This is a genomic window from Sphingobacterium olei, assembly GCF_005048855.1.
Classification (GTDB): Bacteria; Bacteroidota; Bacteroidia; order Sphingobacteriales; family Sphingobacteriaceae; genus Sphingobacterium; species Sphingobacterium olei.
The window spans coordinates 346029-403699 of the sequence record NZ_SUME01000005.1 but is presented as its reverse complement, the minus strand read 5'-3'; the positions used below and the strand labels follow the sequence as shown (position 1 = coordinate 403699).

General features: G+C 45.0%; 36 protein-coding genes (1 of these 36 only partly in view). 12 read left to right on the top strand and 24 right to left on the bottom strand.

The window, feature by feature from the left end; translation table 11 throughout:
- Positions 1 to 10: 10 nt before the first annotated feature.
- The 5 genes from FAZ15_RS14060 to FAZ15_RS14040 form a co-directional block, all read right to left on the bottom strand.
- Positions 11 to 1612, bottom strand: a complete 1602-nt coding sequence (locus tag FAZ15_RS14060) for a calcineurin-like phosphoesterase C-terminal domain-containing protein (protein ID WP_136901948.1) — start codon at positions 1610 to 1612, stop codon at positions 11 to 13.
- A gap of 11 nt (positions 1613 to 1623) precedes the next feature.
- Positions 1624 to 3060 carry a RagB/SusD family nutrient uptake outer membrane protein gene (locus FAZ15_RS14055; protein WP_136901947.1) on the bottom strand — a complete coding sequence of 479 codons (1437 nt, stop codon included), beginning with the start codon at positions 3058 to 3060 and terminating at the stop codon, positions 1624 to 1626.
- 12 nt (positions 3061 to 3072) lie between these two features.
- Positions 3073 to 6234, bottom strand: coding sequence for a TonB-dependent receptor domain-containing protein (locus FAZ15_RS14050; RefSeq protein ID WP_136901946.1), 3162 nt, complete (start codon positions 6232 to 6234; stop codon positions 3073 to 3075).
- A 102-nt stretch (positions 6235 to 6336) separates the two neighbouring features.
- Entirely contained in the window at positions 6337 to 7281 is a 945-nt protein-coding gene (locus tag FAZ15_RS14045) for a FecR family protein (protein WP_136901945.1), read from the bottom strand.
- Positions 7282 to 7383: 102 nt separating this feature from the next.
- Complete coding sequence (locus FAZ15_RS14040) at positions 7384 to 7995, bottom strand: RNA polymerase sigma factor (RefSeq protein ID WP_136901944.1); 612 nt, start codon at positions 7993 to 7995, stop codon at positions 7384 to 7386.
- A 258-nt stretch (positions 7996 to 8253) separates the two neighbouring features.
- On the opposite strand from FAZ15_RS14040, the gene FAZ15_RS14035 reads away from it, so the two are divergent.
- Positions 8254 to 8520 (top strand): CBU_0592 family membrane protein, encoded by a 267-nt coding sequence (locus FAZ15_RS14035; protein WP_136901943.1) that lies wholly within the window; start codon positions 8254 to 8256, stop codon positions 8518 to 8520.
- A gap of 8 nt (positions 8521 to 8528) precedes the next feature.
- Here FAZ15_RS14035 and FAZ15_RS14030 read toward each other — a convergent pair whose 3' ends face one another.
- Positions 8529 to 9122 (bottom strand): TetR family transcriptional regulator, encoded by a 594-nt coding sequence (locus FAZ15_RS14030; RefSeq protein ID WP_136901942.1) that lies wholly within the window; start codon positions 9120 to 9122, stop codon positions 8529 to 8531.
- Positions 9123 to 9378: 256 nt separating this feature from the next.
- Here FAZ15_RS14030 and FAZ15_RS14025 point away from each other — a divergent pair, with 256 nt between their 5' ends.
- From FAZ15_RS14025 to FAZ15_RS14015, 3 genes are read left to right on the top strand one after another with little or no spacing between them, the layout of a single operon-like run.
- Positions 9379 to 12591, top strand: coding sequence for a SusC/RagA family TonB-linked outer membrane protein (locus tag FAZ15_RS14025; protein WP_238387259.1), 3213 nt, complete (start codon positions 9379 to 9381; stop codon positions 12589 to 12591).
- 10 nt (positions 12592 to 12601) lie between these two features.
- Positions 12602 to 14407, top strand: coding sequence for a RagB/SusD family nutrient uptake outer membrane protein (locus FAZ15_RS14020; RefSeq protein WP_136901941.1), 1806 nt, complete (start codon positions 12602 to 12604; stop codon positions 14405 to 14407).
- Positions 14407 to 15237, top strand: coding sequence for a metallophosphoesterase family protein (locus FAZ15_RS14015; protein WP_162304944.1), 831 nt, complete (start codon positions 14407 to 14409; stop codon positions 15235 to 15237). Before FAZ15_RS14020 ends, FAZ15_RS14015 begins: the two co-directional genes overlap by 1 nt.
- Before the next feature lie 31 nt (positions 15238 to 15268).
- On the opposite strand, the gene FAZ15_RS14010 is transcribed toward FAZ15_RS14015, so the two are convergent.
- The 8 genes from FAZ15_RS14010 to FAZ15_RS13975 all read right to left on the bottom strand — a co-directional run bounded on the left by FAZ15_RS14010 (position 15269) and on the right by FAZ15_RS13975 (position 28828).
- A complete protein-coding gene (locus tag FAZ15_RS14010) occupies positions 15269 to 16279 on the bottom strand; it encodes a GntR family transcriptional regulator (RefSeq protein WP_136901939.1) in 1011 nt (336 codons plus the stop codon).
- Between the two features lie 87 nt (positions 16280 to 16366).
- Positions 16367 to 17710 carry an MGH1-like glycoside hydrolase domain-containing protein gene (locus FAZ15_RS14005; protein ID WP_136901938.1) on the bottom strand — a complete coding sequence of 448 codons (1344 nt, stop codon included), beginning with the start codon at positions 17708 to 17710 and terminating at the stop codon, positions 16367 to 16369.
- A 27-nt stretch (positions 17711 to 17737) separates the two neighbouring features.
- Positions 17738 to 20146 carry an alpha-L-rhamnosidase-related protein gene (locus FAZ15_RS14000; RefSeq protein ID WP_136901937.1) on the bottom strand — a complete coding sequence of 803 codons (2409 nt, stop codon included), beginning with the start codon at positions 20144 to 20146 and terminating at the stop codon, positions 17738 to 17740.
- A gap of 9 nt (positions 20147 to 20155) precedes the next feature.
- Complete coding sequence (locus FAZ15_RS13995; RefSeq protein ID WP_136901936.1) at positions 20156 to 20974, bottom strand: hypothetical protein; 819 nt, start codon at positions 20972 to 20974, stop codon at positions 20156 to 20158.
- A 164-nt stretch (positions 20975 to 21138) separates the two neighbouring features.
- Entirely contained in the window at positions 21139 to 22107 is a 969-nt protein-coding gene (locus FAZ15_RS13990) for an IPT/TIG domain-containing protein (protein ID WP_136901935.1), read from the bottom strand.
- A gap of 36 nt (positions 22108 to 22143) precedes the next feature.
- On the bottom strand, positions 22144 to 23907 hold the full coding sequence (locus tag FAZ15_RS13985) for a RagB/SusD family nutrient uptake outer membrane protein (RefSeq protein ID WP_136901934.1): 1764 nt from the start codon (positions 23905 to 23907) through the stop codon (positions 22144 to 22146).
- 146 nt (positions 23908 to 24053) lie between these two features.
- On the bottom strand, positions 24054 to 27437 hold the full coding sequence (locus FAZ15_RS13980; protein WP_202912400.1) for a TonB-dependent receptor: 3384 nt from the start codon (positions 27435 to 27437) through the stop codon (positions 24054 to 24056).
- Between the two features lie 200 nt (positions 27438 to 27637).
- The gene (locus tag FAZ15_RS13975; protein WP_136901933.1) at positions 27638 to 28828 is read right to left on the bottom strand and encodes a FecR family protein; all 1191 of its coding nucleotides are present in this window, start codon (positions 28826 to 28828) and stop codon (positions 27638 to 27640) included.
- 194 nt (positions 28829 to 29022) lie between these two features.
- On the opposite strand from FAZ15_RS13975, the gene FAZ15_RS13970 reads away from it, so the two are divergent.
- From FAZ15_RS13970 to FAZ15_RS13960, 3 genes are all read left to right on the top strand, one after another.
- Positions 29023 to 29592 carry an RNA polymerase sigma-70 factor gene (locus FAZ15_RS13970; protein WP_136901932.1) on the top strand — a complete coding sequence of 190 codons (570 nt, stop codon included), beginning with the start codon at positions 29023 to 29025 and terminating at the stop codon, positions 29590 to 29592.
- A 275-nt stretch (positions 29593 to 29867) separates the two neighbouring features.
- Positions 29868 to 32270: an alpha-L-rhamnosidase-related protein gene (locus FAZ15_RS13965; RefSeq protein WP_136901931.1), complete on the top strand. Its 2403-nt coding sequence runs from the start codon at positions 29868 to 29870 to the stop codon at positions 32268 to 32270.
- Between the two features lie 11 nt (positions 32271 to 32281).
- Complete coding sequence (locus FAZ15_RS13960) at positions 32282 to 33331, top strand: hypothetical protein (protein WP_136901930.1); 1050 nt, start codon at positions 32282 to 32284, stop codon at positions 33329 to 33331.
- A 265-nt stretch (positions 33332 to 33596) separates the two neighbouring features.
- Here FAZ15_RS13960 and FAZ15_RS13955 read toward each other — a convergent pair whose 3' ends face one another.
- Complete coding sequence (locus FAZ15_RS13955; RefSeq protein WP_136901929.1) at positions 33597 to 34454, bottom strand: hypothetical protein; 858 nt, start codon at positions 34452 to 34454, stop codon at positions 33597 to 33599.
- Positions 34455 to 34562: 108 nt separating this feature from the next.
- Positions 34563 to 35069 carry a hypothetical protein gene (locus tag FAZ15_RS13950; protein ID WP_136901928.1) on the bottom strand — a complete coding sequence of 169 codons (507 nt, stop codon included), beginning with the start codon at positions 35067 to 35069 and terminating at the stop codon, positions 34563 to 34565.
- Between the two features lie 146 nt (positions 35070 to 35215).
- Between FAZ15_RS13950 and FAZ15_RS13945 the strand changes: the two genes are divergently transcribed.
- Both FAZ15_RS13945 and FAZ15_RS13940 read left to right on the top strand, forming a co-directional pair.
- Positions 35216 to 35875: a hypothetical protein gene (locus tag FAZ15_RS13945; RefSeq protein WP_136901927.1), complete on the top strand. Its 660-nt coding sequence runs from the start codon at positions 35216 to 35218 to the stop codon at positions 35873 to 35875.
- A gap of 46 nt (positions 35876 to 35921) precedes the next feature.
- The gene (locus tag FAZ15_RS13940; protein WP_136901926.1) at positions 35922 to 36773 is read left to right on the top strand and encodes a hypothetical protein; all 852 of its coding nucleotides are present in this window, start codon (positions 35922 to 35924) and stop codon (positions 36771 to 36773) included.
- Between the two features lie 82 nt (positions 36774 to 36855).
- On the opposite strand, the gene FAZ15_RS13935 is transcribed toward FAZ15_RS13940, so the two are convergent.
- The 6 genes from FAZ15_RS13935 to FAZ15_RS13910 all read right to left on the bottom strand — a co-directional run bounded on the left by FAZ15_RS13935 (position 36856) and on the right by FAZ15_RS13910 (position 47886).
- The gene (locus tag FAZ15_RS13935) at positions 36856 to 38892 is read right to left on the bottom strand and encodes an LVIVD repeat-containing protein (RefSeq protein ID WP_136901925.1); all 2037 of its coding nucleotides are present in this window, start codon (positions 38890 to 38892) and stop codon (positions 36856 to 36858) included.
- 20 nt (positions 38893 to 38912) lie between these two features.
- The gene (locus FAZ15_RS13930; protein ID WP_162304943.1) at positions 38913 to 40220 is read right to left on the bottom strand and encodes a glycosyltransferase family 2 protein; all 1308 of its coding nucleotides are present in this window, start codon (positions 40218 to 40220) and stop codon (positions 38913 to 38915) included.
- A gap of 10 nt (positions 40221 to 40230) precedes the next feature.
- Positions 40231 to 41226, bottom strand: coding sequence for a TackOD1 domain-containing metal-binding protein (locus FAZ15_RS13925; protein WP_136901923.1), 996 nt, complete (start codon positions 41224 to 41226; stop codon positions 40231 to 40233).
- Positions 41223 to 42263, bottom strand: a complete 1041-nt coding sequence (locus FAZ15_RS13920) for an HlyD family efflux transporter periplasmic adaptor subunit (RefSeq protein ID WP_136901922.1) — start codon at positions 42261 to 42263, stop codon at positions 41223 to 41225. Before FAZ15_RS13920 ends, FAZ15_RS13925 begins: the two co-directional genes overlap by 4 nt.
- Positions 42264 to 42311: 48 nt before the next feature.
- Positions 42312 to 43679, bottom strand: a complete 1368-nt coding sequence (locus tag FAZ15_RS13915) for a hypothetical protein (protein ID WP_136901921.1) — start codon at positions 43677 to 43679, stop codon at positions 42312 to 42314.
- Between the two features lie 382 nt (positions 43680 to 44061).
- A complete protein-coding gene (locus tag FAZ15_RS13910; protein WP_136901920.1) occupies positions 44062 to 47886 on the bottom strand; it encodes a sensor histidine kinase in 3825 nt (1274 codons plus the stop codon).
- A gap of 413 nt (positions 47887 to 48299) precedes the next feature.
- Between FAZ15_RS13910 and FAZ15_RS13905 the strand changes: the two genes are divergently transcribed.
- Entirely contained in the window at positions 48300 to 51857 is a 3558-nt protein-coding gene (locus tag FAZ15_RS13905) for a SusC/RagA family TonB-linked outer membrane protein (protein WP_238387258.1), read from the top strand.
- A gap of 18 nt (positions 51858 to 51875) precedes the next feature.
- Complete coding sequence (locus tag FAZ15_RS13900; RefSeq protein WP_136901919.1) at positions 51876 to 53249, top strand: RagB/SusD family nutrient uptake outer membrane protein; 1374 nt, start codon at positions 51876 to 51878, stop codon at positions 53247 to 53249.
- An 87-nt stretch (positions 53250 to 53336) separates the two neighbouring features.
- On the opposite strand, the gene FAZ15_RS13895 is transcribed toward FAZ15_RS13900, so the two are convergent.
- Positions 53337 to 54110: a LytR/AlgR family response regulator transcription factor gene (locus tag FAZ15_RS13895; RefSeq protein ID WP_238387257.1), complete on the bottom strand. Its 774-nt coding sequence runs from the start codon at positions 54108 to 54110 to the stop codon at positions 53337 to 53339.
- A 265-nt stretch (positions 54111 to 54375) separates the two neighbouring features.
- Here FAZ15_RS13895 and FAZ15_RS13890 point away from each other — a divergent pair, with 265 nt between their 5' ends.
- Positions 54376 to 56382 carry a tetratricopeptide repeat-containing sensor histidine kinase gene (locus FAZ15_RS13890; RefSeq protein WP_136901918.1) on the top strand — a complete coding sequence of 669 codons (2007 nt, stop codon included), beginning with the start codon at positions 54376 to 54378 and terminating at the stop codon, positions 56380 to 56382.
- 23 nt (positions 56383 to 56405) lie between these two features.
- Here the strand turns inward: FAZ15_RS13890 and FAZ15_RS13885 are convergent, their stop codons facing one another.
- A protein-coding gene (locus FAZ15_RS13885; RefSeq protein WP_136901917.1) for a sialate O-acetylesterase crosses the window boundary here: on the bottom strand, positions 56406 to 57671 show its 3' portion. It continues 696 nt past the right edge of the window; only the last 1266 of its 1962 coding nucleotides appear in the window; its start codon lies off the right edge, out of view — the gene reads right to left on this strand; the stop codon is at positions 56406 to 56408.

The window sequence follows — 57671 nt, the reverse complement described above, 5'->3', positions numbered from 1 at the left end:
CTATAGTAGCTTATTTTAGCGCAGGATAATTCTTTGTCGGTTGGATTACATACGTACTTACGGCTTCATGCATTTTTCCATAATCATCCTCGGCCCGCACGCGAATCTCATGCTCACCGATGGCTAAATCGACCGGTAAACCGACCCGCCAAAGGTGCGCACTCAAAACGGCATCTGTGGGACGTCGCCCGGGCAGAAGTGTATCTAGGTTATCCCAGGGATATAAAAGTGCCAGGTAAGCCGGATCATTCGACCGGGTAGGCATCATTTTGCTCCAGGCACCTCCATCAATGGAAAACTCGACGGTACTCCCATGGTGGCCCATAAAAAAGTTTGCAAATATAGCTGCGCGCGTGCGTTTGCCCTGTCCAACGACTTTCGGATTGAATATATTGATCTGATATGTTGAATCTTTTCCTGACGCCTGGTAGCGAATACGGTATTTATGTGCGTCAAAATCTATAAACGCGTATCCATTCGGCGTACCATCACGCATAGTCGCCATGGGAACGCCGCGCTCATCCAATTGCCCGGAATACCAATCGCCGGAAGTGGTACCGGCATTGTACTCGTGATGGGGCTTTTCCTGGGGCCATCCATCGGTTTTTCCATAGAAATGCTGGGTTTGTGTGTGCATGTGTGCAGATAAGGATAACGTGTTTGGATACTCTTTTAGCAGATCGAACAATCGTTGCCTATCTTCGGCTCTAAACGTATCTCCATTTCGATGATCTAAAGGAATATGGAATGCTAAAACGACCAGACGGTCTTTTGCAACATGTTTTAGATCATTTTCAACAAAATCGAGCTGCTCTTTTCGAAAACCACCTAAATAACCACGACCGGTACGCGGGTTGGGATACCGCACGTTATCGAGGACAATAAAATGCACTTTTCCATAGTTGAACGCATAGTTAGCCGGGCCAAAATTTGCTTCGAATGTTTCGTCCGACAGGCTATCGGCATCGACATCAAAATTCATATCATGGTTACCCTTTAGATTGTACCACGGAAGACCAATACGCGCGATGCTCGCTTTATAACCCGGGTGTAGACTTAAATCATCACCAACGAGATCACCTAGACTTAGCCCAAATGCCACATTTTTGATACCCACTACCTCGTCCACAATTGCACGGTTGAAGAAAGTCAATTCCTGCTCAGTATATGCCTGCGGATCACCGAAGACTAACATCCGAAACTGATCAGCCTCCTTCGCTTCCGTTAAGCCAAAATCGATTGTTTTTGGGAGAGGACCTGTGGGGGCTACACCCGCATACTGCAGGTCTGTGGGAGATCCCTTCGGCTTGTGGATGTAATACGATTTCGCCAGGTTATCGCTATCAAACGGCAATGTATAGCCGCTAGGTTTAATGACAAAAATTATGTTATCATCGCCTACAGGAAGTTGATACGCCCCATTCGCATCCGTTAATACAACAGCCGATCCATTGCTCACCGCTACGTTGGCTATTCCTAATTCCTTTTTATCCCACTTGCCATTGTTGTTCAGGTCATGGTAAACTCTTCCTTTTGCTATTTCCTGAGCTTGGCACCATGCCGAAAGCAACAGCATGCTGCTACTTAAAATAATAGATAGATTACGTCTCATTGTCTGTATACTTATTTGTTAAAGGGCATGATGTATTGTGATGATTTGTTGGCGACCAGTACCTTGTTCATGTCATGTTTCATGGTCACTACACCACTGGCAGTATCGTATGTAAAATCGTCCAGTCCTCTATTGAGCGGAATAAATGAAGGGATAATCGCTTTGGTATGCTCCATAGTTACATTTTTATTGTTCAGCTGTTCGCGTTGGGAAACCGGAAACCGCATCCCTAGATCCGTCATACGACGCCCCTCCGCTATAAAGATCTCCTGACGAAGTAAATATATATGGTACAAGGCTTCGTCTTCCGTCACAATCGCATCAATATCGTCTACCATGATATGGGTACCTGAAACACTGTACGCAGGGATAGTGCCTTTGGAGCGATCCATTACTAAGCCCGACTTCAACTGGCTTTCGCTGTCGAATTTTACCTGTACCGCCGTGATAGCATAATCCTTTCGATTACCACCATTACGGGTATCGTTCTTGTCGTTGAGCTGCACAGTAGGTCTTTTGCTTACGGTATTGATCAATAAATCTTTAAGTGTTTGCTTAGCGGCGGCGACATCACGGCCAGCCACTTGGGCTTCAGCTAAGATCAGGTATGCTTCCTCGGCTTTTGCAATAGCAATCGGCTTCTCATCGTTGAAAATAGCGGCCGTCTGATGGAAATATTTCGGATCTAAGAAGTCCAATCGTGGCAGCGGTGCGAACGAATTTGTCGTCGAAGAAAAAATAGCACTCTGAAAATTATTTGAAGGTCCATTCTGCGTGCCGTATTTCACTTGACGCAGCAGTAACGGAGCGGATAACACCTGACGCGCAAAGGCGGAAGCCTCTTGTACATTACCCAAGCGGTGGTGACAGCGGGCCAGCAGCAATGTACAAGCATCTTTATCTACAGCTTCGGTATAAAGCGACGACGCCTCGCTAAGCGTGATAATGGCAGCTTGTAAAAGCTGTTCGGGGTTCCTTACCTCGCCCAACGCCGTGGTAGGCATACCTACATACAGATCCGCCGCAAGCAGGTGTGCATAAGCTTTAAAGAACAGCAATTCCGCACGGCTTTTAGACACATCCCCTTCCGCTTTAGGGATCAGGGTATTTAGTCCATATTCGCTCATCTCCATGAGCCTGTGTATAGACGCCTGTATATTGGCCACATCCTGATCAAAATAGTTTATTTCCGGGTTGTCGAACACCTTACTACTCTGTGTGTAATTATTAAAATAATTGTCCGACACCAGTTCGGTGAACTCCACCACAGTTCCAACCGTAAGGCTTGCTTGCCGGTTAACACCTTTTAGCCAGATCTCGAGTGACTGAAAGCTTGGGATAAACCGCTCCTCCGTAACATAGGGATTGGTAACCTCGAACACTTCACAAGAACTCAGCAAAAGCGAGGCACTTGCGATGGTATATAGGGATTTTTTAAATAGTTTCATACGTATTCTTATTTAGAAAGACATTTTTAAAGACATGAGAAATTGACGGGGTGCCGAATAGGTTGCGTACGATATACCACCCGTGGTCGCTCTGCCCTGACCTTGCGCACTACCGCTGATCGTTGCTTCGGGGTCGAAGGAGGATGATGCGAAATTGAATGGATTCATTACCGTGGCACTAATCAGCACGTTTTTGGCGAAGGAGCGCATGGTATTAGCTGGCAGAGCGTAGCTGGCGCCGATGGTTCTGATTTTAATGTAATCGGTTTTCTCTACAAACATATTCGCAAACTGTAACCAACGGGTACGTTCAAATGAAGAGTTGATCTCACCTTCAGGGATACCTTCATTACCTGCACCGTAATTGTATCGAAACTGACTATCCCAATTATTTGCATAGGCCCCTTGCTGGTAGTCTCCGTTCGCAAAGATATTTAGACGCTGCCACTGAAAGTTAACCCCCATACTCCCGAAGAGACTAGGAATAGTCGTACCGAGATCCTGTAGTGGCACCGTCTTTGCAAGAATACCATCTTCACCGAACTCGCCGTAGCTCCCTCTGATAAACCCGATTGGATAGCCTTCTTGTACCACAGTCTGAATTGTACGCTCACTGAAGCCTGCGATATTAAACGGCGCCTGCCCTTTAGAAGACAATACTTTATTGTAAAGTGTATTTACTGCAAAATTCAAACGAAGGGACGTTTTTTCGTTTTGCATCGCAACAACCTGCGTAGCGAACTCTAGCCCTCTGTTGAGTATGGTACCGACGTTGCGTAGTGCTGGATTTTCTGCTGTGGAAGGTGGTGGCGGCACATTAAAAAGTGCATCACGAGTTATAGCATGGTACATGCCCGCAGAGACCGTCAGGCGATCTTTCCAAAATCCAAGATCAAGCCCCGCTTCAAACGTCGTCGTTTTTTCAGGCCGTAGGTCCACACCCGGCATACCAAATGTTGCGGCTTGATCTCCTAGATATCCAGAAAAATTCATCGTCCGCAAATTTTGAAAAGGAGGCGGAAAATTTCCAGCTAAACCGTAATTTCCGCGCAACTTTGCAGAAGGAATAAAAGACAGGTTGTCGGTCCACCACTGCTCTACAGAAGGTATATACGAGAATCCCACTTTTGGATAATACTGTACACCGATATCATCGCCGAACGCACTATTGCCATCACCACGAAGTCCTAAATCTAAAAACATTTTGTTCTGCCAGCCCAGATTCGTTTGCACATAAACACCATAATTGACGACTTCGAGTAAAGCATCATTACTACTTGTCAAGATCGCATCAGAAAGGCTTCTTGCACCATCGCGCACATTCGTTCCGTTGTACGCGACCTGTCTATCCTCGTTACGGAACAGCTGACCCCCAACTGTCGTCACCGCAGAGAAGTCGCCAATTTCGGCTTTGTGCTGTGCATTTAGCTCCAGGGTTATACCCCAATATTTTCGTTCGCCGTTGTTGATACTTCCGCGATCCGTGGTAAGATTTCCGGTGGTATGGGTCAGGTATTCGTTGGTCGTGATGGACTGGTTGCGCACCACACGATAGTCGATACCACCTACAGCCTTCACATTCAGGTTTTGCATCGGTCGGTATTGGAAACTTTGAGACGTCTGAAAACGGTTCACAACAATCTCATTATCCTGAAGACGCTCCGCTTTGTGCACATACTCTTTCATCTTCGCAAAATCTTCCGCAGAAAGATCGTCGATCCTTGGATTGAAGCGAGGCGTTGGTCCTGTCACAGCAGAAGCCCCACTCTCTACGTACCACAGCCCGGTGTATCCACCTTGGTTCCCATTACGGTTACGCTTGTAAGCATTGTTTACAAAGGTAAAAGTGCTCTCATACGACACCTTGTCGTGCAATTCCGCCTTAAAACCCGATCGCAAATCGATACGTTGGTTTTCATTCTGTTTAAAGAGCTGTACACCGGAGCTATTTAAGTAAGCTCCTGTAACACTATATCCGACTTTACCACTATTACCATTTACGGCTACATTATAGCGCTGAAATAAGCCAGGCTCGAAAAGCAATTCCTTTGTCCGATCGAAGTGCAAGAAATCGGTGGTGGTTCGCTCCGCGCCGATTGTAGCTTCGGCAGACACACTCGTACGATCTGCTCCACCTTTTTTCGTAAAGATCTGAATGACCCCATTGGCTGCATCCGATCCGTACAACGTAGTCGCGGCACCACCATTTACATATTCTACACGCTCGATGTTGTCGATGGGAATATCGGCCAAGGCACTTACACCGGATCCCTGTGCGCTCCCACCTCCGATCGCCGATGCTGTATTTAGATTATCCATACGCACGCCATCAACATAGATCACTGGCGTAGAGTTTACAAATGCTGATACGACGCCGCGCGCGCGGATGATTGAAGTCGCTCCGGATTGCCCTCCTGTCATTCTAATTTGAGCGTTTGGAAGTTTAGATTGTAGCAGCTGATCAAAACGAGTGGCCGGAACTTTTTCCAGTTCGGCACCGCTGATGCTCGCTATATTTGTAGACAATCGTCTTTTGTTAATGTCTAATCCCTGTCCTGTGACTACGATTTCATCAAGACCAAAATGATCTTGTTCCAGTAAGATGGAAAGTGGCTGATTTAACTCGGATGAAGAGATCGACTTATCTTTCGTTTTATAGCCCATATAACTAATGCGTAAAACTGCGTTATCACGGCTATGAAGTGTTAATCTAAAAGCACCTTCTAGTGTTGTCTGTACGGAACGATTACTTCTTACAAGGGCCACCGTAGCTCCGGGAATAGGCTTGCCTGTTAACGCATCGTTAACGGTACCCTGTAAAGTAATTTCCTGCTGTGTACTCGATTTTGCAACCGATGAGTTTGTCGCAATTTTATGCAACACAATCATATCGCCTTTAATTTGGTAACCGACACCGGTTCCGGATAACAAATCCGCCATAGTCTGACGTAGCGGCTCTTCCACATTATAGGGTTTCGCTACTTTGTCAACAAGGATCTGCTTGTCGTATACCAGGCGTTTGCCAGCGTGTGTGGCTACGTGTTCCAGTGACGACAACAGGGTGCCCCCATCTTGCTGTGTGGACAAAATCCCAGCGGGAGTCACGATCTTGCTATGCACTGTAGCCCCGTTCCATAGGCAGAGGCCAGCCAGCGCGAATAAGTAAATTTTCATTTGTTAATTAATAATAAAGTGTGTATTCATATACGTATTAATTCCTATTCGACTTCCGAACCTATAGATTTGCGCGCAGTCCGACAGTCTTGTAGGGAGTTTCTATTGTTGAGGGATCGATGATCTTAGCATGATCGTATTCCCATTTTTTATTTGCTGTGTACCCGTTGCCAGGCATATCATATCCAAAATTTCGTCAAGAGGTTGGTCGGATTGAAATTCCCCGGAAAACTTATGTTTCCTTTCCAACCCGTTTTCAATTGTAAGGACAACGCCGTACCGGTCTGCAATGGTTTCAGCAATCTGTTCTAGGTTATTTTCTTTGAAGGATAACACCATGGAGCCGTCAAACTCCCGATCTACCCATCCTATTTGATCGTTATCCAACGCGTAAGTAAGGCTATCATTTGCCCATAATGTATACGTTTCGCTTGCTTTCGTTGGCTTGCTTACACGTACTTTGCCGCTCTTTACCCAGATCGACCAAGCAGCATCTTTTATAGATGTCCGAATGATAAAAGATGTACCCAGTACTTCAGTTTGCATCCCGCTTCCTGCTACACGAAATGGTCGTTCGGGGTTTCTATGTACCCGAAAAAATGCTTCACCTTCCACTAGTCTAACATTTCGATCTGCTAACTTTTCGAAATCATCGGCAACGATAAGTTGTGTGTTTTCTTGTAAGGTCACTACCGATCCATCTACCAATTCGATTGTTTTAGACTCCCCTTTACCCGTAGTGAAGGTATGGGGTCCACGATCAGTATTGCGGACTGCAAAAAATCCGATTACGATGAGTGCTACAGCCGCCCCTAAAGCCGGCCATAGTATAATCCGCTTCGTCATTGGCCTTGCATCGTTTGTTATGTGTTGATTCTCGATACCAGCCCATATCGCTTTCTTTATGTCATGAAGATCAGTAGGTGTGTGAGGTATCGGCAGTTTTTCGACCGATGAAAGCCAGCTATCCAAGGCTTTTTTCTCAGTGGCACTATTGGTACCGTCTAAATAATTTTTGATGATCGCTTTGATCCGCTTAATATGCATACACGTCTTCGTCTTTATAAGTATGTCTATAAAAGTGATGCACAGGACTAGTGAAGTGTGTTATGAAATAATTAAGTGTATATTAAATCGCGCTAGTACGGGTTAGGATCCCGTGCCCAGAAGTATCAATAGCGACACATATGCCATGTCGCTAAGCTCAATACGCAATTTCTTTCGCGCGGCCGCTAAGTGATTTTTAACCGTATCTTCCGAAATATTTAGCTGCGTGGCGATTTCTGTTATACTTAAGGCGTCCTTTGCTTTGAGTTGGATGACCGCCTTCATGCGCTCTGGAAGCTTTTCAATCTGCACTTCGATTTCCGCCTGTAACTCTTTTATAATAAGGGGATCCACAAACTGCTGAAAGCTATTCTCAATTAAATTTTCCAGTGGCACGTTACGCTCGTGCGCCTCGAGGCGCTTTGTTAGCTTGGTTAGCGATTTATACCGCACCGATGTAAATAGATATGCCTGTAATGACGTCTGTATGTCAATATCGTACCGACGATTCCAAAGACTGACAAACACCTCCTGCACCGCATCCTGTGCGTCGTCATCGTTGCGCAGCAAATTAAATGAAAATTGAAAAAGGGCAGCCCAGAAATGATTGAATAACTTCTTAAATGCTTCATCCGCATTTGAAGTGCGTAATTGTATTACATCTACCTCACACCGATGCATTTTTGTGATACTTGAACCAGTTTGATTATCCATGGTGCCCAAAATTACAGTTAGAACATTAAGTCTTCATTAAGGTATTATAAGACTTCGATTAACTCATTTATATACCTTTATATGTAATTCGTTCTTCCTATATGCTGCCTGCGGCAGCATATTCTTGAAGCTGTAGGTAATATTTAATAAACGCTACGTATGTGGAGGAGGCTGTCGTTAACAAAAACTTAATACATCAGCATTCATGTTCTGGAAGGTATTTTATACCTTCGTTTTGATTAAAAAACACATGATATCATGGAAATTATTGTATCTATATTTGGGTGGGTAGGTGTCGCTTGTTGTACACTAGGTTTTCTCCTGATAAACCTCGATATCATCCAATCCAATTCGTGGATTTATCAGCTTATCAATATTATTGGTGGTCTAGGCCTGGCGGTGAGCGCACTTTATTTCCATGACATGCCTAATATAACGTCTAACTCCATTTGGATTGTAATCGCTGTTTACGGCTTGTTGAAACCATATCTTAGTAAGCGGCGGCGGATCAAAGCAGCAGCATAACACGCTTATTAGATCTTCAAAACGGAGAGCGCATACTGCTTATAGTCCTTAAGTTTCAATTCATATTCCGCTTTTTCAGAAACTAGGCTAGAATAATAATAGGCTCCATCTACTAAAACATAAATCAAATCGGCTGTCTTTTCGGGAGATTCTATTTGGATAGCGCCACTATCGTTACACCTTAGTAAGATCTCCGCCAGATGCCGGCGCAACGCGTCTTGCAGACTTTTGAACTTCTCCTTGATCTTTTTATCCCTGAATCCCATCGCATAGCAACTATAGAACACACTGTCGTTAAACAAAGTATTCCATTTTTTAGAAAACAGCTTGTCAATTAATTCGATCAAATAACTTTTGTGATCATCTTCAGCAAGTTTTTGCCGTTTATAGATGACCAAGTACTTTTCGAGTATGAAGTCGATTAATGCATAATTGAGTTCTTCTTTATTCTTGAAATAGTGGATGATCAGACTCGGATTAATCTGCATCTCCGTCGCAATTTTAGCAATGGACGTATTCTCTAACCCCTCCTTTTTTGCTACTAAATAATATTTTTCGATTATTTCTTTCCTTCGCTCGTCCTTTAAACTATTTCTCCCCATAACTGAGTTCTATTTTGTATGAATGTTCAATAAATAAATTGATGGTCTAATATCTGTACATTTTTTGAAATACCGATACTTTTTCTACAATTACACACTGTAGAATAGTATAAATATTATTTAAATACATTTTTCATACTGACGTAATATTGAGTTAACAAAAGCATAGTATTTTTGAATGAACATTCAATTAATAATAATTATGAAATATAGCCAAAATCGAAGAGGCTCATCATGGAGTATGTTATGCAAAATCATGCTTCTATTTTTAGTTTGGTCAATGCCTGTTTATCTTTACGCACAGGGCGGTTCGCTCGCTGGAAGCATATCGGATACGGATGGTAATCCGCTATCCGGCGTGAGCGTCGTAGTAAAAGGAACGGGCAAAATGACTTCGACCAACGATGCGGGTCGTTTTAACTTAGATGGGATTCTTGATAATTCCACAATAATTTTCCGAAACATAGGTTATATTACTCAAGAATTAACGGCAAGCCCTGGAGATATTCTGCGCATCACGATGGAAAATGACCAAGGGGATCTGGAAGAAGTTATCGTTGTGGGGTACGGCACGCAAAAGAAGGTCAATCTTTCTGGTGCCGTAGATTATGTTGGTGGCAAGGTATTAGAAAGCCGCCCGATATCCAATGTGGCTCAGGGGCTTCAGGGAATTTCTCCGAATTTAAACATTCAGTTTAATTCGGGAGCGCCAGGTGCTACGCCTAATATTAATATCAGGGGTATTACATCCATCAACGGGGGCGACCCACTGATTCTCGTGGACAACGTTCCAATTTCACCAGCTGAATTAACCCGGATTGCTCCGCAAGATATCGAATCGTTTTCGATTATTAAAGATGCATCGGCGGCCGCGATTTACGGTGCCCGCGCATCTTTCGGTGTTATAATCATCACCACGAAAACAGGTATTGGTGGGGTTAAGATAAATTACAGTAACAACTTTACCTGGAACACACCGACTGTGTTGGCGGATCAGATTACGGATCCTTACGTGTTCTCCCGTGTGCTGCAGACATCTACTGATAACACCCCGTGGAATAATGTGAATTATTCCGACCAGCATTATCAATATGCTAAAGAGCGTTCGGATAATCCCTCCATTCCGGGCGTCCGCATAAACCCTTCAAATCCTAATGCATGGGAGTACATGGGAGACAGAAACTGGACACGTTATTTTCTCTCTGACTGGAATTCAACGCACACGCATGACCTGTCGATATCGGGCGCCAGCGAAAAAACACAATACTATCTCAGCGGGAGTTTCAACAGGCAGAACTCGCCAGTCAAAATAACGGATGATTATTTTGATCGCTATAACTTGCGTTCTAAGATCAACTACACGCTTAACGACTTTATCTCGGTCGGGAATAACACGGTCATCGGCAATACGAGACGACTCTCTCCATCGCAGATGAACCTATTGGATATATACAATATATTCCCAACAAGCTACGATAAAAATCCGGATGGTAGCTGGGCGAATTCTTCCGCCGGCTTAATTGCTGCACAAATGGTCGACGGTGGAAAACGAGACCTAAAACGTTTGGACGTACAAACAACGTTCAACACGGAATTCCGTCTCATCAAGGATAAATTTAAAATCAATGCCGATTATACGGCGCAGCGCAATTCCTTAAACCTTAATGCTTATCGAACACAGTATCAGATCGGCCATGGCCCGGATGATGTAAGAACAGAAGGTACTAGCGAAGCTTACCGCGAAGCCGGTTTCTCGTACTACAACGTGTACAATATTTACGGAACTTATATGCAAACTTTTAATAAGCATATGGTCAACGCTGTTGTCGGCTTTAACCAGGAAGATTACCGTTATGAATTGGTGGACGCTAAACGATTGGGTCTAATTTCAGCGTCTTTTCCTACCGTTGAACTTGCCACTGGTGCGATGGAAATGGGTGAAGCTGTAGATACCTATGCGCTTCGCGGTGCATTTTACCGATTTAACTACACCTATGACGACAAATACATCGTCGAGTTTAACGGTCGTTACGATGGCTCTTCCCGATTCCCGAAGGATAAGCGCTTCGGGTTCTTTCCTTCTGGATCCGCGGCCTGGCGCTTGGATCGGGAGAACTTCCTATCCTCCGTAAATGGTTTAGACTTACTGAAAGTGCGGGCGTCTTACGGTGAACTCGGCAACCAAGCGGTATCAAATTATGGTTATCTTCCGTCTATGGATAAACGCGACTCGGATTATCTGCTAGGTGGCAACAGAGCGATATATATCCAGGTACCACCTTTGGTATCACCGAATTACACCTGGGAAAAAGTGAACACGGTCAATGTCGGATTGGATTTCGCCATTCTCCGCAACAAGCTTTCCGGTAGTTTTGATTACTATTCCAGAAGAACCTTAGGTATGCTGACGTTGGGCGCTGAACTTCCCTATATCCTGGGTGCTGCGGAACCCCGTGAAAATGCGGCGGATTTAAAAACAAACGGATGGGAATTGACCTTAAATTACCAGGATCGTTTCGAAATCGCAAATGATCCGTTGCGCTTTAATGCAAAATTCCTGCTATCGGATTCATACTCGGAAATTACCCGTTTTGACAATCGCGATAAGACCCTCACCCAATTCTATAAGGGTATGCGCTTAGGTGAAATATGGGGACTGGAAAGTGACGGATTTTTTGAAACTACTGAACAAATTGGGCAGCTGGATCAATCTACTATTATTCCATGGGGCGCATTATCTATCGTACCGGGATGGCCTAAATACGTCGATCAAGATGGAAACGGAAAAATTGAAAAGGGTACTACGGTATCGGATCCAAAGGATCTTAAAAAGATCGGTAATTCGACGCCACGGTATCAATTTGGCGTTGATCTGTCGGCCGACTGGAAGGGGTTTGATGTACGCGTTTTCTTACAGGGGATCGCAAAACGCGATTATTATCCGATCGATTATTTATACTGGGGCCCTTATCAGCAGCCATATGGTAATATTTATGGTCATCTATTGGACTTCTACAGACCGACGAGCGATTCGGAGGTGGATCGCGCAAAGCACTCGCAGGCTTATCTGGATTTGGGACTCGCCGATCAAAACCTGAACGCCGCCTATCCTGTTTTGCAGTCTTGGCTCGCTGATCGAAACCTGGGAACGCGTATTGACCAGGCACAAGGTCTTGCCATTCCACAAACAAACTACTTACTCAATGCGGCTTATCTGCGATTTAAGAACCTGACAATCGGTTATTCATTACCGCAATCCTGGACCTCGCGAGCCAAAATTAGCGGTCTACGCGTCTATTTGAGTGCAGAAAATATGATGGAATGGTCTGCTGTGAAGAAATATTTTGATCCCGAAACCCTAAACCAAAATACCTACACCGACCCCAGAGTAAGTCCCGGACGTGAAGGAAATGGATTAACCTATCCGTTTCAGCGTAGCTTCTCTGGTGGTATTCAATTAACTTTTTAATATAAACACGATGAAGAGATATATAAAATTTACGTTCTTTGCTGCTGCGGTACTGCTGCAATTCGGTTGTAACGACGACTATCTTGATAAACTGCCGGAGACCTCTATTAACAATGCTAGCTTTTTTAATACCGCCAACGATTTGGACCTCTATGTGGTAGGTCTCTACAATTTTTCCGGCATCGGACTTTACCAATCGGATGCAACAAGTGATAATGCAAGCACGACCGGTAATACGGAGATCAAGACTATTATGGCCGGGAATGCCTCAGCAGAGACCATTAACACCGGATGGTCAAAAGATGACTGGGCACAGCTACGTAAAGTCAACTTTTACCTGGCCAATTTCGGAAAGGCGCAAATAAGCGAAACGGAAAAAGCACACTATGAAGGCCTAGGCCGTTACTTTAGGGCGCGCTTTTATGTAGAGAAGGTACAACGATTCTCCGATGTTCCATGGATTGATAAACCGCTGGAAGTGAACGATGCCGATTACCTATTCGCAGCACGTGATCCCCGCGATTTCATTGTACAAAAGATTATGGAAGACTTTGCGTATGCTGCTGAGCACGTTAATGCGACATCTTCCCTTGGCGAAGTAAATAAGTGGGTTGTCCTGCAGGAGTTCAGCCGCTTTGCACTGTACGAGGGAACTTTTCGTAAATATCACAATGAGCTTAACCTGGAGGCGTCTGCCGCTGGATTCTTAGAGAAAGCGTTTACGCTGAGTGACCAGATTATGAAAGAAGGCGGCTTTGCAATACACAACACCGGCAATCCGATGACCGACTATGGAAGTTTATTTTTTAACGAGAACCTAGATAATAACAAGGAGGTAATATTAGGACGGTTCTATGCAAACAATGTATTGAATGCGGACTCTTGGCCGGGGATGTTTGGTAATTACGAGTACTATCCACTGCGCGATCTCGTACAATCCTACTTGATGAAAGACGGCTCATTCTTTACCGGCCAGGTGGGTTATGATCAATTTTCGTTCGTAAAAGAGTTTGAAAATAGGGACCCTCGTTTGTCACAATCCTATGCTTACCCTGGTTGGGAACTCATCTACAGTCATACTTATGCACAAGGGGCAGGTCTATATGTACAGCAGCTGGCAAAAAACTTTTCTGGCTACCATCAGATCAAGGGTTTCCAGAACACACTTAGCCTAGATACCCGCAATAACCTGGATATTCCGCTGTATCGGTATGCAGAAATTTTGCTCAATTTTGCGGAAGCAAAGGCAGAATTAGGTATCTTGACGCAGGAAGACTTAAATCGCAGTATAAACGTGCTGCGTGACCGTGTTGCTATGCCTCATCTGTTAATCGGACAGGCTACTGACCCGGTACTATCTGCAAAATATGCGAATGTAGAAAGTGCACAGCGTAACCTGGTACTGGAGGTGCGTCGTGAGCGCAGAGTTGAATTGGCATTTGAAGGATACCGTTTTACAGATCTGATGCGCTGGAATGTTGGCAAGCTGCTGGAAAACAAACGTGAAGGAATTTATTTCTCTGGCTTGGGAAAACACGACATGACGGGCGACGGTATTGAAGATATCGTTCTTCTCCCTTCATCGGCGTCTATTCCTGCGGACAAGGAAAAAAACAGTCTGGGACGGGAACTACAATACTACCGTGTCGGCAGCTTCGGTCAGGATGTGGGTGTCTTCCTGTCGGAGGGTAATAGCGGTACAGTAGAAACGATAGCGCAGACCGGGACTTTTGAAGTACCCAAGCACTATTACCGCCCGATCCCGGCGAGACAAATAGGATTGAATAATAACTTAAAACAAATATTTGGATGGTAATGAGAACTTTTAAAATTCTACTTGCGGTGGCGCTGCTTTTCGGCACGGGTACAGCACACCTTTTACACGCACAGTCGTTCAAATTTGGTTTCCTGACCGATATACATATCCATAGCGACAGTACACTAATGGCTGTGAAGAAGCGTCTGGACAAGCTTCCGAAAAACCTCGATTTCATCATGACCGGGGGGGATAATGTGGATATAGATTATTTAAAACAGGAGGACATACATCGCGGCGAAGAACGTCTGAAACAGTTAAAGAGCATCCTAGATAGCGCGAATAAGCCTTATCATGTGGCTATTGGCAACCATGATAGATTGCCGGGCGCTTTACGCAACGGTATCAATGACTTCCAACTTTTCGAGTCCGTGTTCGGTAAAACATACTATGCGTTCGAGCACAAAGGCTGGAAGTTCATCGTTCTTAATAGTGTAGAGGTAGAAAATAACCAATACGCGGTAAAGGCGCCTCAAGTCGAGTGGCTTAAAAATGTGCTGCGTGAGACACCTGCCGATCAACCCATCGTCATCGTTTCTCATGTCCCTTTCCTATCGGTTTACTATCCAGTCCTGGAAGGACGATATACATCCGCCGATACATTTTCCAACCAAAAGCAGGTGTTCGACCTGTTTGAAAATCACAACCTTAAATTGGTACTGCAGGGTCATATGCACCTCTATGAAGAGATAAAGGTGAAAGGTGTGCAGTTTATCACGGCGGGAGCGGTTTCTGGAAACTGGTGGAATGGCGCATTTCACGGAACAGAACCCGGCCATCTGGAAATAGAAGTTTCAGAAAATTCATTCACCTGGAACTATATAAAATGAGTATAATACGACAGCTTCCATCTATTGTTCACTATACCGAATTCCGTCTAATAATGAAGAAGGGATTATTTACGTGTTCTGCCTTTCCTTCTCGGATCAACGAGGCAGCTGTTCGCCCCATCTTCTCAAAATCGGTCGTAATGACGGTGATGTCTAGGAGTTCTTTGAGAACGGTCTCGTTGAACGACAATATTCCCATATCCTTACCAAGCTTAAACATAAGCATCCTTGTCTTTTTGATCAATACGGCCAAATCGGCCTCAATCAATACGATATACAACGTTCTTCTTTCCAGATCCTCCTTGTCTGCATCAGCAATGACACTGAACTCTTTTCCGGTCTGTGTACAAAATTGTAAAACCCCTTCATTGAGTTCGAGAGGGTGATTACTGTACCTTGGAAATACAACTACAATCTTTTTGTACTTTTCCATCAGATCGTTAGCAGCTACAAATGCATGATATATATCCTTTTTAAAATCCTGATAAACTGCTATTCCGGGATGGGATAACTGCGGGAGATCTTTGTCCAACAGCACAAGCTGATCTGATGGAATCTTTTGGAATGTTTTTAGGTAGGTCTCCTCCTCCGCTCCGTGGACAAAATGTGGCATAATAACGTAATAATGATAATGTCCTAGGCTTTCGTCCATTATTTCCGCGAGGAGCTGCGGATTGTAATAATGAATCTGGAGGTCAACCTTGGCTTTGCTACCTAGCTCCGAAATGATCGCATCATAGACTATTTTTTTGTACGAACTCAGCTTATTAAAAATCAAAAGCACCTTTAAACGTGTATCCTGTATGCCGACAATAAAATTTCCTTTGCCTCGAAATGCTTTGACATAGCCCTCTCGTATCAGCTTCTTAAACGCCTTCTCGACTGTATCACGGGATATACCATGTGCTTTGCTGAAAGCGGTAATAGAAGGAAGTTGGTCATTCCGTTTTAGATTACCTTTTTCAACCTCTAGCTTAATAGCCTCAGCAACCTGCTCAAATTTAAGCAAAGCACTATTGTTTGCGATATGGATTGATTTCATACGATATCATTTATAGATATTAAGCTACATTTTTTACTATTCTGCTGCATGACTGCTTTTAGCCTCGCGTCGTTTATAATTCAGCATTTAGAACTCTGTCACAACCTTACTCCCATCCATCCAATTTAACATATTCAGTACAAGGTAATTCCAATTTTGGAATCCTGGATTTAAAATCGGTTCACCATTTTCGGGCTGATAGTATTCGTGAAGCGTGCCATGGCGTTCGAAATCTTTTCCAAACAGCAGGATAGTCTTTGTCGCCAATTCCTTGGCTTCGACCTGAAAACCGTAGTTGACCAAGCCTCGCCAAGTCATGTAATTCGAGATGCCCCAGATGGGCCCCAGCCATGAAGATGGATTCCCGCTTGCTTTCAGATTATACATCTTTTCCATCTTGGAGAGTGTACGTACACCGTAGTTGGCATTGAACGTCGCGGAATTTTTATAATGCTCGTTTACCATTCTTTTGGCTTGCTCGGGTGTGGCAATCTCAGCCCACAGGGCTAAAAACCCGGACCAGACGCCTATGCGCTGGATAACGCCATCCCAATGCCGGGGAGCGCCGCCGTGGTACGCCCAGGTATCCGTATTTACAGGTTTCAGGTTTAGATCTACGCTATAGAAAAATCCATCGCGCTCGTCCCAGCAGTGGGTTTGTATGGCTTGCTTCAGTTCCTCGGCATCCGTCGCAAACTGTTTGGCAATTTCGTCCATCTTTAGTTGTTCGCACAGGTACACCATGGCCTTCAGTTCTTTGTACATCAAACAATTGAGATAGATCGATGCTGAGCTTCGATCGGGACGGTAATAGGTCGAGGGATCGTTATCCACACCAATCATAATGTCGTTTTGCCAAAAGTAAAGTCCCGTGGCGGCATGACGGTACCTATTCTTGTACCCGCCTACGAAAAACTGTAGGTTGTGAAACTTGTCGCGAAGCCAGGCGACATCGCCCTTATTCTCCTTCGTTAAAAAAGCGGCATGCTGCGCCAGACAGGGCTTGTGCATATTAACTTCGTAGATGTTCTTGGGTCTGATGCTATCTAGATTTGCTGTTCGTTCGATCATAATAGGCACCCAGCCGTCGATATCGGCATACGCCAAAAAGTTAAGTATACAGCCTTGCTCGTATTGCACCGCTTCTTTTTTGTCCGCTTCTGAACCGGTATCTGTCAGGATTTGACGTAGTGCGATATTACTGAGCCACGAGTCCCAGTCCCACAGTACATCGGCATATTGTACACTTCCCGGTGTTATAAATGGGTATTGCAGCGATTTCCCGGCGGGGCGGTACATCCCCTTGAAGTCTTTGTAAATGTGTTTTTTGATCACATCGCGGTAGCGCGCGTAGTCGTTATCCTGCGCTATGGTACACAGAGGTAATAATGCTACTGTACATAGTAACATCATCCGTATATGAAGTTTCATGTTGTTCTGTTTATGTTTTTTTTTGTTTTATAAAGACTGAGGTCGGTCATCCATGGTAATGGTATTTTCGCCTCCTACCAGTCGCTGTTGTTTACCGTGCCAACGAAAATCGCCTTTCACACCTTCGGGAAGCGTTACCGTACCACGGATCCCGTGCTGTCTGTCGCGCTTTAGCTGGACCTTAATTTCACCGGCAGTGTGCGGCATGACGGCTTCGACCTCGTTCAAAGCGCCCAGATTGGGTTCAACTAGCACACGCTTGAAACCGGGAGCCGCAGGCCTGATGCCACAGATGGTCGCCAAAAAATCATAGCTCGGACTTGCGCTCCATGCATGGCAGTCGGATCGGGTGGGCTCCGGCGTTTCTGAAAAAGTGGTCAGGCCGAGATCCAACATATCGTGCCAGGCACTGAGTTTTTCGTAGTAGCGATCTCCTAATCCGCTTTCCAATAGGGCACGGGTTAAATAAAAGCGGAAATAAAAAGTAACCGGTATTAACGATTCATCGTCGAGCACCTTTTCGGTCAGGGCCTGGCGATCCGTTTCGGGTATACATCCCGATATGACCGCTAGTATAGAAGCATGTTGACTATAAGCTTGCTTATCGGGCGTATCGGCCATAACGCCACGTGCCTGATCAAAACAAAGTCGATACGTAGCCGTATTGAGGCGGTCTGCTTCTTTACGGTAACGCGCTGCCTGCTCTGGCGCGCCGAAATGAGCGAAGAGATCAGCAGCTTGCTTGAGGGTGTAGGCATAGTGCAAGGTCAATACCGACGAATGACCATCGGTAGCGCCCGTGGGAACGCCCGAGGTGAACGGAGGGGTGTAATCCACAAATGGCCACCATGGTATAGAACCAAGCATACCCCTCTCCTGATCTACGCGTTGGGCATACCAATCCAATGCGCCTGCGATGCCCTGCAAAAATTGCTGGATAAACGGGTCATCCTGCCGATGCATCCAATAGTCGTGGACCATGGAAATCCACCACAGTGTGTAGGTGGGAATGATCTGTAGCCGACTACTTGGATATCGCCCTTGAACCATCCCCTCGGGAACCCGAGAGTAGTGAAAATCCAACAACGACCTCCGCATTAAGCGATCGTCGCCCGATACATATAAGGAGATTAACGCTTGAATACGTGTATCGCCAGAATATTGAAGTTGCTCGTAGTAGGGACAATCAAAATAGGTTTCGCCGGCACATAATCGTGCCGTACGCCAGCTGACATCCCAGATATCGTCCATATGCTTGTCGTTGGATTTAAACTGCGCATTCATCTCGAAAGGGTAAGTGGTATAATACCCCAAGAGATCGTGCAGGACTAGCGGCTCATCTGCGGTCTCCACATCGACTTGGATGAAGCGATAGGTGCGCAGCCAAAGCGGCCTAAACAACCGATGTGCATGTCCGTCTGGCCGAAAAACATCGTAGTTACCGATAAGTTCCTTTCCCTCTACGTCATTTCGGTTTCCCTTTTGTCGGTGCTGATCGAAAAGGGCCTCGGCATAGCTGAGCTTAACCGAACTTCCCTTCCCGCCACTGGACAACAGTTCTGGATAGGCTACGGTATTCACGGATTGGTCTAGCAAAAGGCTTACGCGGGAGTGCGCCGGAATGGTGACGGATGTAGAACCCGTTAAAAAGCCGGAAAAGGCTTTGCTGTCCATGCCCTTTACCCACCTGATTGCTGAAAGACGTTGTGGCTTTTCCTCAAACAGGGGGATATTTCGGGGTTCGAGTGTCCAGATGTTGTCTGTACCCACACCTTGGGGAACCGCATCGGCTATAACCTGCGCCTGCATCCAGCCGCCATCATCGAAATCAAGTTCCTGCCAGCCCCACGCATAACGGGAAGCGTCCATGTCGTCCCCTGGGCCGATGACCATATAGGCATTTAGCCGCTCCATATTATCTGTGGAACAAGGCGTATAGGCTTTGCTCTGTAATACGTTATATGAGCCGTCGGTGTTGACGACCTTTTCCCGTTCAGATTCGCCTTGAATGACAAGCCCAGTCTGCGCGGTGACCTGCGCGATGGGTGCATGCACACCCATGTTCCACACGAGCGCAGCGATTACATTTTTTCCGGGACGTAAATAGGGAGCGATGTCGACAGTTTCGAAATACCAGTGGTGTAGGTCGCCACGTGCGGGGCCGGAGACCACGGCTTTGCCATTGACAAATAATCGGTACCGGTTGTCTGCAGATACATGTATCGTGTACGTCGTCGGCTGATCTTCCAGTGCGAACGCTTTCCGGAAATGGAACACGCCGTAATCGCGCTGGGGCACATTAGGGCAACTAATCCACTTCCCTTTCCACCTGTTGCTGTACCAGGGAGACTGGTCTTGATCTCCTACCTGATCTTGTGCGAAAGCGGGCAAAAAAGTAACCACGAGTAGCAATAAGCTGCATAAAATACGAATCATATAAAGATTTTATTTTTGAGTCACCTTCGATATATCGAAGTCGTTTATTTCAAAACCAACATCAAACGTACCGGGTAGCTCCCACCCGAGGTTCATCCCGGTGATCCGAAAATCGCCATCAAAAGAACCGGTTAAGTACCCGCGCTGCTTGGCCATTTTTAACGCGTTGACGATCAACGGATAGATATCCTTCTCGATGGTAACTTCGTTACCGCCGTGAAATGTGCCTTTCATAAAATCGGTGGTACCGGCACTATAAATGAACTTCCCGCTGGCGTCGTCTTTTCCAATATCCTTTGCGGCGTACACGGGGATCTGCGCATTCCGGTTGTCATAGAACGGAATACCGAACCATAGAAAGTCTCCATAATACGCGGAATTGGGGTTCATATTTTGTACGGTGATAAAGAGCTGAAACTGGGCTGCATGCAGACCTGGATTAAAATCCTGTTGGGCCATCTTCATTTCGGCTTTCGTCAATTTACCGCGGAAATGCAGTATTAATCCTTTAAGATCTTTTACAAACGGCTGGTCTGGAAAGCTCTGTTCGATGAGTAGGTGCGGCCAGTCTTCGCCTTCGCGACGGGGTCTGACGTACTCGGACGAAGTCGTGACCTGCATCGCGATATTACCTGCATGAGGCGCCTTTTTAAAGGATATTGTCTTGCCTGCATTGACATAGCTCACGCTATGGGCATCCTCGACACGATCACTCTCCGTAAGAAAATACCGGGTACCCCACTCGGCCATTCCCCAGATGGGCGAGCCCGAACCGGGTCCGAAAGGATGTATGACGTTGCTCGTTGAACCATTTGTTCGCTTGAGCACGAGTCCCTTCTTGAAAGACGGATCACCGAGAATAGAGATGGTGTCGTTTCCGGTAACCTCAGGTGGGGTTTCGATCGGGTCGCCTGCAGAGCAGGCGACGACCACAATAATACTGGACAAGCGTCCCAGTTTAAGCCATATATTTTTTTTCATGTTCTTTTCGATTACAGTGTTTCAATGTGCAGATTATCAAAGGCAATGTCGATTGGATTTGCCAGGCCGAAATAATAAACCCCGGGCGACCCCCCTACGTACGGATTGGCGTCTTCAAAACTCCGTTCAAACAGTGCGGTATTGGTATTTAGCTCGATTACCTTGACGACAAATCGTCCGGGCTGCGATGAGGACACCTCTACGTGATAAGGGACGTTGGGGGCGAAGCCTGGAATATTTTCGCTCATCATGACGTTCGCCCAATCGTTAAGGCCGTTGCTTCCACTTTTAAGCATTTGCACGAGCCCATTGCTCGTGCGGAACAGGTAGAATCGCTTATTATCGCTCTGGGCATTAAATATAATCCCGGCAAAAGATTCGGGCGTAACTTTCATATCGGCTTTTAAACGAAAATAACTGCCCTCACCGACCTCCATACGAAGTTCTGGATCACGGTATAAGGCGTAAGATTCTGTACTGGCCGCACCACAAAATAAGCGATTGCCTTTGATCTCAAACGTGCCCGCCACGATTTGCCAGTTGCTACCAATAGGATTTGGCGTGACATCGGACCCGACCGGAGGAACATCCGCCCGGTTGAAATCATCTTCAAACGTTTTTACGCGCACCAGCGACAAGTTTCGTTTATTCGATATTTTCCCTCTACTCCGCACCGATACTCCGGCGATATTGCCGGTCACTTCGGGCACGATTACCTTAATTGATGTTTCTGATACTTCAACGATATCGACCACGGTTTGGTTGAATTTCACTTCATTCTCAGCTGGGTTTTCCGAGAAGTTGACCCCTACGATCGTTATTTCTTCGCCTACCGATGCGTTAGCAGGCGTAAGTTCAATGATGCGCGGAATGGGCGCGGTATTTAGCGGCATCTGTTCCTCTTCGCTACATGATGAAAGCGTCAGGGTAATCGTGGCGCAAACGAGGCACCATATGCTATAATATTTTGCTGTTTTCATTTCTTATCTTTTTATCTATTAAACACTACCTTACCCTTATTCCCAACCTGGATTTTGTTGCCATAAAGGCATCATCACCAGCTCGCCCAATGGGATTGGAATGATCAAGTGATTGTCGGTCCAGGACCTACGTCGACCGGCTATAATACGTTTCCCTTCGAAGTTGTTATCGCTAATCTTTGTCCACTCCATACCGGTAGTCAGCTTATCGGTAGTGTGTAGGATCTTCCAACGGCGCGTATCCCAGAACCGGTGTTCCTCAAAAGCGAGCTCGACCCTGCGTTCGCGACGGATGCGTTCCCGCATCTCTTCCTTACTCAACCCTCTAGGTAGCGCCGGCATATCTGCGCGGTCACGGATGGCGTCTATCGCTGTGTACACATCGGATGTAGGACCATAGGCTTCATTTGCCGCTTCGGCATAATTGAGGTAAATTTCGCCCAGACGATACTTTTTGAAGCGCGCGGTTCCTGTGTTGATATCAAGTTGTTTTGGGTCGCGAAATTTGCGCAGGTAATACCCATTTCGTGTACGCTGCATAATGTTGGAAATACCGTCGGTTCCGCCCAGATAGGATTGGATGTAACGCTGGGTGCCGTTAACCTCGCCGTAATACGCATTGTTGTACCACACTGTTGCATAGAAGCGGGGATCACGATCCTTGTAAGGATTAGATTCGTCGTATCCCGATGCGGTATTGATGATCGGGTATAGGTGTTCTTCATCGTAGTAACCTAAAATTGCCGGATGGCCGTTGGCCATATCGTAGGCATCCACCAGCTCTTGCGAGGGGCTCGCACCGGCTTTCTCTCCGCCAATGGAGGGGATAGCATGCATCACGAACATCAATTGGCTAAATTCCTGATTGCGGTAGGGCTTGATCTCAAAAATAGTTTCGCGGTCGGCCGGATTCACGCTGACGTCCGTACGGCCATAGAAGTACGATTCATAGTCGGGGAATAATTGATGATTATTATTAAGTAAGGCCTCGAGTGAGCTTTTTGACACTTCTGCCGCAGCCTCCCAACGGGATGTTTCCGACTCCGGATTCCATAACGGGCTGGCCGCGAAGAGCGTGGCTTGTGAGCGTATGGCGTGCGCAACGGCCTTGGTAAGACGTCCGCGGTCGGGCTCTGCGGCAATCCGATAAGGAAGGGCTGCTTCCAAAATGGCTTCATCACAATTCTGCTTAATGAAGTCGACACACTCCTGAAAGGATTGCCGCTCCAGTGTTTCAAACCTAAAATCATCCGTAAATGGTTGATCGACAACCGGCATACCGCCGTACATCTTAATGAGTTCCAGATAAAAGAAGGCGCGAAGCACCTTTGCTTCCGCAATCAACCTGGCCTTTATCTGCGGATTGGTATAACGCGTATCGACAATATTGGCCAGGAAAACGTTGGTCTGCCTTATACCTATCCAATTTTTACGGTAATAGTTTCCGTTGGTCAAAGGTGTTGATTCGCCCTGTATGGACTGAATGTCCAAGGGATTCCAGTTCGGCCGCAGCTCTCCGTTATACCAACGCGAGGGCGCGCGACCCATGTCCTGCGGGAAGTCATTGTCATGTGCTTCATCGGAGAAGCCGGCAAGAAGTGTATAATAATCGTAAGACGAACCGTACGGATTAATGTTATCGTAGATGGTATTCAAGTATTCGGACGCCATCAGTTCGTCGTTAAAAATTTCCTCCAGTGTTAATCGGCCGTCGGGCATAATATCCAGTGGATCTTTGTTACAGCTGCTTAAAAAAGCAAGTAACAGGATGGCAACTAACTGTTTAACTATATTTTTCATCTGTATATAATTTGTTTTTTAGTGGTGATGAAGCTATCAGATTTTTCACCAGTATTTGTTAATTATGTGCTCAAGAACTCGCAAGCTCGGTTTATTCATTCCCCTGTGTGATTGAATAAATCATGATGGTTTCATTGTCCTATTTTCTAAAAATTAACGCTTACACCGGCATTGAAAACCCGATATACCGGATAGCTCAGCGAATAACCTACTTCTGGATCATAATCTTTCTCCCGCATGGAGTCCCATGTCAGCAAATTCAGGCCGTTAACGTATACACGTACTTCTTTGGCGCCAAGACCTTTGATGGCTGAAAGCGGTATACGGTAGCCGATTTCGGCATTCTTAAGGCGGATAAAGCTACGGTTTTCTAAAAAGAACGTGTTGTTATCGCGTTCGCTAACGGAAGCGCCTAGCGCAAGGCGTGGATAACGGATATCTTCTCCCGCTGCAGCCCGCTCGGCGGTCCATGCATGCAGATGTCTTTCTTTGAAATCCCATTCACTATGCGTTCCATACGATCCCATTGCTTGCGTGACATTGTGTACTCCCTGCAATAAGAAGGAAACATCAAGATTGCGGTATGTAACATTAAATGCTCCGCCGAAAGTAAATTCAGGAATACCCGAATATCCGATTGGCACCATGTCGCGCTCATCAATAATGCCGTCTTCATTTGCATCTACATACTTGAAGTCGCCAGGCCGTACCGTGTAACCCACATAGTTCAGTCCTTCGTTGGCAATTTCCTCGTAACTTCCGTAATAGCCATCTCGCAGTTCGTATCCGAATGCCTGTCCGATACGGTAGCCCGTTTGTCTATATTGGTGTTTAAAGTCTGTTGGCAATTGAAGCTCATCCGCAAATAATACCTTGTTACGGGCAAAATTGTAATTCAGTTTGGATAGGATGGACCAGTCGGTATTAAGCCTTTTGTTATAGTTCAGTTCAATTTCGAAACCTTTATTTTCGACAATACCCATATTAACAGGACTCATGCGGCTCGGCTCAATTCCATATACCATTGGGATGGTCTGTCTGCTGATTAAGATATTATCACGGCGTTCGTGAAACACATCTGCATTCAACGTAAGCTCATTAAATAATCCCAACTCTAGCCCAAAATTTGTTTTTTTCGCTACCTCCCACTGAATGGCCGGATTTCCGATATAATTTTCTCCGATTTTACCGCCTCGTCCCAATGATCCGCTATATCCGCCACCTGTTTGCCGCTGTATATCGTCGAGGTACAGGAATCGACGGCCTCCTAATCTATCGCTACCAACCCGTCCGTAAGATCCGCGGAGTTTAAGCAGGCTGATGATTTGGTGATCGCGTAGGAACGATTCATTAGAGATTACCCAGCCGCCCGATATTGTGGGAAAAAAACCGTAACGACGGCCTTTTGCGAACTGCTCTGAACCGTTGTAACCGGCATTGAACTCGGCAAAGTATTTATTGTCATACCCGTATATGGCTCGCAATGCTATACCGCGTAGGTTAAACGGCAAGCGGTCGTTAGGCATCACGCGTTGCTCTTGCTGTGCGAGCAACATACCTGTAACGGAGTGCTTTTCATTAAATACCCGGTTATAATCTGCCGAAAGCTGAAAATTAAAAAAGGACTGAAAGTTGGAGCCACTACCTATGCTTAATGGTGTATTTTCCAATTCTGGGAACATCCGTATATAGGCGACACTATCCATGCCCAAGTGGTTTGATGTATTCGGATCGATCACTTGCGTCCACCGCTGGTACTCCCGACCTGCGGTAAGGGAATAAACGGTCCGGGTATCAAACGACGCCATAAATTTAGCCGACAAGCCCTTGGTCAGAAATTCGAGATCTTGCTTGAGACCCCAAGAAGCCGTAATGTTATTTCGCGTTTCTTGGCGATACCCTGTCCGATTGATCAAAGCCCATGGTGAAACGTTATAATTACCTGTTCCGATCAGCACTTCTCCTTCAGGCGTGAGCGGGCCAGGTAATACCACCGGGAAAAAGGTATACGTGCGCCGGAAAATCTCTTCGGTACTGGCGTTAGGTGAATTGACGCGTTCGAAATAACCCGCTGCATTTAAAAACGTGGTTAGCTTGCCCGACTTATTTAATTTTGCGTCAATGTTGGACCTGAAATTGTACCGTTTCAAGAACCCAGCCGGATCATAGTCTGTTACCTCGGGATCTATTTTCCATTGGCCGCCTTGGTTAAGGAAACCCACGTTGACAAAGTACTGCACGTAATCTCCACCGCCACTCAAATTCAGGTTATAACGCTGCTGGGCAACAAAATCATTAAATAAAAGCTTCTGCCAATTCGTGTTGGGATAGGCGGATGGGTAATCCTGAAACATAAACCGATCCAGTGCATACTCTGAATAGGGAGGCTGATTAACTGGATCATTTGGATCTACATTGGGGTTCTCATTTGCCCATGCCTGGTTTTTCAAACGGGCCCAATCGTATGAGCTGATTACCTCGGGCGTGCGTGTAAAACCTTGAAGTCCGTGTTCGTATAATAAGCCAATCGTCGGCTTCTCACTGGTTCCGCGCTTAGTCGTTACCAAGATAACACCATTTGCGCCCCGCACACCAAATAAGGCGGTCGACGATGCATCCTTTAGGATGGTAACACTTTCTACCTCGTTGGGATCTATATAGGTCATCTCCCGCTCAACGCCATCGACCAAAATAATCGGTGCGGTAGCGTTCAATGTTCCCATACCTCTTAGAAACAAGGCCGTATGGTCACGCCCGGGTTCGCCGCTGCGCTGTAAGGTTGTTAAACCGGGTAGCCGACCAGCTAAGGTAACAGCGAGATTCGCGGCTGGACTCTGCTTAATCTCTTTGGTCTGTACAGATGCGATAGATCCGGTAACAGAGATTTTCTTCTGCGTACCAAATGCCACCACTACCACTTCATCAAGATCGGAAAGGGCCTGTGCTAAAATGATGTTAACCGTAGTCATTCCGCCGGTGAGCCTTACACGCTGGGACGTGTAACCTATGATGCTGAAATCCAGTGACTCGCCCGCGCTCGCTTCAATCTGATAGGAGCCGGAGGAATTTGTCGATGTACGTCTATCTGTACCGACTATCGTAACGGTTACGCCTTCTAGGGCCGTGCCGGTAGAGTCCTGAACCGTACCGCTAACTGTTTGCTGTCGCTCTGTTTGTGGAGATGCATTCGCAGGCGGTCGATTTAGAGGAGGCCTATTTTTTTCGGCCGCCTCCGCTTTTTTATTTAATACGACAACCTTGTTTTTGATCGTGTATCCATAAGGATGGTTTTCAAACAAAATGTCCAATGTATTGGGCAGCGTTTCGTTTGTAACGTCCATGCTTACGGATTCCATAACCACATCGCGTTTATTGTAAAAGAATTTGAGCCCGGTCTGTCTTTCAATTTTTTTAAGTACGGTGCTCAAGTCGGCCTTGTGTTCACGCAGTGTGATGCGCTGACCAAATACATTGGCAGAGAGCTGCGCACTGAGCAGGCTGATCATTAGGAAAGTCAACTTTATTCGCATAATGCTTTGTCTATGAGGTGACAACAAAAAGTTTAAAAATGGTTTTAATTGCATACTTTTGTATGGTTTGGAATTAATAAATGTAAACTGTTAGCGCTAAATTTATAGTTGCATTCGTTTGTCCAAGCTGTTGCTGGAAATGTTACGAGCATTTCCGGCTTTCTTTTACAAACATCTATTTGGGTAACCGTACCCAAACACTATTTGTTGATCGGTTTATCTTTTTTTTGCTTTACTATTAGGTTATTTTTAGAGGTTAGTTCAAAATTCACTCCGGCTATCTGCAGTAGGCTCAAGGCCTCTCCTAGGGACACGTCTTTGGGAATATAGCCCGAAAATAGATCGTCCGAACGCGATATTTCGTAGGTTACGTTAATATCATACCACCGTTCAAATTCGGCCATCACGGTGTATATGGTGGCATCGCTAAAGTGGAACAAGCCCTCTTTCCATGCCATATACTCTTCGGTATCGACCTGCTTTTCGCTAAGGCTGCCGGTCTGTCCCACAATGGACTGTTTTCCAGCAGTAAGTAATGCTTTTACCTTAACGCCTCGTTCCAGTGTCTTTGTGGGTGTCACAGCTACGGAGCCTTCGGTTACTGTCGTTACAACACCGTAACGTGGATTGTACGTATTAATATTGAATTGGGTGCCGAGCACTTCGACGGATTGCTGATCGGATTTAACGAAGAACGGTACACGCCTCCCTTTTTTATCGGTCTGCTTGCTCACGCTAAAGTAGGCCTCACCCGAGAGTAGCTCCACTTCCCTGCGATTATCGTCATACCCGGATGGAAAGCGTATGGATGACAGTGCATTGAGCCATACTTCGGTGCCGTCGGGGAGTCTTAATTGATACTGTCCGCCTTTTGGCGTTGATAGCACGGCGTAACTTATCTTACCGTTACGCTGCGCCTCTGGGTCAAATAAGGTCGTACCATCCAGGTATTTCACTTCTCCATCAACGATCAGTGACTGTTGCTCATCTAAGCTGATGACTTTTCCGTCAGATAGGGTCAAACTTGCACTGCTTCCTCTTGGATGAATATCATACAATCCTACTGTCTCTTTATCTAACCTTGGCTTAATTACGGTGAAATAGGAAACTCCCGCTACGAGGGCAAGGACAACCGATGCAGCGACCAACCTTACCTGCGTAAATAAGTACCGTGTTGTATTGCGGTGCTCGATTACGTCTATAGACGCATTAATCTTATCTAAAATCCTGTTGCGCAGCTGCTGTTCATTTTGTACGTACGAATCGGGGATTTCCTTGTTGTCATCAGAAAAGCTATTGTACCAACGCGACAGTTCGGTCTTTTCCGCCGCTGAGATTGTCCCTCTTAGCCATTTTTGGATTAGTTCCTGATATCGGTTTATATTGTTCATTTTGGTGTCTCTTTACTATATAAGTCTAGCTGTCGTCTCACATCCCTTAGTCGGGCTAGATTTTTTTTAGCGCATCATCATTTCGGTAATTTGCCAATTATTTCGCAGATACATGTGGGTACAGGACAGATGTTATGGGAAATTATATCTATATTGTGATCCCAAAGGTTGCTGACCAAAAAAATAAACTTTCTATGACTGCATATATAAATAAAAGTGATCAGGAATTGCTGGAACTTCTTTATAAAGGAGACGAAGGGGCATTCACAGCGATATATGACCGTTATTGGAAAAAATTATTTGTTATCGCATCAAATCGTTTATCTGAATGGGAAGAGGCTGAAGAAATTGTGCAGGATATATTTGTATCCCTATGGACACGTCGCCATCGGTTGAATCTGACATCTACTCTTTCCCGCTATCTGGCCGTATCGGTGAAGTATCGCGTATTTACGGCAATAAATAAGTCTTATACGCAGAAGCAATACTTAGATACGGTTTTAGCGCTGGATGCGACGCAGATTGATGATTCTACGCAAGAGTTGCTGGCGTTTGAAGAATTGCAACGTGAGCTCGAAAGCTATGTATCTGACCTGCCCGAAAAATGTCAGCTCGTTTTTAGGATGAGTAGGGAACAGGGTTATTCGCAGAAGCAAATCGCAGCGAAATTACAGATTTCGGAAAAGACCGTTGAAGCGCATTTGGGGAAGGCTTTTAAAACGTTGCGCACTAAGCTAAGTAGTTTTGTAACCTTACTGCTTTAGTTTAAGAAAACGCATTTGCTATCCAATACCCCTGGAGACCTACAGCTACCACACTAGACCTGCTACTGTTCAACATACAAGTTAAAGTGACGAAATCTGCCCTGATAGTGGAACTGACCTAAATTTCCCCTTTGTCTTAGATGTGTTTGGAGAAAATTTTATAGCGGCGAATAAGGGAACACCCACTTTCAATAGACCTATATGTACATAGCGCATTACGCAAACTGATCGAAGATCAATAAACCGGTGATGCTTTCTATGAAATCAATACGTCTATGACCATTAAAAATTATAATACCTCCCGCATTATCGGCTGCTGCATACTTTGCTGGCAGCTACTTGCCTCGATTGCTTATTCAGCTTTTGCGTCGGTACCGCAACACTTCTTCGATGTCTTAACGGATAGACGATGGACGGCCCATTGGATCGGCCCGGCCACCGCTTCGCCATACGACTATGGTGTACATCTGTTTCGGAAAGAGTTCAGCCTGAAGGATAAGCCCAGGCAGTTTATCATTCACATATCTGCCGATCAACGGTATGCGCTTTTTGTGAACGGCCATTTGGTGGGGCGGGGCCCTGCTGCTGGCGGGCTGCTGACATGGAACTATGAAACCTTTGATATCGCAGCGCATATACGGCCGGGACAAAACCTGATCGCTGCACAAGTGGTTAATTATGGCAGATGGACGCCAGGTGCGCAGATGACAGTTTCATCCGGCCTATTGGTTCAAGGTGATTCGGATATGGAGCAGGTTGTGAATACGGGTACCGGTTGGCGAACGATCAAAAATGATGCGTACAGTCCGTCTCTAGCAAACATGAGCGCAATCGATATTGAACCTGCTGATCAAATTACAGGAAAGCTGTACCCCTGGCATTGGCAAACCTTAGCATACAATGACGCGCATTGGGAAGAAGCGGCGGTTAATGAACGGGCGCAGTCGGCGGGTACAGCCACTGAGTACACGCGGGCGATGCAGCCTCGTTCGATTCCACTACCCGAGCTAAAGGAGGAACCTGCGATGCAAATCCGGCGCAGTGCGGGTTTAACGTTAAAAGGCACCTTTTTGGCGGGAGGAGCTATCACCATTGCGCCGCACACCAAAGTTAGCCTTTTATTGGATCAGGGATACCTCACTAATGCATTCGTAGAAACGGTAATCGGCGGTGGCGCGGGCAGTATGTTCGCTATTTCCTACGCTGAGGCACTTTACGATCACATGGGCAATAAAGGAAATAGAAACGAGGTAGATGGAAAAACGCTAAGGGGTGTGCAGGACATAATCTATCCGGCTGGTGGACCATCACGGTCGTATCAGCCGCTAAATTTTAAGACCTTTCGCTACATCCAATTGGATATAGAAACGAAGGAGGAACCCTTGACGATCGAAAAGTTTGCACGCACCTTCGTGGGGTATCCTTTTAAAGAGCTAGCCCGCTTTGAGAGCAATAACAAAAAGCTGGATCAGATCTGGCGTACAGGATGGCGCACAGCGCGGTTGTGTGCGGTTGATGTATATTACGATTGTCCGTATTATGAAAGGTTACAGTACACGGGCGACACGCGCATACAATCGCTGGTCTCTTTGTACGTAAGCGGCGACGACCGTTTGATGCGGAAAGCAATTTCGGATCTGGCGTCTTCTATGGTGGCGGAGGGGATTTTGCAAAGTAGATACCCGACACATCACACCCAGATTATCCCTCCTTTCTCTTTGTATTGGATCAACATGCTTCATGATTACCACATGCATCGTCCGGATCCAGCGTTTGTGAAACTGTACCTTCCTACCGTCGAGCGGATTATACAATGGTATACGAATCGGATCAACCCGCAGACCGGTATGCTGGGCGCTATGCCCCATTGGAACTTTGTTGACTGGCCCGATGAGTGGCCTTGGTCTAGCGAACGTCCTTCTGGGGGAGTACCCCCAGGTGGTATTGAAGGAGGGTCGGCAATCTTAAGCTTGCAATTGGCCTATACACTGAAAGAAGCTGCGGCGCTCCTGTCTTACTTTGGTGAGGAGGGCAAGACGGGCAATTACCTTGCATTAAATAAAAGTCTGAATGCGGCAGTTATAACGCACTGCTATGAGGCGCAAAGGGGTCTGATTGCTGACGACATCAACCGGAGCAGCTATAGCCAGCATGCTAACATTATGGGAATATTATCGGATGCAATTCCCGATAATTTGCAACGAGACGTCTTTTTGAAATTGGAATCCGACAGCTCGCTTATACAGGCGACGGTCTTTTACCGGTTTTATTTGACCCGAGCCATGAAGAAGGCCGGCCTCGCAAATATGTACGTGGATAATATGGACATATGGAAAAATATGCTTGATCTGGGCCTATCGACCTTTGCAGAGCGTCCTGAGCCCGCTCGATCGGATTGCCATGCCTGGAGTGCCAGTCCGAATTATGATTTCCTTGCTACGGTTTGCGGTGTGGAGCCGGCTTCACCCGGATTTGAAACCGTGCTGATTCAGCCTAATCTGGGTAGTCTTTCTTTTGTTAAAGGAGAGATTCCACATCCGCAGGGAATAATTAAACTTCATCTCCGTAAAACCGATACTAACCTTACGGGAGAGATTACATTGCCGAAAGGATTATCGGGAGTCTACCGCCATCAGGGAAGAAACATCAAGCTCTTAGGAGGAACGAATAACATCTAACATTATAAACTATGAAAAGAAAACACCACCCTCAACAAAATTACGCCGGTCGTTCGGCAGTAATCCTGTTTATTGGTTTTGCCTTGGGCACGCTTTATAGCTGCCAAAAGACAAACCCGCTCTCCGAAGGAACCGAAGCGGCGTTAAACACTGATTTGGAAGTTCATGAAGTTGCGAGCTTGAGTGCACCCATATCGTTACTGACTGATCAGACTTTTCAACAGGGATTATCGGTACTCCACCCCACGGGCGGTGCAATCCAAGGCACATTGCAATACCCCGGGGCTACATCAGCTCCGCAATGGAAGTTAGCGCAATGGTATAGCAGCTCTTCCTTGTACGGCGCGTCGGCCACGGCACTACCTTCTGGATCGTATCGCTTTTCCGACAGCAACAAAGCGATTACTATTGGGCCATCAACCTCGGCAGACCGCGATCTTATCTTTGCAATCAATGGGCAAAATGATTTCGGCAACGTATACCGGACTTCCTCCCAACCGTTTCCGCATTTGCTTGTTGATCAAAAAATTGCCGATCCCGATGGATGGCTCGGAACCGCTACACCTTTTATAGGGAGTATGAACAGTCTTGATTTTAATGTAGATGCTTATTTGGAATACCACACCCGGAACCAGAAATCAGGATATAATTCGTCTATACATGCCCTGCAATTCAGCTGCGTATTTTTGGTGCAGAATCTGCGGTCTGGTAATGCTGGATACGGGAAATCCATGTACTTTTCGATTATGCTGTTTGACGATAGGTACAGTCTTCCCGGGCTGGCTATCAACTCGGATATATTTAGCGGACAGCTGATCTACGACGTGGGCCTCGCAGCTTTCAGCAGCTCTGGACTCGTGCAGGGGCAATGGAAAACGGTGAACGGAAACCTACTACCGAAGATTAAGCAAGCGTTGGATGAAGCCTGGGACAGGGGCTTCTTGCTCGAATCGCAGTCCTATGATGATTATAAGGTATCTCTATTTACTATGGGGTTTGAATGTTCTGGACTAAATATAGGCACGATGAAAGTGCGTAATCTGAGTTTAATAGCAGACTAATTCATACTTTACCCCACTGATTCGATATTTCTTAAAACTTGCAAGTTTGAAATTAAACGGAGCTCTTCTTATTTAAGGGAGCTCCGTTTGGTAAAACAGAAGGATATCCCCCTCCATTTCGCTGTTGATAAAACTCGCCACAACGCATTTTTCTTCGTTGTGCTGAAAAAAAACAGAAGTCTAAATTGAATGAAATCATTTCACAACTGCTATATTTTCAAGAAACGTATTACCAGCTCCAAACTTGATGAAGAAAAAAGCCCGGTTATTTAACTAACATTAGAATAGGAATATTCGTATGCAAAGCTAGCTTTTTGGATGATCTGCTATGAAATAAAGAGGCAAAGAACCCTAACTTTCGAGGTACTGTAACTAATATGTCGATGTTATGCAATGCCGCATATGTCGTTACACCGGAAACCAGATCTTCGTCTGCTACGTAGGCATACGTCGGGTCTAATTTATCCAAGGTATCGTGCAGATAACGCTGTTCGGATATGATATTGGCTGCTACCAAATCAGCTTTAACTGGTTTGCCGAGGTTCACATTTACCACATGCCACTGGAGCTTAAATATATCCTGGAGATGGTAAATCGTATCTACAGGTAGCCTGTCCTGTAACGAATCTAAATCTACGGCTAACAACGCCTGCTTGATAGAGAACGATTGCCGCATGCTTGGTACAAGCATAATGTTGTAGGCGTGCATCTGTATTAACGAATTCGGAATAGTGCCAATGCTGTTTTGACCGTTATCATCTGCCCCCTGTATTCCCATAATAACCAAATCAACTGGGGTACTCTGCGTAATTTCATGGAGCGCATCCTCGACCAATAGCTGGTCGTCCCAGGAACGTACCTGTGTAGTGGGAGAAATATTTAATAGCTCTTCCTGCATCAGACGAAGCTTTGTTTTGGTATCCGCAGTTTCTTTCGCATCCGGCAACATAGGAGGAGGTGGAATCATTACTCCGCCGACAGGATGTACATGGTGTGTGGTATAGCCGTAAGAGTGATAGATAATGACACGTTGAATGTAGGTTTGTTTTGCTACAGTTAATAAGGCTTCGAATGCGTGACGTGCGGGGTCAGAAAAATCGGTCAAAAGGACAATTGTGTTCATAGATATCATATTTATTAAATGTGCTTCAATTGTTTAACAAATACGCCGACCTATAGTTTTTAGTATATGATTGTGCAACTTAAATGCTCCTAATCAACATCAATACGACTACACTGTCACATTCAATTTCGTGCGGTAAACAAAGGCCGTTTTACCTTCTTTTTCGAGCACAACATACCCTTTGATCGTTAAGGTTGCTTTGCTATTGTCTAACCTGTCCAGTGTGCTGCTTCTACAACTAAATCCAATGGAACGAGCAGGAAGCTCGTCGTGTATATCCTTTATTTCGAAAGACAGTTTATCAAATGCATTGACGTGCAATGCTGTGTCGGAAAAACGTAAATCCGTAACGATCACCTGCCGTAAGCGACTATCATGGGCTTTGAGATAGAACATAAAAGACCCCTTCGTTTTGTCGTGCGTATTGCCCTCCCTTTTCAATACACCAACACGTAACTGAGCATACCGTTGCAAGCGCCGTTGCAACTTATACTGGTAAATGAGAATCAAGGCCAGGGCTAACAACCCGCTACCAGTAATGAAAATAGTCTGCATTTGTTGAATAATATTAAACTGTTGTTTTTCACCTAACCTACCCGATTGTAAGTTTTTCATTACAAACATCAAAAAAAATGCCCAAATAAAAAAATAACGCAAAAAATATTTTTAACACCCCTAAAAACGAGCTTAACAACAGAAAAACCGCAAATAACTATAGAAAAGTTACACAATTAGAGCGGTACGATCACTATTTTAGAAAGATGAAAATCAAAAAAACACTCTTGTATTTACTCCCTCTTTGTGCTATGGTATCCTGTAACAAGTATCCGGATGCGCTGCTCGTTCCGGATGAAGAACCATTAAATTCCTCAGGTATTGAATCAACAGATAACGTAGCTGATTCCGACCTCTTCCATCAACATATTTCGGAGGGCAAGGTTGCATCCCTAACGTATGATCCAACATTGGATTATCCGAAAAATCGAGGTCTTGACTTCCAAAAACACTACCGCCAATACGAAACTGCAATGTCGGAAAAAGGTTGGCAGGTCAAGACAATGCAGTTTCTTTTTAATAGCCCTACGGCTGTAACTGTCCGTACGGCATTTTCATCGGCTAAAGGTGCTACGCTTTTCTGGGCCGACTATGATTTTACCTTGTCTATTAATCCTGCCAATGGAACAACAAGGATCCATAGAGGTACAGTGAAAGGCAATACCGTAAACAATCTAGTCGGACAACTGGGCTCTGTCTTACCCGCATTTGATCAGCATATTGCTCCTTATCTAACCAAAAGTTCATTCCATCCGATACGCTTATCCACCTATATATATACTGCCACGGATAAACAAGTATCTGGAGGATTGTATACAAATGACGATATTCGCAATGGAATCTTTGGTACCTGGCAGCTGCGGTAACGAAATAAACCACTTTTATTAACGTATTGAAATTATCTACCAAAACATGAAAAAAACAGCAATTTTAACCGCTTATTTGTTTATATCATTATCTTTTTCTGCGACAGCGACCAGTCCCAAACGTAATGTAGCGAAGAACAGCGTATTGGATTATCCGACGATCCTTATGGAGCATCCTTATCGGCAACTAGACTCCCTGACCGACTCATTATGGGGCAGCCAAGTGAGTACCTATGCCTGGAAGGCATTTTTTCAGGACAACACCAATGCTTACATCGTGAATGCCCTGAACCGACTACAATGCAAAGAAGTATTTGTTTCTCCTGGAAATGACCAGTCGCCTAAAGTACAGGATTTTTTACAGATGGCCTCATCGGCGAATATCGCTGTAGCTCGTCTACTGGGAGAAAATAGCTACGTAGAGGCTGATAACGGATTCCCAAATCTGGAAGCTAAAATGCTCAGCTTTAAAAATGCGGGCTTTACAGCCATCCATCTTGACATCGAACCACATGCGCTGGCTGATTACAAACAAAATATAGATTTGTATACCGAGCGCTTCAACACCTTAATTTTATTGAGTAGCCAGTGGTGTGCCCAAGAGGGAATAGAACTAAGCATTAGCATTCCGATGCATACGCAGTCTTCTACCGCCGCCTTATTGGCGCTGCTTCAGATCAAATCGTATATCATGGCCTATGAAAATCCGAATATGCTGTCACTGCTAAACCGTACCGCGACTTTGCGGGATACGCTACAGGGATTATACGTATGGGTGGTGAGAGCAAAAGATTTTACCGATCTCGCGCATCTACAATCGGCCATTTCCGTACTTAACCAGAATGGTGTATATGAGCTTGGCATCTATGACATCAAAGAAATGGATGTTAGATATTAGATTTGAGATATTAGATTTGAGATAAAAAGGGGCTGGTCAAAAAAAATGACCAGCCCCCTTTTATTTATTTTACTGGGAAATATTAGTTTATTTTAATAATATTTAACCCGTTTCTTCCCGTAGCAACAAAGAGTAATCCCGATTTTGCAGCAACGAAATTGGTTGATTCCGGCAGGTTGAACTTTCCAACTACCTGAAAGGTATTTTTATTCAAGACAATAACTCCATCAGCACCATTTGCCAAATAAAGGTAACATGCATCAACCGCTACAGCGTTGGTGTATCCGTTATCACGGAATACTTTTTTACCGTCTTTTCGGAAATCGTTAGGCACGAAGTGTGCTTTCAATTCTCCTGTTGCCAGCTCTATCTTAGCAACGCCACGGTCACTTAATGCAATGTACGCATACTGATCATCCAATACCAACACATTCTTTCCGTCAACAATTTGCTGCGTCAACGTAGGGAATGAATATTCTTTCACGTCCGATCCATCCAATTTTGCTACACGTAAATACGCTTTATCAGATTCCGCAGCGAAAAACGCCTGATGTGTCGCATTGTTAGCGCTGTATTTTGCACGTGTACTGTTATACAGGTTCTGTGTTACCGCGTATCCATTTTGTGGATCAAGGGCAAAGAATCCGCCATTGACAGCACCCGATACTACCCAAAGCTGATTATTATAACTTACGGTATTTTTTGCCGATGCAGCCGGCAACTTATGTTTGGTGAACTGTGACAGATCATTTACAGCAAGGTTGCCATTATTTATTGGCGCAGTTAACAATAGGGCACCGGCTTTGTTTTGTCCCGCCGCATACAGCTTCGTGTTAGTTGCTTCTACCCCATTGAACTCCATATTATTGAAAAGGGCTTCACTGATTAAGCTTGGCGCAGACGGATTCTGTACATCAAATACACGGATCGCTCCACCTGGTGTATTGCCATATACCTCATCATTCGTGTGGTAAGAAACATAAGCGTGCCCATCTACGATACGTACATCTGTAGCACTAAGTAACGCGTCATTAACCTCTGGGCTTGTAACTGTAGCCAATAAGGTAAAGCTCAAAGCGCTATCATCGCAACCTCCGCTACCTTTAGCCGGTATACATCCCGCAGCAGCGATATATACATCCTGACCAATGGTTACATCTGCTCCGGTTTTCCCAGTAAAACGGGTCTCGTCTGCATTCGTCAGATTGATATCGATTTTACCCGTGACAGCGGGATTAGCGTTCAGGTTATTAATCGTTGTATTGCTGATGTCCAAACGTGAATAAGCTGATGTACCTCCCACGATTTTACCATCAATACCGATTGTACCACCATTTACTTCTGTATAGGCTCCATCGTGGTTCTGCAACTTTCCTTGTCCGTTTAACTGGAATCCCGCTTGGAATACCATATGGCTCCAGTTTTTGTACAAAGAATTGATATCTACACGTCCTTCAAATACGACTTTGCAATAGTTATCAAATTGCATTCCGCTATTCAGGTTTGTACTGGACTTAAATGTAACCTGAGCATAATTTGTCCATTTACCCTGTATAGAACCGCTGTTTAGTAACACCGTTCCGTAATTGTTGATCACTGTAGCACTGCCATTCACATTGAAACCCGAAGGTGTAAATACCGCTGTGTTTCCGATCTCTAATGTTGCCTTGTCCGGTAGATTTGTAGAACCTGTAAATGTTCCTAAAACGATAAGCTTTCCGGCGGCATTAAAGTTGATCTGACCGGAGAAGGTCTTACCTTCTGGAACAACCAATACATCGGCACTGCTGCTGACCGTATGGTTACCTCCACCTTCAATTTCTGTTCCTGTTGCCGAAGGTGTATAACCTGCTACCGCTTGTTGGCCGATAAGTGAAGCCAGTTTCGTCGATTTTACGGAGCCCAATAACGATGTATTTCCTAGACGATCAAAAGCAATAGGCGTATTCACCATAGAGACATTTGCTGCTAGGGCACTCTTGTTGTACGAAAGCGAGGTTTCCGCATCCGAAAGAACGTCTTCATTACCCGTTTCAGGCAGGTGCGTGTCCTTTGCACAGCTTGCCAATAGCGCTAGAGATACAGCTAACGCACTGATTTTTGTGTTTGTGATAAACATATAATTATTAATAAATGATTTTATAAACCAAATTCTTTTGCCTTTTTCGATGTTTTTGCTGGATTCCATATATCCTTGTACGACTCGTAAAAAAACATTTCTCCGATATAGGCTACGGTTCTTACCAGTCGCATATAATACCCCATGTATAAAGGCACTAAAGGGATGTAAATACACATTTTCAACATCTTGCTCCGATCCTTGATGATAAACAGCGAACAGATATACTGAAGAATAGCGATACCCAGATAGACTGTATATTTGAATGGAAACCAAACCAATAGAAAGGCAGGTGCAACAATTAGGATCTTAAGCGTATAAAAGATCCACATAAAATCGAGCACAAATCCAAAGAACACATTTTCAAAAAAGGCGACAAAATTAAGCCAGGAAAAGTGCTTATCCGGCACCCACACATCGATATGTTTCCGTAACCTAAAGCGTATCAATGAACGCGACCATCGTCTCCGTTGTTTCGTTAGCGCTTTCCAGGTAGTGGGTACATGCGTCATACAAACTGCATTTTCCTCAAATAACACCTTATACCCCAGCTTTCTTATTTTAACGGTAATATCTCCATCCAGTCCGGGGCCGATATCCCAGCCTCCCATGCGATCCAACAACTTGCGGGGAAAAGCGCCGAAAGCTCCGGAAACAATCTTATATAAGCCCAATTTTGACAACACAATACGCCCTACGCTAATAGACTGTATGTATTCCATATACTGCATCGTTGTCGTGAGTGAATCGCTCTCGTTGCGCACAACGAGATTGCCCCCTACTGCGCCGACATGTGGATAGCGATAAAAAGGAATCAGGATTTTCTCCAATGCATCGGGAGCTAAGGACGAATCTGCATCAAGATGTACGATAAATTTTCCTTTTGCATATCTCAATCCTAGATTTGCAGCCGATGCCTTCCCTCCCCGCTCATCACAACGTAAAAAGATATCGATGTCGCCTTTTTTTTCAAACGACTGGCCGATAATCGCCGTGTTATCTGTAGAACCGTCGTCCACGACAACCAATTCGATATGCTTATACGTCTGCTTCTTCATGGAAGCTACTAACTTGGACAAATGACGGCCTTCGTTGTGCCCCGGTACCAATACGGTTACCAAGGGATATTCCGTCCAAAGTATTTGACGGGCTTGTTTCCACTTTTTCCGTGTAATGAGCCTACGGGATCTGCTCCAGATCAAAGCTAACCCCTCCACAATCACGTAACGTGGAATATCCAACAACAGAATAAACCAACCCCACTTCATGATCGTTTCCCAATCCAACTGTTGGAGCATGCGGAAATAGCCCTCCCAAAAATCAGCCATAATCGACAAATTAACCATGCTGTAAGCTTACCTGTTCTTCGCGAAAAAGAAAACGTTGAATGCCCTTTTCGGACAATTCATACTGGTATACCTTTTTGACCACTAACTCGTAAGTCTCCTGCTCGGTTCCACAGTCCACGCAGCCAACCTGTATTGGTGCCTCTTGAAACTGGTGATTACACCTTTGATTGTTACAGGTAAACATTTTACCGGGCTTATCATAGTCCACACCTACGTTTTTAAGCTGCACCGAGCATTTTGGACAAACAAGCTTGTCGTGGGCTACAAAATCTGTTTCAGGCCCCACATAAGCGCAACGAAAGTGGTGTATCAAATTCGAAGCCTTCAGGTCGTGTTCGTGGCATTTCGGACATACCTCATGGTAATTTAGGAATCCACTGCTGCAGCTCTTACAAAGGTGTTGGGTATCAAAATACGTGCGCTTAAGGTATCCTTGTTCTTCCGCCTCTTTTAATATATTTCTCGAATTCAAATACGCATCACTGCGGTTAAAGAAAAATGAATCGATCCGCGGATAGGCGTAACCTGTAAGCGACTGATGCAAGCGCATAGGAACGATTTTACTCCGTCGCGTATAATTGTAGTCAAATATATACTGCAAAATTTGCTCCTGCTGACTCGCCTTTTCTTTCCGACCGTGGCGGTGCTTTTCGATGAAATAGGCTACCTGATCGGTTAACGTTGCTATCTGCAACGGATCAGTGTTACCAAAAAAGCCATCAGAGAGCCGTTGCATAACACGCTCGTCGTCCATGAAAAAAGGTCTTAAATTATCCTCTAGGTAAATAGGTTTCAGATACACACGCATATCATGCGAGCGCACCACGCTCCGTAAAAACTTTCTGACTTTCGACCGCTCCTGATGGTTTACCAGCCAAACATCTGCAATAAGAGGATTCGGTAAAATACAGTCCTCAATAAAATTGTTGAGGAGGAGAATACGCTTACCGTACATTTCTACCACGTGGGGTTTAATTTCACTCATAGCTCTAACCTTCCTTTCCTAATTTTTACCGGTATATTACTGGCGATAAGTTCGTCCCAGCCTTTGATACCCTTGGGCTTTACCTCGACGACCACACCGTATTTATCGTCATCGATGGAATTGAATAATATCTTATCCTTATCTTCCATAACCGCATACAATTGGGTTATACTTCCTTGTAGCTTTTTGCTCCCATAGGGCAACAGCACAACCACCTCGTCGTTTACATGGAATTTATCCAGATCTTTCACATCGATATATGCACGTACCATATAGGTTGAATCTACAATCGAAGCCACGACTTCTTGCCGATAACAAATACCATCTACCGCTACCCTTAAGCGATCCACCGTGCCGGCTACCGGCGATACAAATGCCTTTATGGATGGTTCAGTCTGTTGTAGACGCGCAAACCCCATTTGACGCGATTGGCCCAATGCGGCCTGTAATCGAGCGCGCTCGTTCCGCAACACCGTATACTCCGCATCTACTGTAGCCAGTTGATACGACACATCGTCAACAGATCGGTCCACATTGGCCAATTCGTTGGCCGTAATTGATCCCAAATACACCAATTTCTCTTTCCGTAATCTTTCGGCTTGCCAGTACGCCAACCGTTTTTTCAACTCTGTACGGAAAAGTGCTCTCTTTTCGATCTGTGCATCTAATGCTATCAGTTCTCCTCCTCTATTTTGCTGCTGTATCTCCAACTGTATCGAATCCTGCGCAGGGTTCATACTGCCGTCGCGGCGTTCCTCATAGAAGAAAAGTGTATCACCAATACTGACCCGTTGTTTATCCTGTACATTATAGGATAGGATTCGGATATCATTCGTGAACTTGGCGTCAAACTGATTCTGAAATAAAAGCCCATCGGCCGTATTAAATATCCAGGGCAAGGTCAACCATTTTAAAAGAGATCCCACCAACAGCAATAAAATACCGATATAGAGCCACCTGTCCCAACGTCGGCGTTTTGGGGGTTCTTCATTAATCTGCGCAACGGTCTCCACCGGATGTGCGTACGATATTTTCATCTCTGCTATTTCTTTTTTAAGTTCCTAATTACCTCTTACCACTCCTTATCAGTCTCCACTAACCTGCATCTCGTATCCGGTCAAATACATAAAGTCTATATAGTCCTCGCATGCCAGCTGCCGATGGTCTGCCAACTCCAACAGTTTGAGGAAATATCCATCCGTCAACTCAATAAACGTATTCGGACTCACCTGTTTTGGCGCTTGCTGCTGTAATGCCAACTCCCGTTCCATCAGTGCCTGCGCGTAGGTAAGTTCATCAGTTAGCCTTCGTATCGTCTGCTTTCTATCGGACATGTTTCGGTACAGATCCCGAAGCTGAAAACGGCGATGTTCTGCTTCCACTACTTGTTGTTCCTCCTTGCGTTGAAACTCATAGGTGTAAATTTGATCATGCACATTTTTACCTGTACGCAACGGAACCGAAAGCGTAGCACCCACACTCGCAAAACCTCTAGGCTGATGTCCAGCTCCGCTGTAATAATTATAACGTACCCGACTTCTTAAGCTGACATTATCCCGGTTATCGCGTTGCCGCTGTTGTTCTAATAGTTCCTTGTCCAGTGCCAATAGCTGTTGTTGGCGATACGTCTGATTATTGTCTACCATCAATGCATAAGCCGGAAGATTAAGATTAATCAAGGGAATAGCTAAATATGTTGATAACATACCATCATCTATCCGCGCGGCATAACTACGTAAGGCTGCAAGTTCTGCTTCCGCCTGCTCATAACGTTGTTTACTCTTTAACTTCGTCGGATAGTCCGTCAACTCTTTCTCAAACAGCTGTGCCTGAAAAGTTGCTTGCTCCCTGCGCAAAGGAACCAACAGTTCGAATACCGACAATCTATACCGATCAAAAAGATAAGCTAAAGCGCTTAGCTGTTGCTGCCTCCTATATTGAACCTCAGCATCGATTCCCATAAGCGAATCGCGTCTCACTTTCTTTCCAAGGTAATTTCGATCATTTGCCCGTTTTCTCCAGCTTCCTTCTCCCAAAATCACCCAGTCTAACCCACTTGCGATACGTGATCCAAAAAAAACATCTTCATTGTCCGAAATACCTGTCGTAAAGTTGTGTGTTGCTTCGGTAGTCCATTTCAAACCCACGTCCATTCCAGATCGTTCCGTCAAACTTTTCGAAGTGATGACAGATTTGCTCCGTGTGGACGCCAACGCCGGATCTTCCAAAAAATCAGACCATACCGTCGCGGAAAGCGTTGGATCAGCAGATATACTCCGCGCGCTATCCCAACGAGATTGATACGTGTGAAACAACTGGGTCAATTTAGAAGTCATCTCTTCCAATACCTTATCGTGTCCCCCACGTGTCAATGCTTTCTCCTGGCACAAAACCGTCCCCCCAGACATTGCTGTCATCACTAAAACCACGACCAAAAGAACTTTACGATTCATATGCAAATGATATTTCTTTACGTATCATATGGAATATCCAGGATATTTCATATATGACAACAGATATTGACACAAAATTAGTCTTCCCTTATTCTATTTAATTGTCTAAACCCACAAATATTTTTTTTTGTAGTTGGTTAGCTACATAGCCTATTTTACGACCATTTTCTAACTTTTACACTTCTCCTTCCTGGCAGAGAATGCTAGTCAATATTCAAAGAACATGATACCTATTACCCCCAAAAAAACTAGTGCAAATGTATATGCATAGCGTAATACTTAGCCTACCCAAACGGGTAGTTTTAAGCGTATTACGAAAAAAATGAAAATAAAGAATGAGTAGAGATGGGGACCAAATAAGAAACTCAGCGGTTTACGGTTCTTATTCGCTATTTAAAGGCAAGCTAAACCAGAATGTACTGCCATGACCGAGTACGCTATCGACCCAAATTTTACCCTGATGTCGGGTTATAATTTCGTGGGATAAAAATAATCCCATCCCCAGTCCGGAAATATTCTGGGTGTTTTCTTCTATACGGTAAAAGCGGGAGAAGATCGTATCCTGCTTGTCAATGGGAATGCCGATACCGAAGTCTTTCACACCAACTAAAACATCACTGTCGCTGATAAGGAGCGACACCTCGATCGCTGTCTTTCCGGGGGCATATTTGATGGCATTAGTCAATAGATTTAGCATAACCTGTTCAATACGGTGGCTATCGGCCTTAACCACACACGATTCAGCCGTTGTTTTGAACGTAATATGATGCTTGTTGCTATTTAGAGCGACCAAATCTATAGCTTCCTTAATCGTATTGAGTAGATCGAAATCAACTAAGGTTAATTTTAATTTTCCGGCTTCAATCTTCGAAACATCGAGTAAGTCGTCGACTAACATGGTTAGCTTTTTAACCTGCAAAGTAGCCCGTTTTAAAAACAAATGATGTTGTTCATTTTGGTTAGATCGCTCTAAAATCTGAAGGTAGCCATTTATACTGGTAAGTGGGGTCTTCAGTTCGTGACTGGCCAAGCCAATAAATTCATCTTTCTTATCGTTCAGGCTTTTCACTTTTTCATAGAGTTGTGCATTATCTAATCCGACTGCAGCATGTGCTGCAATGGAAATAACGAGACTTTCATGATCTGAACTAAAGCGTTCTGGATCAGGGTGTCCAAAAAACAATCCGCCGATAACCTCTCCCGATCGGGATACAACGGGGACCGCAAGATAACTGGAAACGTGAAAATCTACGGACGGCATGCCGAAAAGATATTTGTGCGACTGATAACGGGGGTCCTCGTCAGTGTTTGCCACGCGATTCACTTGCAAATCGGTAAATACACCGGAGAAGAAAGCTTGGCTTGCCGCAATATCAGAAGGGGTGAATGAAACGGTGCCCACGGAAGAAGTAGCATACACAAGATCCACCTTCCCATCGATATCTTTTTTGGCATAAAAGAAGCTTCCAAATGCTGCGCCAGTAAGCTCGCAAGTGGCAGCGATCACTTTTTGCAGGATACGATCCAGATCCAGTTCCTCGGCAACCGTTTGAATCATCTTGTTGAGCACCTCCAATCGCGAGGTATAGCGACGAGTTGCCTTCTCCGCTGCCTTCTGCCCGCTGATATCCCGGGCAATCTTGGAGGAACCTATGACCTGACCTTTCCCATCTAAAACAGGTGACACCGTAATCGAGAGCTGCTTCTCATTACCTTCTTTATCTAAGCGAACCGTCTCGAAGTTAACAACCTCCTGACCTTCGCTGACCAGGGAAGCCAGATAGGTGGCTTCTTCAAAGCGTGATGACGGATAGATAAGGGATATGTGCTTCCCGACAGCCTCTTCCGTCGAATAGCCTAAGTGGCGCTCGGCGGCTCGATTCCAGCTAGTAATATATCCCTCCAGTGTTTGGCCAATGATAATGTCGTCGGTAGAATCTATGATTGCGGCTAATCGGCCATGTTTTTCCGCATTCTCTTCTATCCGGATTTCATGGAGTTTTTGGTCGGTGATATCCAACACAGAACCAATCAACCGTAGTGGCTTAGCATCTTTATCGAAATAGGCCTTGCCTTGAGCCTTTATCCAACGTTCTTGCCGATTAGCACCCGTAATGGTACGGTACACTGTGGAATATATGCCACCCGAGCGTTCTTCATCCATTGCCCTGGATATTGCCCAGAACACACGATCCACATCGTCGGGATGTAGCGCTTCTTTAAAATCTTTTTCTAAGGTTACAGGACCATCGTGAGGCACCCCAAAAAGCTCCCTACATCTCCTATCCCATTCGAGTGTACCGGTTAAAACATTAAAATCGAAGGTACCCAAGGAAGCAGCTTCCTTGGCTAAACGCGACTGCTCGTAGACCCGCTCGAGTTCTAAGCGAGCTGTAACCTGCTCGGTAACATTAACCGAAATAGCCAATACGCCAAGAATAGATCCATCTGCATTATAATAAGGCTGGTATACAAAACTTTGATACACAACATCAGGTACCCCGTGACGGATAAGAGACACTGGCTGCTCTATAGCCTGATAAGGTATACCCGTATTATACACCTGCGCCATAACTTCTTCCAACCCCTGCTTCCGCGCATCGGGTAGTGCTTCGAAAAGCGGGCGGTGCAACACCTCGGTTCTGGCTTTGCCCCAGATATCGATCATGGCATCATTAACCAGTGCAACGGTATGCTCGGGTCCCAGAAGCAAGCACATAGCGACTGGAGCTTGTTGTATCATGTTGTAAAAGTTCCGTTCGCTCTGTTCGACCTTTTGTTTGGCCTGATAAAGGTCAGTCACATCGGCTGCCGTATTCATGACTCCGTATATCTGTCCTTCATGATTGCGTAGCGGCGTAAAACTATAATTAAAATAGAAATCCCGAGGTCTGCCCTCAATATGCAGGACGACGAGCTGATTGCGCGTATGAAATGGAATACCAGTCGAATATACGTGATCAAGCTGCGGATAGATATCTTGGTCTGCCAGTTCGGGCAACACTTCTGCATACGTTTTCCCTATGACCTCGTCACCTTTTCCCCAGACATCTTTGATTGCCTGATTTGCGTGGGTTATACGCATCTCCTTGCCAATATATACGCCGATTGGAAAAGGAGCCCGTTCTACCATTTCGCGCATCTGATGTTCGCTTTCCGTGAGCCTTTCTAACGATATATGTAACTTATGTTGGGTAAATTCTAAGTCTTCATTGGTGGTGATCAGTTCTTCGTTAGCAGAAGTCATTTCTTCGTTGATGGCCGCCATTTCCTCGTTAGTCTGTTCCAACACTTGTTTTGAAGTGGATTTTTCGGTAACATCAACGGCAACAATCATGAGACCGATAATCTGTCCTTCTGTATCCCGAAGCGGCTCATATACAAAATCAACGTAAACAGTTTCGGGTATGCCGTTACGAATGAGGGTAACCCGGTGCTCTTTGGCCTGATAGCTTTGGCCTGTTTGGATCACGCGAAGCGAGATAGGTTCGTACACGTCCCTGATTTCAGCATTGACATCCCAATACGGAAGGCGAAAGAAATCTTCACGTTGCTTGCCGGTAATTTCTACGAACACATCGTTGACCTCGATCGTGCGTAGGGGAGTGCCGATAACGATACAGATACCTACGGGAGCCTGGTGAATCATTAAGTCAACATTCCGCCTATAGGACCGCAGTGTCTTGAGTTCCTGTACCACCGGCGTGCGATCGGCAAATGTAACACTTACACCCTGTACTTTACCGAGCTCGTCTCTTATAGGGATAAAGGATATATCAAAATAGCGGTCGGCTAGCGCGTCGTGTTTGCCTTTCTTTACTTTGTACTGATTCCATTCGCTCGCCTCGCCCTGCAAAGCCTTCGTAAAAAGAGGACTGAAGGCATGCCAATCGGAACGAAACGTCTGCTCGGCTGGAATGCCTAAAACAGGCATTTGTAAAAAGCGCCCATCCAATATAAATTCAAATTGTGTATTGTATAACTGTATGAAGGAACTACCCCAGCACAGGAGGGTTGGAACTTTGCTCGTTAGCATAGTAGCCGTAGCCTGTTTTAAGGCAGAAGGCCAGTTAGCTATGGAACCCAGCTCCGTACGTTCCCAGTCGAGGCTTGTTAGGTGATGTGCACACTCTCCACTGCCTCGTAAAAAAAGTAAAAATCCATTCGGCTGATCTGAAGCCCCTGTTTTTTGTTGTGAAGAGATCATAAACTATGCTAAATTTTGTGGATTACACCCGAATTTATTTAACAGCTTATCGTCCAATTTGTTTACAATGTCCGATTAATTGTATTTCTACTCCATGCTTAAAATTGAGTAAGAATAGACTTCAAGTGGGAAATTTTTCACCATAAACTTGAATAATCGCTTCGCATTTACAAACCATTTGTAATGAATTAGTTCCTGCCCTGGAAGATAAATATAAATAAATTAAATCACGACCAAAGAAAACAAAAAGGAAAATAGAGCGTTGAAAATGGTGGGTTCAATTGTAACAAACTTGAAACAAAAGAATGAGTACAAAAAGAATTCAACAGTCAACTTATACAAAATGTTTTTAAAAAACGCATGCACTTTATCGCATCATACTTATTTATAAGAAACAAAATCGCTACACGTATATGAATTACAAGTTTTTATCTATGCCTCTTTTTGTGCTCGGATGCGCAGTTATCTCTTCTCAGGGGGTATTCTCGTTCGAAAACAGCACGAACACTACACACATTAATGTCTTAAAAAGCAACACGGTGGGTAACTCCTTTATCCCCGCCGCAGATGATTCTACCGAGGTAAAGGGCGTGGTTCGCGATTCGCTTGGCAGCCCTCTGCCCACCGTCGTGATTACCGAAAAAAATACGACAAACTCGGTGACATCGAACGAGAATGGCGAATTTGTCATTGATGCCAGTCCGACGGCGACATTGATTTTTCTAAAATCGCCATTTGCACCAAAAGAAGTGGCGGTTAATAATCAAACTGCATTGCAGGTCGTACTAACACACACACCAGAGGTGACACCAGAACAGAAGGCTGCTGCTGCCGCTGCAAAAGCAGATTCTACGGCCCGGGCGGCACAGCAAGAGACGGACAGCTCGATAGTAGCGAAAAAGACCACTGGGGCTGATAGTACAGCCACCAGTACAACGACTCGCGATAGTACTGCTGCGATTGCGACCGTACGTGCAACTGGTGACAGTACTGCTGTAAGTGCACAGGGCAATATCAGCGGTGTGATAACCGACGAAAGTGGCCCGCTGGTTGGCGCTACAGTATCCGTAAAAAACAGTACTGTACAAACCCAGACAGACGAACAGGGAAGATATAGCATCAACGCAGATCCCTCAGCGACATTAATCTTCAGCTCGGTGGGATACCAATCCATCGAAGAGGTGGTAGGTAATCGAGAGGATATCGATATGATCCTGACCAACGAATCCAAAACACTTGCTTCGGTAGATGTTGTGGCCGTGGGCTATGGCACGATGCAACGCGCTACACTGGCCAGCGCGGTATCGAGTATTGGATCTGACCAGATTGAAAATGAGGTATTACCGAGCATTACGCAGGCCATTCAAGGAAAAGCGGGTGGTGTGCAGGTATCCCAAAAGTCGGGGTCACCGGGCGGTGGACTTAGTATACGGGTACGCGGTACAACCTCTATTAACGCCAGTTCTGATCCGTTGTATGTAGTTGATGGTATCCCGGTAAACAGTACGACAAACTTTACTGGTGGATCCAACTTCAATTTTGGAGGCGGTACACAGGGGATTAATATACTGGCATCTATTAACCCGTCGGATGTACAGTCGGTCGAAATTCTAAAAGATGCAGCGTCGTCATCGATCTACGGTGCGCGGGCTGCCAATGGTGTGGTATTGATCACCACGAAGAAGGGACAGGCTGACATCAACCAGTTTAACTTCAATATGTACGAAGGTTTTTCCGAAGTACCAAAAAGTCGCTACTATAAAATGATGAATACAGCGCAATACCAGGATTATATGCGTGACTTCTACAGCTACACCGAGCCCGATGAAAATGGGAACAGACCAATCCCTGAACAGATTTTATCCAACTCCAATATCAATACCGATTGGCAGGACGCAATCTTCCGCACGGCACCGACGCGTAGCTATGAATTATCAGCCAGCGGTGGTAGCGAAAAAACACAATACTATAGTTCAGTGGGATACATGAAACAGGGGGGCGTGTTGCTGAACTCTAATTTCAGCAGATTGAGCGGACGAATTAATCTAGATCATCAACAGAATGAGAAATTACGTTTCAGTACTTCGGTTAATCTTACGCGTGCGACGAACGATCGCGTACAGGAAGAAAACTCGAAGGAAGGGCCTACGAAGAGTGGTTATGTGATGCCACCGAACTTACCCATATACGATGCAAACGGAAACTATATGCATGACCTGGTGAGCATAACGCGGGAAAATCCAATCGCGATGTTACAGCTTCCGGTCAATAATGCCGAAACTTTCCGTGTGCTCGCTAATGTGAGTGCGGAGTATAACATCCTGGAATCCCTCAAACTAAAAACAGCGTTTGGAACGGACATTAGCTTTATCGATGAAACCTTCTTTATGCCGCCATCCGGTCTGCGTTCCTTTGAAAGTCAGGGGGGCATCGGCGCCCGAAGGAATACGCGCGACCAACTGTGGATCAACGAGACGACCCTCGCATTTGACAAAGTGATGGGTGACCACACTGTTAATGCACTTGCTGGTGTATCGGTACAGGAATCTCGTTTGGAATTTGTCGATGCGCAGCGCTCAAATTTTCCATCTAACGATATCGAACACATTTCGGCGGGAGGTGTGATATCCGGTGCCAATGCGTTTCCGGAAGAATGGGCTATTGCATCTGGATTTGCACGGGTAAACTACAACTACTTAGGTAAATACATCGTTACGGCCAATCTAAGATCTGACGGATCTTCCCGTTTTGGTGTAGAGAACCGTTGGGCGACTTTCCCTTCCTTTGCTGCCGCATGGCGTGTCTCGGAAGAATCGTTCCTACAGGGGTCTAAAATATTCAGCGACTTGAAGCTTCGTGCCAGCTGGGGGATCACGGGTAACCAAAATATAGGTAACTATGCCAGTTATTCACTGTATTCGGGAGGGAATAACTATCTGGGCCAGCCAGGCTTCATCCCGAATGTGCTGGGAGACCGGAATCTAAAATGGGAAACCACGCGGCAGCTCGACATTGGTGTTGATGTAGGATTATTCGGCAATCGTATATCGCTATTGGCCGATTACTACGTCAAAAATACATCAGATTTATTATTGGGTGTACCGGTACTCACCAGCTCCGGATACATCAACCGCTTCACGAACTCGGGAGATATTGAAAACAAAGGATTCGAGTTTGAATTGACGACGCGAAACTTGGTAGGCGACTTCAAATGGACGACATCGCTTAACATGACTTTTAATCGCAACAAAGTGACTGCACTGCCTAATGGGGTAGACCGTATCCGCGGAGGAGTTGGCGATTTGAATATAGCGGAAGTTGGATTACCATTAGGTACCTTCTTTGGATGGAAGATGATCGGCGTAAATCCGGAAACCGGCATTATCGATTACCTAGGTGCTGACGGACAGCCGACTACGCCGGAACACGATGGGGATCGAATGGTCATTGGTGATCCGAACCCGGATTTCTTCGGAGGCATCACCAACACATTTCAATATAAAAATATTGACCTAAGCATCATGGGGCAATTTACGTACGGTAATGATCTCTTTAATTACAATTTAGCTACTGGTTTAGGCGGATCGAACCTGAGTAGCAATGGGTTTGTAGATTGGGTAGACCGTTGGAGACAGCCAGGCGACATTACGGATGTGCCACGCCCAACACCGGGTCTATTGGATAACGCGGCTATTTCTGATCGTTTTGTGCAGGACGGCTCGTTCTTCCGCCTGCGGAATATCACGGTAGGGTATACCTTGCCTACTTCGGTAACCGAAAAGATGCGCGTGCAACGGCTTCGTTGGTACTTCACGGTGCAGAATGCTTTTGTCTTTACCAACTACCGCGGCTATGACCCAGAAGTGAGCTCTAGCCACGGAGGTGCCAACACCGGCCTTATCTATGGCTATGATTACGGAAGTTATCCACAACCACGCATCTTCACAACGGGTATTAATCTTACTTTCTAACAACTTACAGCATTAACAATGAACAAAAAGACATATATACTACTATTGGCCACGGCACTCGCTTGGGTTTTTACCTCTTGCGATAAGTTTCTGGATCGAGAGCCTATCAGCCAGATTACAAAAGACAACTATTTTAATTCGGAAAAGAATGCAAACTCTGCCGTTATCGGCATGTATCGCACTATGCTCAGCTCATTTGGATACGGGCAATCGATGATCATCGTTCCCGAGTTTTCGGCACAGCATGTCGCACACGCTTCTGCTTTTCCAGAATATGAGCAATTCGCGGCGCACGGCGTACAGAATACTAATCCATGGACAAACAATATTTGGCAGAGTGCATATGCTACCATCAATGCGGCCAATAATATTATCGCACGCGTTCCTGAAATGGATGATGCCTTGATTTCGGACGAGGCTAAAAATGGCTTCGTTGGGGAAGCTAAATTTATACGGGCACTGGAATACTTTTTCCTCGTACGTGCCTTTGGTAATGTGCCCCTTCAACTAATGCCAACCGATGAGGAAGACGACCTCGCTACGCCGCTATCTAATCCGGAAGAAATCTATGTACAGATCGTGGAAGACCTGACGGACGCGATGTCTTTGCTCGAAGATGGTAATCAAGGTGACGCAGCCTTCCAAAAGGGCAGAGCTTCCCATCTTGCTGTAAAAGCCTTGCTTGCGAAAGTGTATTTATACCAAGCGGCATATACGAACGACTATGGTCAAGCTGCGGAACTTGCTAAGGAAGTGATTGATGATCCAAGGTTAGCTTTAGTGCAAGACTATGGAAGCATCTGGTCGGCAGAAAACACGGCTGAATCGATCTTTGAACTGCAATTTGATGAACAGGCAACGAATCCCCTGGCTGCAGTAGGCAATGACAATGCCAGTATGTTATTTTACGTCAAAGGTTCGGCTCCTTACGAGCTATTCGAGGAAACAGACAAACGTCGGGATGTAACGCTTAAATTCGGATCAAGAGATCGGTATTATATGGGAAAATTTCCGAACAATGCTCCTGCCACCCAAAATCTGCTGGTAATTCGATTGGCCGAAATCTACCTGATCCACGCCGAGGCCCAAGCTCGGGTGGATAATGCAGTGAGTGCATCTTCATACGCATCGCTGGAGAAGGTACAGGAACGTGCTGAGGTTGTGAAACCCATAGCGATCTACACGGATCTCGATATGTATATTCGCGCCATACAGGAGGAAAAGCAACGGGAGCTCTTATTTGAGGGAGAGACCTGGTTTGACTTTTGCCGCACCGGGTTGGCACTGGATAAATTTGAATCACTGGACGATGAAAATTATTTTATATATCCCATCCCAGAAAGTCAGCGGGCTTTAAATCCGGGTTGGAGCCAGAACGAGGGATATAATTAATTTTATAAATGAAGAAATCCTGGAGCGGGGAGCTCCAGGATTTCTTCATTTATCAATTATGACCCTAATTTTTACATTCTTCCACGATCATAACAACAGACTTTTCAATAGTGCTTCTTTTCGAGAGGCCGTGACCTCAACTTCCGCACCGTCCACAAATTCCAATGTACCACCATCGCCCTTCCTATATTTAGCCACATAATCGAGGTTGGCAATTACCGAACGGCTGATGCGGATAAAAAAAGCATCTGTTAGCAACTGCTCAAATTCTTTCAAGGTTTTAGAAACAACGATTTTCTTTCCCTCCGCCAAACAAAATGTACTGTAATTGCTCATAGCCTCTACCCGCATGATATCTGTTTTTTTTACGAGATATACACCTTCGGCTGTAGGCAGTGCAATACGTCTACTCCCTGACAAAGGCTCTGGGAAATCAGCCATAAATATCTTTTTCTTTGCCAGTTTTTCCTGCAAACGATCAATAGCGCACTTCAGCTCGTCATCATCCACCGGCTTAAGCAGGTAATCCAGTGCATTGATTCGCAGTGCATCTACAGTGTAGGCGTTAAAAGCCGTAACAAATATCACTTCAAAATCAAAGGCTCCTAATTTTTCCAAAAATTGAAATCCATTGAGGATGGGCATTTCGACATCTAGAAAAAGCACATCCGGTTTTAACCGCGCGATTCCCGACAAGGCAAGCAAAGGATCATTAAAAACAGCTTCCACGTGTAACTGCTGATCAAACGCCTGCAACTTGTGCTGCAAAAGTCTACTGCCGCGCAGTTCATCATCTAAAATAACAGCTTTTAACATATCCGTAATGTATTGGTTCTCACTAATTTCGTCTTTTTTCAACATTTATCTATTATTATTTTTGTTTTATTGTAAAAATATGAAGTCGTAAAATAGGCAGTGACGTCGCACCAATCACCATCCCCTAGCTCCTGATTCCTAACTCCTAACCCACAAATAAGCCGCTTTTTCACGTTCCTTTTTTACAAATTGAGCCAATGCACTTTTTTATTGCGTGAAATGCCAATTTCACTTATTGGTTTATGATCAGTTTTTACAAAATTTATTGTTCCTTTGATATCGTAATTAATGGTTTACACCTCCATGCGACATGAATAAATACTTCTACTTCTTTTTCTTTATGATATGCGCTTTATCGTCGACACCTGCTTTTGGGCAAACGGATATCGATTCGGTCGTTCTTAAACTCCAAACGGCAAAAGCAGACAGTACGAAAGTAAAGCTCCTGCAGAAGGCTGGCTTGTATTACAAAACACACGACCTTAACAAAGCCGCCAATTACCTCGATGAGGCGATCAAACTGGCTGAAAAGATAAACTGGGACAAAGGCCTAAGCCATACTCTTCTCACCCGTGGAGAGATCTTTAACGAAAGCGGCAAACATGAAGAGGCCACTGAACACTATAACAACGCGCTGAAAATCGCAACTAAGATCAATGACAAGAAGCTGATTGCGCAAATACTCAATAATATTGGAACAGTGCATGCACAAAAGACAGAGGAGGTAGAGGCTATGGAGTTTTACTCCCGCTCGCTGCAAATTGCCGAGGAGATCAATGATAAAGAGCTGATAGCGCTAGGTTTTCTGAATCTGGGTATCATTGCGAGCAGACAAAATGACCTGAAAAAATCAAATGCCTATACGTTAAAAGCACTGAAAATCTACGAGCAGAAAAAAGATTGGGCAAAGGTCGCACAAACTTTAAACGGTATAGGGTTGAATTACCAAAGTGAAGGCAATATCCCTGAAGCGGAAAAATACCTGTATAAGGCCCTGCGTCTTTATGAAAAGGAAAACAATAAAACTGGAGTTGCGATCTTATATTCCCAGATTGCCATCCTTTATGAGCCTGACTACCAAAAAATCATCACCTTACAATTAAAATCAAAAAAAATATGGGACGAGGTCAATCCGACGCATTTCAATGCAATGGTTAATCTGGGAAACCTAGGCTATACGTACCTCAATCTCTACTTGGCTGGTGCGACGAACAAGCTGAATGGCGCTAGAGATACAAATCTTCGCTACGCAGAGAGCTTTATTCAGGAGGCTATTGAACTCGCTAAATCAACAAAAAATAAAGAATTTGAAAGCTATTTCACCGGTACGCTCGCCGAAGTGCAGGAACAACAGGGAGATTTTAAAAATGCTTACTTTAACTTCAGGGAATTTCATGAATCTAACGACTCGCTATACTCCCAGGAAATAAAGAATAAAATCAGTAATATTCAAAGCGAACGTGAGATTGCTTTACGTGACAAGCAGATCGCTCTTGCGAATCTAAAGATGAAATCGTTTTGGCTATACGGAATCATTATCAGCATTACCTTGATTGCCGTTTTCATGTATTTTCTAAATCGGTACAGATTAAATCAGCTTAGTTTAAAAAATGACATTGTAAAAAAAGAGGCCGAAAAGGCGCAAGAAGTACTCCTGTTTCAAAACAAAATTACAGAAAGCGAATTAAAAGCCATCCGTTCGCAAATGAATCCGCATTTTATTTTCAATGTATTGAATAACATTGAATCATATATTTTAGAGAACGAACCAAAAACAGCAAGCAGGTTGATCCAAAAGTTTGCCATGCTAAACCGGCTCGTTCTGGAAAATTCTACGCAGAGCATGGTAAAGATTGCCCGGGAGTGGAAAGCGCTTCAACTGTATACCGAATTGGAGGCCATCCGCTTCAATAATCAGTTTACCTATCACTTTGAGGTAGACGAAACAATTGATATGGAGAAACTGATGATTCCGCCCATGCTGGCGCAACCTCTCGTCGAAAATGCGATCCATCATGGACTTCGCCATTCTACCGCAGCAGAAAAGCAGCTTCATGTGAAGTTAGTACAGGATGAAATCTACGTCAAACTGATCGTAATCGATAACGGTATCGGACTTCAGCAGGCAAAAAAGCATACAAAACCATCGGAGTATAAAGAAAAATCCATCGGACTGGAATCGATCAAGGAACGACTCGAAATTCTAAACCGAAATTTTGATGCGATAAAATCAAGCTTAGAGGTAAAAGAAAAGGACGTTAAAGAAGGAAAGGGAACCATATCCCAGATCTGGTTCCCGAAAATATATGCAGATTAAAATCGACTAAAGATCCGTCTCCCTTATCGCGCTGTGCTATCTTTCCAGTTGTCCGTTTTAAAAGGAGATGCTGGTAATTCCTCATTGTACAAGGAGAGATCCGGATTGTTTGCCCAACCGTAACGTACCGCTAGAGGCTTCGCTACATGAGGAGACTTTACGATCACCGTATTTCCCTGAAGAATAGCTTCGGCCGCATAAAACAACTGATCGTCGCCTGCAATGGTAAACCCCTTTAAAACTGTGCCTCCGGTCTGATTGACCAACCGCTTTCCCATCGGGTCAAATTTCAAATGAATCTCCGATCCTTTTACCGTATAAGCGCGTAACCGTGGTCCGGAGAACAGCACCTTTTGTTTATACGTATTTTTTAAGGCAATACGCGCCAATCGTTTTCCGACGTCCTGTTTATTTTTCGGGTGTATATCGTCTGCATCTCCAACATCCGCTATAACCGCCATACCTGTATTCGGCAACTGTAACGCATCCTTCTGTGCATCCCGAAGTTCGGCCCATGCGGAAGCAGTTGGTTGACTTTCTTTCCGCATGAAGTTAGCCAACTGTACATAGTAAAACGGGAAATCGCCTTGGTTCCAATGTGTTCGCCAATCCTGAATCAAAGCCGGAAACAATGTACGGTATTGATAGGCGCGGTCTGCATTGCTCTCTCCTTGATACCATATGGCACCACGTATTTTAAATTGCACAAATGGATGGATCATGGCATTGTACAACACGGTAGGACGATTGGGCCCTTCATTTGACGACGGCATCGGTGGCAATTTCGACAGATCCAATCCTACCTTATATTTCCAGTCGGATGCCAGTGCTATATGTTCATTATTTGGCCCGATCAGATTCAACTGTGTGGCTTCTCCATATATTCCTCCACCGCCACCTCCATCGAAGACACGTATAGCAATGGTCACATCTTCAGACTGTACCAACGAACCTGGTATTTCATAACGTCTATTTTGATTGTAGCCTTGCGTAGCACCGACCTGCTGCCCATTCCAATACGTGATATCGTTATCATCAATCGTACCTAATTGAAGGGAGAGCTTTTTCCCTAGCCAATGTGCCGGAAGCTGAATCTTTTTCCGAAAATATACCACACCATCAAAGCTTGGTAAGATATCGGTATCCCATAGTGTGGGTAGTTGCATCGAAGACCAATCGCTATCATCCGTTTCACGGGAAAGCCATTCCACCTTCCCACTTTTCCGCCCTTCATCATTTTGATCCGCTATTTGATTCCAAAGATCCAACTCTTTTTCATATGTTTCTTG

Coding starts and splice junctions, on each gene's coding strand:
- FAZ15_RS13980 (WP_202912400.1), bottom strand. CDS start 27,437: ATGCGAATAAAGTTGACTTTCCTAATGATCAGCCTGCTCAGTGCGCAG.
- FAZ15_RS14055 (WP_136901947.1), bottom strand. CDS start 3,060: ATGAAACTATTTAAAAAATCCCTATATACCATCGCAAGTGCCTCGCTT.
- FAZ15_RS14025 (WP_238387259.1), top strand. CDS start 9,379: ATGCTTCTATTTTTAGTTTGGTCAATGCCTGTTTATCTTTACGCACAG.
- FAZ15_RS13890 (WP_136901918.1), top strand. CDS start 54,376: ATGAATAAATACTTCTACTTCTTTTTCTTTATGATATGCGCTTTATCG.
- FAZ15_RS14060 (WP_136901948.1), bottom strand. CDS start 1,612: ATGAGACGTAATCTATCTATTATTTTAAGTAGCAGCATGCTGTTGCTT.
- FAZ15_RS14015 (WP_162304944.1), top strand. CDS start 14,407: ATGAGAACTTTTAAAATTCTACTTGCGGTGGCGCTGCTTTTCGGCACG.
- FAZ15_RS14035 (WP_136901943.1), top strand. CDS start 8,254: ATGGAAATTATTGTATCTATATTTGGGTGGGTAGGTGTCGCTTGTTGT.
- FAZ15_RS13960 (WP_136901930.1), top strand. CDS start 32,282: ATGAAAAGAAAACACCACCCTCAACAAAATTACGCCGGTCGTTCGGCA.
- FAZ15_RS13900 (WP_136901919.1), top strand. CDS start 51,876: ATGAACAAAAAGACATATATACTACTATTGGCCACGGCACTCGCTTGG.
- FAZ15_RS13930 (WP_162304943.1), bottom strand. CDS start 40,220: ATGGCTGATTTTTGGGAGGGCTATTTCCGCATGCTCCAACAGTTGGAT.
- FAZ15_RS13950 (WP_136901928.1), bottom strand. CDS start 35,069: ATGAAAAACTTACAATCGGGTAGGTTAGGTGAAAAACAACAGTTTAAT.
- FAZ15_RS13935 (WP_136901925.1), bottom strand. CDS start 38,892: ATGTTTATCACAAACACAAAAATCAGTGCGTTAGCTGTATCTCTAGCG.
- FAZ15_RS13990 (WP_136901935.1), bottom strand. CDS start 22,107: ATGAAAACAGCAAAATATTATAGCATATGGTGCCTCGTTTGCGCCACG.
- FAZ15_RS14040 (WP_136901944.1), bottom strand. CDS start 7,995: ATGGATAATCAAACTGGTTCAAGTATCACAAAAATGCATCGGTGTGAG.
- FAZ15_RS14050 (WP_136901946.1), bottom strand. CDS start 6,234: ATGAAAATTTACTTATTCGCGCTGGCTGGCCTCTGCCTATGGAACGGG.
- FAZ15_RS13975 (WP_136901933.1), bottom strand. CDS start 28,828: ATGAACAATATAAACCGATATCAGGAACTAATCCAAAAATGGCTAAGA.
- FAZ15_RS13970 (WP_136901932.1), top strand. CDS start 29,023: ATGACTGCATATATAAATAAAAGTGATCAGGAATTGCTGGAACTTCTT.
- FAZ15_RS14045 (WP_136901945.1), bottom strand. CDS start 7,281: ATGCATATTAAGCGGATCAAAGCGATCATCAAAAATTATTTAGACGGT.
- FAZ15_RS13925 (WP_136901923.1), bottom strand. CDS start 41,226: ATGAGTGAAATTAAACCCCACGTGGTAGAAATGTACGGTAAGCGTATT.
- FAZ15_RS14005 (WP_136901938.1), bottom strand. CDS start 17,710: ATGAAACTTCATATACGGATGATGTTACTATGTACAGTAGCATTATTA.
- FAZ15_RS13945 (WP_136901927.1), top strand. CDS start 35,216: ATGAAAATCAAAAAAACACTCTTGTATTTACTCCCTCTTTGTGCTATG.
- FAZ15_RS13920 (WP_136901922.1), bottom strand. CDS start 42,263: ATGAAAATATCGTACGCACATCCGGTGGAGACCGTTGCGCAGATTAAT.
- FAZ15_RS13915 (WP_136901921.1), bottom strand. CDS start 43,679: ATGAATCGTAAAGTTCTTTTGGTCGTGGTTTTAGTGATGACAGCAATG.
- FAZ15_RS13955 (WP_136901929.1), bottom strand. CDS start 34,454: ATGAACACAATTGTCCTTTTGACCGATTTTTCTGACCCCGCACGTCAC.
- FAZ15_RS13985 (WP_136901934.1), bottom strand. CDS start 23,907: ATGAAAAATATAGTTAAACAGTTAGTTGCCATCCTGTTACTTGCTTTT.
- FAZ15_RS13895 (WP_238387257.1), bottom strand. CDS start 54,110: ATGTTGAAAAAAGACGAAATTAGTGAGAACCAATACATTACGGATATG.
- FAZ15_RS13940 (WP_136901926.1), top strand. CDS start 35,922: ATGAAAAAAACAGCAATTTTAACCGCTTATTTGTTTATATCATTATCT.
- FAZ15_RS13905 (WP_238387258.1), top strand. CDS start 48,300: ATGAATTACAAGTTTTTATCTATGCCTCTTTTTGTGCTCGGATGCGCA.
- FAZ15_RS13965 (WP_136901931.1), top strand. CDS start 29,868: ATGACCATTAAAAATTATAATACCTCCCGCATTATCGGCTGCTGCATA.
- FAZ15_RS14020 (WP_136901941.1), top strand. CDS start 12,602: ATGAAGAGATATATAAAATTTACGTTCTTTGCTGCTGCGGTACTGCTG.
- FAZ15_RS14010 (WP_136901939.1), bottom strand. CDS start 16,279: ATGAAATCAATCCATATCGCAAACAATAGTGCTTTGCTTAAATTTGAG.
- FAZ15_RS13910 (WP_136901920.1), bottom strand. CDS start 47,886: ATGATCTCTTCACAACAAAAAACAGGGGCTTCAGATCAGCCGAATGGA.
- FAZ15_RS14030 (WP_136901942.1), bottom strand. CDS start 9,122: ATGGGGAGAAATAGTTTAAAGGACGAGCGAAGGAAAGAAATAATCGAA.
- FAZ15_RS14000 (WP_136901937.1), bottom strand. CDS start 20,146: ATGATTCGTATTTTATGCAGCTTATTGCTACTCGTGGTTACTTTTTTG.